The following is a 57,671-nucleotide window of genomic DNA, read 5'->3' as shown; positions in this document are numbered from 1 at the left end:
TCAGGGTGACAATTTGTAAATGTACCTCTGTTTCACAGGCAATTTTATTTAGGTAAGCGTATTTATTTTCTTCATTATCAGGCACAAACACTCCTTTTATTAAAGTATAGCTACAAAATTATCATCATTGATAATCTCATATCACAGCGAAATTAAAATATGTGAACAACATACATGATTAATTATTAACTCACAGGCAAATACTCTATTTTGTGCCAGACTATTAAAATACAAACATAAATCGGGTTGGAAAATATGTCTCAGTTTTTATTTCAAGAAGAAGATGAAATTAACGTCGTCGAACCCGAGACCAATGATGACCTAAAATCAGATAAATTATGGCATATATTAATTGTCGATGATGAACCCGCAATTCATGATGTCACACGACTTGTTTTAAAAAACAGCGTTATTTTAGACAGAAAACTGGCCTTACATTCAGCTTATTCTGCACAGGAAGCAAAAGTATTATTACAGTCTGGCATTGAGTTCAGCATGGGATTTATTGATGTAGTGATGGAAAGCGAACATGCTGGGTTAGATCTTATTAACTGGATACGCGAAGATTTAAAAAACACCACCATCAGACTTATTCTACGCACAGGTCAAGCAGGTAATGCCCCTGAAGAAAGCGTGATTAGCCAATACGATATTCATGACTACAAAACTAAAACCGAACTCACCCAGCGAAAACTAACCACTTGTGTGTACTCTTCTATACGTAGTTACCGCGATATCACCACTATATCGAATAGCCTAGATGCCTTTAAAAAACTCATTGCTTCCTCTACTAGCATCTTAAAAGTTGATAAAATTTCTGAATTTGCATCCGCGGCCCTCACCAACTTACTGTCATTAATGGCGCTCGATAGTTCTTCCGTTTATATAGTGCGCCATGAAATCGATCTGTTTAATAATATCGAAGAGACCTATTTAGCGTGTAGTGGCAAGTTTGGAGAGACACCGGATAATATTGAAAACATGAGTGATCTCATTAAAACAAAAATTAACACCGCTTTTTCTGATCAAACCAGTGAATTTACCGATCAATATTTTATTAGTTATTACCGTACATCGCATGATGCTTGTGCGGTTTTATATATTGAGTTTGACAGCCCACCAACAGGTTTCCAAAGTGATTTAGCAGAGATTTTTTCAACCAACGTCGCATTAGTATTAGAAAGTTTAGTGCGCCATCAGCAGTCTGAAACGAATCAACGAGAGCTCATGTATATTCTCGGAGACGCCATTGAAGCGCGCAGTAAAGAAACCGGTGCGCATGTAAAACGCACCGCATTATTATGTCACCTAATCGCAATAAAACTAAATATGCCAGCGGCTTTTATTGCGGCTATAAAAGCGGCCGCCCCACTACATGATATAGGAAAGATAACCGTACCAGAGCGCATCTTGCATAAACCTGGTAAGTTAGACCCCGAAGAGTGGGAGATAATGAAACAACACGCGGAAGCAGGCGGGGCAATGCTAGCCAGATCATCATTACCTATCGCACAACTAGGGAGAACACTCGCGCATTATCACCATGAAAATTGGGATGGCAGTGGTTACCCCGAGGGGTTGAAAGGTGAAGATATTCCGATTGAAGCACGTATTATGGCATTAGTTGATGTTATTGATGCTTTGGGGTCAAAGCGCAGTTACAAAGAACCTTGGAGCCCTGAAAAAATACTTGAATTAATAAAATCGGAAAGTGGTATTAAATTCCAACCTTCACTGGTTGATCTTGCAGAAGAACATTTCGATGAAATAATGAAGGTGCGAGAACAACACCCAGACTAGATGATAAGTCATTGATTTAACAATCAGAAAAATATAATTGTATTTGCTCTCATTTTCCTTATTAAAAGGCTGACTTTAATGATAGAATATCTATAATACTTTTTTTGCTTTATTTAAGAATGTTAAATGCCTTTTCGCTTGCCCTTATTTGCACTGCTTTTCAGCCTATTACCGATAAAAAGTTATGCTGAGCTAAATACTCTGATTTCAATGAACACCGGCTCTTTCTTGTTTCATCTTGTTCCCTTCGATACTGAGTCAAATCAATACTTTGATAACCAATATTTTTCCCTCGAACGAAAATTTAGTGAGAACTCTGAATACAGTTTACTCGCAGGAACCTTTTTAAATAGCCAAGCGAATCGATGTTTTCTATTAGGGGTACGTAAAGATTGGTACCAGGTTAATAACCGCTTAGTCTTTAAAGGTGTTTACTCTTATGCCGGTGAATTTTTCTTTGATACCTTTGATGACTGTGGAGAAGGTGGGATTTATAGAACCAGCAAAGAAAATACCGGTGTTGCTTTTGCCCCTTACATTTACCATGCTGCACAATATAATTTCAATGAACATATCGGCGTTGAAGCTGGTTTTATGTTACCGCTCATTTTAGTGATGAGTGTACAGTGGTCATTTTAATTTAATCTGTAGCTACTCAGGTCGTCGCTATTTAAGCCTATTTCATCGTTAAAAAATGCTCATTTAAACGACTAAACTCCGCTTTTTCGCCTTGAACTAAGCATAAATAGCTTAGTCCTGAGCAGTTACTGTCTATTTTCGTATAAAAAGCACACGTTTTAGCAGGGTGCTGAGTAATTACTTTAATGTTATAGCTAAGCGACTAAATACTTAACCCGTCCAACTTCCCTGCCCGCCACTTTCAGCCATCAACTGACACATTCTATTTTGCACCGGCCAGCGTTTTTCACACCATAAAGGCGCTAATAACTCAGTTAACTTTGCCGTTGCGGATGTACGATGATAAACAATGTTAAGGGGTGTTTGCTGAATCAATTTAACGGCTGATTGACTATATTGCTCAAGCGACATTGTTTGTAATCTGTCTGCTCGCCACGACTTTTCCATCAGAGATCCACGCACGACATGCAGCGGATGTAGTTTTAATCCATCAACACCGACTTCCAATACTTGCTTTAATGTTTGTTGATAATCAACATCAGACTCTTTTGGTAACCCTAAAATCAAATGCGTGCAAACTTTAATACCGCGTGCACGCGCTTTACGTGTCACATTCTCATATTCAGTAAAACCATGGCCACGGTTGATACGTTTTAACGTCTTATCATTTGCGCTCTGTAGCCCTAGTTCAAGCCAAACTTCATATCCACGCATTAAGTAGCTACTAAGCAGGTTTAACACGTCATCAGATACGCAATCAGGCCGTGTCCCGACACAAATACCCACAATGCTTGATTCACTCACCGCTTGCTCATAAAGCGATGATAGTTGCGCGATTTCAGCATAGGTGCTGGTATAAGCTTGAAAGTATGCCAGGTATTTACTGGCACGATGCGCAACTTCATTTGCGCGTAAATGCAATTGCTGGGCGATCGATAGTTGAGATTGTGATTCATCACTAAAGGCCGCGACATTACAAAAAGTGCAACCACCTTTGCCTAACGTACCATCACGATTGGGGCAGCTAAAGTCACCGTGTAAGGTGAGCTTGTGTACCCGTTCTCCGTAACGACTTTTAAGGTCTTTACCAATGGTATTAACAAAATCAGTCAATTGCATTAATCACACTCTCATTATTTATATCACTTAATATGGCTGCGTATTTTGCACCAAAATAAGCCTTCGATGACGGGGTTAGATCAAACATTATTAAGTGATATATACGGTAGGTTACAAAAAAACGATTTTGCGGGCTAGGGATGCTAAAATAGTCTTTTTTCTCTATCTAACTTTTAGGCATCTACTTTGGCACAACTCTATTTTTATTATTCATCGATGAATGCAGGCAAATCGACCTCGCTTTTACAAAGCTCTTATAATTATCGTGAGCGAGGTATGAACACCTTCGTATTAACTGCGGCCATTGATAGTCGCGCAGGAGTGGGCAAAGTAGCTTCACGTATTGGCATTGAAACCGACGCTTATGCTTTTAGTGCAGAGGATAATCTCAGTGAAATAATTAATAAAGTACATCAAGAAGCGCAACAGCATTGCATATTGATAGACGAAGCACAGTTTTTAAGTAAAGAGCAGGTTAAGCAACTTACCTATGTGGTTGATTGTTTATCTATTCCAGTCTTGTGTTACGGAATAAAAACAGATTTTCAAGGAGAGCTTTTTCCAGGTAGCCATTATTTACTGGCTTGGGCAGATAAACTCGTTGAACTTAAAACTATCTGCCACTGTGGGCGTAAGGCAAATATGATATTACGCTTAGACCCACAAGGTCGCCCAGTACGTGAGGGTGAGCAAGTTGAAATTGGTGGTAATGACAGTTATGAATCCGTCTGTCGAAAACATTTCCGCCCATTTTTTTGGGATTAATATTTAAAGTATTAATGCTTAACGAACTAATACCAATCCGCTTAACTATCTGATCTACCTTGCTGGTTAAAATCGATGATAACGTTGTTGTTTCAATGCCAATAGCCAGCTAGTGACAATATCACTTAATACTAAGTGATTATTAAGTCTCATTTAAAAAAATGTGCGTTAAATTGTGAATATTAATGCATCTCATCAGAGAGATGCATAATCGCAAGTAAACGACACAGCTCCCACCTACACTCCAGCAACAACTTGAAAAGGCTTTTTCGCACAGAAATCATTCTATACCCTTGGTTTTAGTATTGATTTAATCAACCAACAAAAGATATTAAAAATAAAATCAAAACATCATTGATGTTTTATTAACTGGTTTAAAAGCTGATTTTTAGCTAGAATTCCCTTTTTTTTAGCAATCAAATAAAGCTTACAAGCACAATTTCTGCATATATATGCAATATAAAACGGTTTGTTTAGTTCTATCTTTGAATAAAGGTGAAGTTTTAATGGAAGTAAAAACTGCAGATGTATTACTCGTTGGTGGTGGCGTAATGAGCGCGACACTTGGCATGATGCTTAACCAACTTGATCCATCACTAAAGATAATCATGGTAGAACGCTTAGATCATGTTGCCCATGAAAGTACACATGGATGGAATAATGCGGGAACAGGTCATGCAGGCTATTGCGAATTAAACTACACACCTGAAAGTAATGATGGCACTGTTAGCATCAATCGTGCACAAGCAATTAATGCTTCTTTTGAAGTGACACTACAATTCTGGTCATTCTTAGTTGAAAAGAATATCCTGCCAGATCCAGATAAATTTATTAACTCTATTCCACATCAAAGCCTTGTTTGGGGCGAGAAAGACGTTAAATTTTTACGTGAGCGTTATAAGTTATTAAGTGCCCATCACCTATTCAAAGATATGCAATACAGTGAAGATCCAAAGGTCATCAGTGAGTGGATGCCACTTGCAATGAGCCAGCGCGATCCTAATGAACCCGTAGCTGCGACCCGTGTAAATTATGGGTCAGATGTCGACTTTGGTGCACTGACGCGTAACATGATCAAAAACCTACAAAAATCACCTAACTTTGAATTGGTTTTAAATTACAACGTAAACCGTATCAGACAACAAAAAAGTGGTAACTGGTCAGTTAACATTAAAGAACGTACAGGTAAGCATTCCGCTATTATTGGCGCAAAATTTGTATTTCTTGGGGCTGGCGGTGGTGCTTTGCCACTATTACAAAAATCAAAGATTCCAGAACGCAAAGGTTACGGCGGTTTCCCTGTTAGTGGTCAATGGTTAGTCTGTACAAAACCAGAAGTAGTGGCACAACATTACTCTAAAACCTATGGTAAAGCCCCAATTGGCGCTCCACCAATGTCTGTTCCACATCTTGATACACGTATCATTGATGGCAAACCAGCCTTGTTATTTGGGCCATTTGCAGGTTTTACAATGAAGTTCCTTAAAAAAGGTTCGAAGCTAGATCTTGTAAATTCAGTGAGAAAATCTAATCTAAAACCCATGGTTTCTGTTGGCTCTAAAAATATAGATCTAACCCATTACCTCATTAAAGAATCACTACAATCACATAAAGAACGTGTTAACGCATTACGCAACTTCTACCCTGAAGCACAGGAAGATGATTGGAGCTTAGCAAAAGCCGGTCAACGTGTGATGATTATTAAGAAAGATGAAAACGGTAAAGGAAAGTTGGAGTTTGGTACTGAAATGGTAGCAGCAGAAGATGGTTCACTGGCCGTATTGTTAGGCGCTTCACCTGGCGCATCAACCTCAGTTCAAGCAATGATTGATGTTATTGAACAATGTTTCAAAGAGAGATTAAGTGATTCAAGCTGGAAGGATAAAATGGTACAGATGATTCCTTCTTATGGTCAGTCTTTAATAGAAAATGAAGCACTATTGAGTGATGTAAAAGCTAAAAACTTAGCGACGTTGAAGTTATCATAATCTTGATTCTTTAATGCTTAAATAAATAGAGAGTACAAGTTCATGCTTGTGCTCTCCGTTCTCAAATCACATCAATCCAATCTTATATAACCACGATTTTCTTTAACATCCGCAATACTTAATCTTTAATCTTTAATTTTTAATAACTGTAAAAGTAAGAACGTCCATTGCTACTTTGCATTGCAACAACATCAACTTCAAGTGTATCGCCTAGTTCATAACCTCTAAGATCTTTAAAACATTCAATATTAACTTCTGGGTATAAATCCGTATCACATGGACGTAAGCTTGTTTTGCGTTTATCAAGTTCAAAACACACTTGTGCTTTTATACGTAGGGATTCTAAAGAGATAATATTTTCAGTCATCATTATTGATTTCCTCCAGTAGAGTCCGTTGGAATAATAATATTGTTACGAAGTGTGTTTAACGAGTGTTGTTTTTTCATCAGCAATGGCCTTATTTTTAAGCTAAATAATAAGTCCATTTATTACGAAGTGTCTGCTTATGTGACCATTGTAGCAAAAAAAGGGAATATTTAAACAAATAACTGAGTTTTAAGCGAATTGAATTGACTAATGAAAAACACTACATAATTAGTCATTATTTTTAGTTTTTATTCACCGTAAAGCGTCATTTCCCCTCTACTTTACGGTGAATATAAATACGATTATTGCTCTACGCAGTAACGTTTTTCCCACTGTTTAAAGGCAAAAATAACGCTGAAGGTAAGGCACATATAAAGCCCAGCGGCTGCAAGGTATGCTTCAAATGGTGCATAATAACGTGCATTAACGACACGTGCGGCACCGGTGATATCAACAATAGTCACAATACCTGCAATTGCACTACCATGAATCATAAAGATCACTTCATTACTGTAAGCAGGTAAAGCGCGACGCAGAGAGTTAGGTAATGTAATACGACGCAATGTTTGCCATTGACTCATACCGTACGCCTTAGCAGCCTCAAGCTCACCTTTAGGCATAGTAGAGATAACACCACGTACTATTTCAGCGGTATAAGCTCCTGTATTCAAAGTAAAAGCTAATAAAGCACAAAACCACGCTTCTTGAAAATATTCCCACAACCAGCTTTCACGTAACCACTCAAACTGAGCAGCACCGTAATAGATAATAAAGAGCTGTACTAACAGGGGAGAACCACGGAAAAAGTACATGAATGCCCATATTGGGAAGCGAATAAACTTATTCTCGCTACAGCGTAATATGCCCGCCGGAATGGCAATGCAAAGCCCCAATAATAACGATAAGGTCACTAGCCAGGTTGTTGTCCATAATCCATCAAGATAAAATTGGTACTCATTGATGATGATTGAAAAATCCATCTTTACCTCGCTTGTATTGAATATTTTGCTTCAAGGCGTTTTAATAGTGCGCTTGAAATAGCAGTAAAGAAAAGAAAGATAAACGCGACAGCAAGGTAAAAAGTAAAAGGTTGCTGGGTTGACCCCGAGGCATCCCCTGCTATTTTCACCATATCTTGTAAACCAATAATGGACACTAATGCCGTGGTTTTTAATAACACTAACCAGTTATTACCAATACCTGGTAATGCATGACGCATCATTTGTGGAAAAGTCACACGAATGAATATTTTTGATCGACTCATACCATAGGCAGTTGCGGCTTCAATTTGCCCTTTATCAACCGACAGAATAGCGCCACGAAATGTTTCAGCCATGTAAGCACCAAAGATAAAACCAATCGTTACAATACCTGCAAAATAAGGGCTGATATCAATGTAATCAGGTAAATAAGAATACCACTCGTGATTGATATCATAGCTTGTGAAGTATTCGTTAATGCTTTCGTTAATGCTATAACTGAGGCTATTAATGAGCATTTGCCCACCAAAAAAGATAAGTAACATTAAGATAAGATCCGGGATGCCACGGATAATAGTGGTATATAACGTCGCGATAATTTGCAATATACGAGACTGCGATGTTTTAGCGAGTGCGCCGAGCAAACCTAATGTTATCGCGAGTAATAATGAAAGCAGTGCAACTTGCACCGTTAACCATGCGCCTTGTAAAAGGACGGGCTGATAATTTAACAGTTCTTGCATAATGATTCTTTTTTAAGCGAAAATAAAGGATGGTTTCCCATCCTTTATTTCGGGTAATTAACCGCCGTAAACATCAAAACTAAAGTATTTGTCTTGGATTGTTTTATAAGTACCGTCTGCACGAATTGCTTTAATCGCAGCATTCAATTGTTTTGCAAGGTCTTTATCTTGCTTACGAATTGCAATACCCGCGCCTTCACCAAACCATTTAGGATCGTTTAATTTAGGACCAACAAATTCAAATTTATCGCCACCGTCTTTAGCAAGCAGACCATCAGAGATTGCAGCAGAATCGGCCATTACGTAATCTAAACGTGATGCTTTAAGATCAAGATATGCTTCATCAGCAGAACCGTAACGTTTAATTTTAGCGCTAGGGAAGTTATCAGAGATGTAAAGATCCATTGTTGTTGCACGTTGTACACCAATTTTTTTGCCTTTCATGAATGCTTTAGTTGCTTGGTAGTCAGTACCTTTTAATGCAACAAAACGCGCTGGGATATGCTGATATTTATCAGAAAATGCGATTTTCTTTTTACGCTCTTCCGTAATGTCCATCGTCGCAATAATCGCATCAAATTTACGCGCCATTAGAGCAGGAATAATACCATCCCAATCTTGCTTAACTAATGTACATTTTACTTCCATTTGTGCACATAATGCATTGGCGATATCAATATCAAACCCTGTCACACTACCATCAGCTTCTGTTTTACTAAAGGGAGGATAAGCGCCTTCAACACCGATGCGGATATCTTTCCACTCTTTGGCTGCGACATTAAATGATAGAACAAACACTGCTATTAATAGGCTAAACTTTTTCATTGTACTTCCTTTTTATTGTTGAAATAGATTAAAATTTACGGTTAGGAATCGTTACAAAATAATTTTCTCTAAATTGTTTTTAAAAAACCCTAAGGAATCGTTACAAAATAACTTGCTCTAAATTGTTTTAAAAAGCCTGAAATGACGGGCTATTTTAAAAACAAAAGATCAAGTAATTTTGAAGCCAATCCTAAATAACGGGTTATTTTGAAAACAAAAGTTCAAGTAATTTTGAAGCCGAACCTTAATAAACCGATGATATAAACTGTTTGAAACGTTCCGATGATGGATTTTCAAAGATAACGTCTGGTTTTCCCTGTTCCTCTACTAAACCTTGGTGTAAAAATACTACTTTATTAGACACATCACGCGCGAAAGCCATCTCGTGGGTCACAACTAGCATCGTTCTGCCCTCTTCTGCAAGACCACGCATTACATTTAATACTTCGCCAACTAACTCAGGATCTAGCGCTGACGTGGGTTCATCAAATAACATCACTTCAGGTTCAACCGCTAAAGCACGTGCTATCGCAACACGTTGTTGCTGGCCACCAGAAAGCTGTCCTGGGTAATAGTTTTTACGTTCATATAATCCGACACGCTGTAAAATCGCTTCAGCCTTAACAATGGCTTCTTTTTTAGGTACACCGAGTACATGCACAGGCGCTTCAATCACGTTTTCCAATACCGTCATATGAGACCATAAATTGAAACCTTGAAAAACCATCGCTAAACGACTGCGAATACGTTCCACTTGTTTGAAAGAAGCAGGCACGGCACCGAGTTTTTTATCCTGCTTCATCTCGATTAGCTCACCATTAACACGTATTTCACCAGAGGTGGGTGTTTCTAATAAGTTAACACAACGCAATAAGGTACTTTTACCAGAGCCCGAAGAACCTAAAATTGAGATCACATCGCCTTTTTGTGCCTCTAAATCGATGCCTTTTAAGACTTCATTATCAGCAAAGGATTTATGTAAGTTTTTAATGGATAACGTCGCTTCGCTCATGGCTTAATTTCATTTCTAAATAGGAATATTATCTACATTGTACCTAAGTTTAAGACTCTAAATACTAAAATTAATACAAAGCTTTGCTCTGCCTTACATTAATATAAAATACAAAAAACACTTTTAAAAATTCAACTTTTTAAGTCTCATTTTTGATCAAAAACAAACAAAAAAGGTGACCGGGTGCAAATATAGGAAAATATCTTTACAAAATTACAGACCATGTTATTGTGCGCGCCATCTCATTTTATCTATTAATAAAGAAGGTATTACCCGTGTCACAAAATATTAACTTAGCAAATCCAGCACCTCTTGGCCTAATGGGCTTCGGCATGACAACTGTTTTACTTAACATTCACAATGCAGGATTTTTTCCATTAGATTCGATGATTCTTGCAATGGGTCTTTGTGTTGGTGGTATGGCACAAGTTGTTGCTGGTATTTTGGAGTTTAAAAAGGGCAATACTTTTGGTCTAACTGCTTTTACTTCATACGGTTTTTTCTGGATAAGCCTTGTTGCTTTATTATTCTTCCCAAAACTAGGTCTTGCTGAACCAACTGCTCCTGCATTCATGGCATGGTATTTTGTTATGTACGGTATTTTTACTGGTTTCATGTTCATTGCTACACTACGTTCAAATAAAGTATCACAATTTATTTTTGCAAGTTTAACGCTTTTATTCTTTTTACTAGCGGCAAAAGATTTTTCAGGTTCTGAAATGACGGGTGTTATTGCTGGTTATGTTGGTATCTGTTGTGGTTTAGCTGCTATTTATGATGCAATGGCTCAAGTTATTAATGAGCAGTACGGTGAAGTAATTTTACCTCTTGGCTAAATTAGACATTCAATCTTTTTGATTGCTTTGTAACATAAAAAAACCGAGTCTATCTCGGTTTTTTTATGTCTAAAATAGCCCTTTTTATTTTATCAAAGCAAGGCAGGAATCCCAGGTAACTGTCCCACTAAGGCTAATGAACCCACACAGATAATAAAGGTGATTAATGGAATCACTAATCTATCCATCAATGATAATGTTTTAGAACGCGCTTTATCACCAATGAAGCCTAAGTTATCCAATAACATAGTGGTTGCCCAGCCAAATACCGGATTCACTAACGCGCTAGAGAAAATACAGATACCCGCACTTTGTGAGCTTTTCTCATCATTGACCATCTGCATACCCGCTTCTAATAAAGGTAAGAAAACCCCCACCAATAAAGCCACACGCAATACAGGTTCCCACATTGCGAGATCCATTGGGAAACCTAAAATGGCACATACAATACACAAAAATCCCGTTAATATTGCGCCACCAGGAATAGGTCGTTTAGCGATGGCGGCGGGGATCATATAAGTCCCCCATGAAGAGGCTAAGTTTGCCCCGCCTAGTAGCGAGCCCACTACTTGGCGAATCGACACCACTGTCATCGTATCATCAACATCCATTAATACTTTTTTGGCTGTTTTAGGATAGTTAAGCTCTTGAAATACACGGTGCCCTAGAAAATCGGGTGACCACATAGCCACGGCTAAAATAGCAAAAGGCACAACAGCAATATATTCGCTCAGCCCTGGCCAGCCTAGTTTCCAGCCAGTAGTTTCTCCCCACCAATAAAACGGACTCATATTAGGTAAACCCGGCTCAGTAACAAACTCAAAAGGTGCGCCCATGGTAAAGGCAACAATACCGGCAATGGCAGAACACAGTGGAATCGCAACCCAGCGTTTTTTAATGCGCGCAAGGTAAGCATAAATACCAATGGTAATTAAAATCACAGTAAAAGGAATGGCTGCCATTCCAATGCTATCTCCCCACTTACCAAAATTACCAATCTGTCCTACCGTGCCCATCGCACCAAGAAATATCAGTAAACCGCCTCGAACGCCCTCGCCTGTTAAGGTAACCAGTTTAGATCCGCCTTTCGAGAGGCTCAATATCAGGCCAAATACGCCCACTAAAATACCCAATGCCAATGGATGTCCACCAGCAGCCGCAATTAAAGGAATAAGCGGGATCATCGGTCCATGCGTGCCCGCAAGGTTACTACGTGGATTTAAAATAGCAGAGAAGAGAACAACAAATAACACACCAGCGATAAGCATTTCAAAGCGAACATTCTCTGCAATGAAAGCAGCATCTAATCCAAACTGCGCCGCAAATGCACCTGCCATTGCGGCCACCATAACAATCTTACCGATAGTCGCAGCAAGTGCAGGAACCCAATCTTCAATCTCAATGCCAAAGTCGCGAAAAGGCAAGTTAATGCGCCAGCGTTTAGGCTCAATGATATTCAATTCGTGATTTAAATACTCTTCACGTGTGGCAAAGTCGCTCGCCGGTTTGTGTCGATCACGATAAGTTGTGTTACCAGTATCCTGCATAAAAAATCCTTAATCAGTTTTAATGGGGGAATTTTAACGTCGTCACCATAACAATAACCACCGGATATTTTTTCTCTAAAAGCCGTTTATGAGAGATGCCCTAACTCGACACTGCAGTGAATAAACAATAATAAAAGCCAGCACACAAAAAGATTAAAAAGAGTCTTTATTTACATTTTTGATATTGCATATTACCTACAAACAAGTAACAACTAACTAAAATAGCATTCAAATTTAATCATTTAGTAACATGTTGTTTTGATAATGCTTACTCATTTAAACGTTCAATTTATGGAAAAAGGAGATAGCGGAGGTGAGATACAGGGCTGAATATAATAGTGAAAATGGAATGGAGTAGCTGATAGCCGATAGCCGATAGCTGATAGCTGATAGCCGATAGCTGATAGCCGATAGCCGATAGCTGATAGCCGATAACTGATAGCCGATAACTGATAGCCGATAGCCGATAACTGACAACTATTTTTCTTCAGGCATAAAAAAAGGAAGCCGAAGCTTCCTTTATAGTTTACCGATTAAGTTAAACCTTATTCAGCAGCAGCTGGCGCTTTTTCCGCAGCTTCTTTAATACTTAGACGTACACGGCCTTGGCGGTCTACTTCTAGTACTTTAACTTTAACAACTTGACCTTCTTTAAGATGGTCAGCAACTTTCTGTACACGCTCTTCACAGATTTGTGAGATGTGAACTAGACCGTCTTTACCAGGTAAGATGTTAACGAATGCGCCGAAATCAGCTAGACGTACAACAGTACCTTCGTAGATAGTACCTACTTCAACTTCAGCAGTCAGTGATTTAATGCGGTTGATTGCATCTTCAGCTTGCTCACCAGAAGTGGCAGCAATTTTAACTGTACCGTCATCTTCGATTTCAATTGTAGTACCCGTTTCTTCACATAAAGAACGGATAACTGCGCCGCCTTTACCAATAACGTCACGGATTTTGTCCGTTGGGATTTTGATAGTGTGAATACGTGGTGCGAATTGAGAAATCTCTTTACGACCTTCAGAAATCGCTTCATCCATAACCGTTAGGATATGTAGACGTGCAGCTTTTGCTTGGTTTAAAGCAATTTGCATGATTTCGCGTGTGATACCTTCAATTTTGATATCCATTTGAAGTGCTGTAATACCAGCATCAGTACCCGCAACTTTAAAGTCCATATCACCAAGATGATCTTCATCACCTAAGATATCAGAAAGAACAACGAACTCTTCGCCTTCTTTAACTAGGCCCATTGCAATACCAGCAACAGAAGCTTTAAGTGGAACACCAGCATCCATCAATGCTAGTGATGCGCCACATACAGAAGCCATTGAAGATGAACCGTTAGATTCAGTAATTTCCGATACAACACGAACTGTGTACGGGAATTCTTCAACTGTAGGCATTACTGCTAATACACCACGTTTAGCTAGACGACCGTGACCAATTTCACGACGTTTAGGAGAACCAACAAAACCAGTTTCGCCTACACAGTAAGGAGGGAAGTTGTAATGTAATAAGAAGTGATCTTTCTTCTCACCCATTAGGCTGTCAATGATTTGTGCATCACGTTGTGTACCAAGCGTCGCTGTAACTAATGCTTGAGTTTCACCACGTGTAAATAGTGAAGAACCGTGAGTACGTGGTAAAACACCAGTACGAACGTCAAGAGCACGAACGCTCTCTGGATCACGACCGTCGATACGTGGCTCACCTTTGATGATGCGCGTACGTACAACCGTTTTTTCTAAATCATGGATGTATTCAGAAACTTGCTTAGCAACTAATGTTTCGTCAGCAGCTAATAATTTAGCTTTAACTTCAGAAGTGATCGCTTTGATTGCATCGTAACGAACGCCTTTATCACTGATTTGGTAAGCTTCATCGAAACGTACTTGTGCTTCAGTAGCAATGGCAGCATCTAATGCTTCATTACGTACAGGTGCTTTCCAATCCCATGCAGGACGTGCAACTTCAGCAGCGAATTCTTTGATTGCTTCAATAACAACTTGTTGCTCATCGTGACCGTATACTACAGCGCCTAACATTACGTCTTCGCTTAAGATAGCAGCTTCAGATTCAACCATTAATACAGCGTTGTCTGTACCAGATACAACAAGGTTAAGATCACTTGTTTCTAATTCAGTTTTAGTTGGGTTAAGTAGGTATTGACCTTCTTTGTAACCAACACGAGCACAACCGATAGGACCGTTAAAAGGCATACCAGAGATAGAAAGTGCCGCAGATGTTGCGATCATTGCAACGATATCTGGGTTAACTTCTGGGTTGATTGAAACAACAGTTGCAATCACTTGTACTTCGTTTTTAAAGCCAGCAGGGAAAAGAGGACGAATTGGACGGTCAATAAGACGACAAATTAACGTTTCTTCTTCAGATGGACGGCCTTCACGTTTGAAGAAGCCACCTGGGATTTTACCAGCTGCGTATGTTTTTTCTTGGTAGTTAACAGTAAGAGGGAAGAAATCACGCTCTTGATCATCTGCATTTTTACCAACAACAGAAACGAATACACAAGTATCGTCCATACTACACATTACAGCGGCAGTTGCTTGACGAGCCATTACGCCCGTTTCTAGTGTTACCGTATGTTCGCCATACTGGAAACTTTTAACAATAGGAGTCATTTTTTTTCCTTGGATTATATATTTAGTTTTATGCTTTTTATCGCGACCACAGTATACGTCAAAGATTGTGCTTTAAAACGTTTTTGCCGATTTTTTTTAGAGTTTTTAGCGCGGTTGTAAAATATGTGCGTCAATTAACATTGCAATTGGATATTTTTTGATTAGTAACCTATTTATTTACACTTTTTAACGACCAACCTAGCTTGTTTTAAGGGGTGAAGGGGGTATAGTGCTCGCGTACTATTTATCCTGTGGACATGAACCTTGCTACGAATATTTCTTCTGCTTATCACTTTATTTGTCTCTTTTTCAGCATTTTCTGGAACAGAACAACCTAACTTATCGTTGCCTTTGGCAAATGCGATAACGCTGAGTGATAGCGGCCAAGTCAATATTCTCGATAACAGCGCTGCCGATGAGCAACTGTCAGAAACAGATAACTCGCCTTCACAGCCAGCATCAGAAAACCACAGTAAGTCGATTGATTTTGTGCAACCGATGCATATCAATCAGCTTAATAACAAACAGCAGCCATCCCCTGAATATGTATTGATCTATGAATTATTAATAGAAAAAACCAATGAATTTGCAAACCTAGAAAGTACATTATCAACGCCCCCTGTGGCTTGGTTTATGAGCTATGCAAACAGTGACTCTCGTCTTTCAGGTTGGAAAGACAGCAATAGCCAATACGCATCAAAAGTTACCTACCACTTTAGTTAACCTCCAGTTGGTGCGTAGCGAGTCGTTTAACCACTCTCTTTCGCCACCAGCAAACACCCAAATCATCTATTTCAAAGCACTCGTCTTCAGTCGATTTGACGATCGCGTTGTATCCCCTTTTGTTGGCTCAATGCGTTGATGAGTGCTTAATAAACTTATTTGCACCATGCGTTATCCCTAACGTGTGTTGAGGATCCTATGAAAAAAGTACATAAAGCAATCAATCGTTATTCAAAATTGCAATACTTAGTGATCATTTTCACTATTGCTATTCTTGGCTTAAATGCCCTGCCTAACTGGTTTGGTGAGAAAGCAGCATTACACGTTCAAAGCAATTCAACAGAAATGCCTAACATCGATAGCGCCACTCTTTTTAACCTATTAACTAAGCAAGGCATACAGGTTGACAGCATTAACCAACAACAGGGACAAAACATCGTTCTATTAGATAACAAAACGCAACAACAAAAAGCACGTAATCTGCTTGCCACACAATTAGGTGAACAGTATAGCGTCGCCATGGCGATGGAATCAGACAGCCCCGATTGGTTAAAAAACATAGGTGCGAAACCGATTAAATTAGGTTTGGATTTACGCGGTGGTGTGCAATTTGTGATGGACGTTGATACACAAGCGGCTATGGTTGAACGCAAGGCCCAAATTGAGCAAGACTTAAGTCAATTAATACGTCAATTTAACGCACGTGGCACACGTATTACCTCAAAACATAATGGCGAGATTGTTTTACGTTACCCAGAAAATAGCGCGCAAAAAGCAGCCTTAAGTGTGCAGGCGTTAGTTGAGTTATATCCAGAATTACTGCTACGCGTAAACACAGCGCAACAAACAACATTACGCGAAAATGAACAGTTCGCAAAAACCTTTCATCAAGCGTTAATGCAACAAAACATTAAAACCATGCGTGACAGAATTGAAGCGTTAGGTATTACCGAGGCAGTCGTGCAACGCCAAGGTGATCACTTTATTCGCATTGAATTACCTGGGGTACAAGACCCTTCACAGGCAAGACGGATTATTGGTGCAACCGCTTCTTTGGACTTTCATCAATTACAGCAGCAAGGCGGTGCGTTATATAAAAGTAATTCAGGTGAAATGGTACGTTTAAATCCATCACCGATTATGTCGGGTACTCATATTACTGATGCACAATCTCGCTTTGGAGAAACAGGACAGCCCGAAGTTGCTATCACCCTAGATAGCGCGGGCGGTAAATTAATGTCTGACTTTACTAAAAATCACATTGGTAAACCGATGGCCACGCTTTTTTCAGAGTACCAACAAAATGAACAAGGCCTGCGTGAGAAAAACAGTAAAGTGATCAGTGTTGCCACCATTCAAGCACATCTTGGTTCTCGTTTTACCATCTCTGGCATGGGCAGTGTTAAAGCCACACAAGAGTTAGCTATGTTACTCAAAGCGGGCAGTTTAACAGCGCCAGTCACTATCGTTGAAGAGCGCACATTAGGCCCTTCATTAGGCCAACAAAATATTGATAATGGCATGGCGGCCATTGCACTTGGTTTATCGATGATGCTTATTTTTATGGCGCTTTGGTATCGCAAGCTGGGTTTAATCGCGAATGTTGCACTCATTTTTAACTTGGTCTGTTTGATGGGTTTGTTATCACTGGTACCTGGCGCGGTATTAACCCTGCCGGGCATTGCCGGTTTAGTACTAACCATCGGTATGGCAGTTGATACTAACGTGCTTATTTTTGAACGTATCAAAGATGAATTAAAACGTGGAAAAAGTACCGCACTCGCGATTCATCACGGTTACCAAAATGCATTAGGCACCATTTTGGATGCCAATATAACCTCTTTGATCACAGCATTAATTTTATTCTCGGTTGGTTATGGTCCGATTAAAGGTTTTGCTATCACCCTTGGATTAGGCATTTTAACCAGCATGTTTACGGGCATTTATGTTTCCCGCGCGTTAGTGAATATTTTCATTCACAAGTTACCAGGCCAAGTCGCTACTAAAAACCCTAAAACAACTCGCCAAAATAAACGAACAGCAATAACAAGCAAGCAAACAACTCAGCAGGCACAGCTATGATAATAAATAAAACGAAAAAAACAGGTTTCACATTAGTCCGTTACATGGGTTTTTATTGCTCAATCGCGCTTGTACTCTTTTCTCTGTTGGCCATGTTAAATAAAGGTTTTAACCTAGCAGTCGACTTTACCGGAGGCGTCATAACAGAAATACAAACCACGCAACCAGTAAGCCAAGAACATTTACAGGTTGCGCTTAAGCAAGTCATTAAAGTCCCCTTCTCATTAACCAATGTGGGCAACGAATACCAGTGGTCGATTCGCCAAGCCATTAGCAATGAGCAGATGCCTGAAACCTCGTTGTTAATGCAAAACATCGATGCTGATTTTTCTATTAAAGTATTAAGCGCCAGTGTGATTGGCCCACAGGTGGGTGACGAATTAGTCGAAATGGGTGGCTTAGCGTTGTTGGCCTCTTTGGTGGCGATGTTAATTTATCTTTCTTTTCGATTTGAGTGGCGCTTAGCAACGGGATCAGTCGTGGCTTTATTCCATGACATTATTGTTGTCTTAGGGGTATTTTCTTTATTTCAAATTGAATTTGATCTCACGGTTTTAGCGGCACTGCTTGCTGTTATTGGTTATTCGTTAAATGACTCGATTGTGATTTCCGACAGAATAAGAGAAGTATTACGAAGTAAAGCCACAGGCACTATTAATGAAATTATTGATAGTGCGATTGTCTCAACCTTAACCCGCACTTTAATTACCTCCGGCACCACTTTAGGCACGGTTGCTGCGATTTGGCTACTCGCGGGAGCTCCATTACAAGGATTCTCTATTGCGCTGTTTATCGGTATTTTAGTCGGGACGTTATCGTCGATATGCTTATCTGCCACCATACCTGAATTGTTAGGCCTTAAAAGAGAGCATTACCAAATTAAAGCGCTACCAAAGGAGGGTGAAGTTTATAACTAACATTAAGCACACATAAAAAAGCCAGACTAATCATCTGGCTTTTTTATTATCTAATTAATTGTTTATTGTTTATTGTTCATCTTTAACAAGGCCTAACTTTTTAGCTAGCGGCTCTATCGCCCCACCTTGTAAAAACACCGAAAACAGCACTACAAAGAACACCATATGAATCATTTCCACGGAACCTTCAACACCTGCTGTGGCAGGAATAAGCGCAAATACAATGGGTGTTGCGCCTTTGAGTCCAATCGATGAGATAAACAAACGTTTCTTCCAACTGGCTTTTGTAAAGGGTAAATAACAGAGTTGCACCGCTAACGGTCTAGCAACCAAAATAAGCAATAATGCGGGAATAACGGAGACCCAAAAAACAGCGATTAAGTTTTGTGGGAAAATCTGCAAGCCAATAATAATAAACATCAGCGATTGCGCTAACCAAGCCAGACCATTGTAAAAGTGTTTATTCACATCTGCGCCACGCTTTAACTGATTACCGATAATCACACCGGCAATATAAACAGCCACTAACACGTTGCCAGCAATCATTTCAGTGCCATAAACCGTGATAATAAAACAAGCCAAAATAAACACCGGAATAAGTCCATACTCTTCCAGCTTTATATGGTTAAGTGCAGTAACGCATAATTTTCCTAATATAAAACCCACCAATGCGCCAAATAGGATTTGTTGCGCTAATAACATGCCGATACTGGCAACAGAAGGCGCGATCCCCGTACTGCTTACAAGAATATCCGTTAATAGAATAACCATTAATAATGCCACCGGATCGTTAGTCGCAGATTCAAACTCTAATACCGTATCGGTATTCTCTTTAAGTTTAAGTTTTTTAGATTCTAAAATAGAGAAAACGGCAGCAGCATCGGTCGATGAAACAACAGCAGCAAAAAGCAAGCAGGTTAAAAAGTTGAAATCCAATAAATAATACAAGATCACAGCAAAAAATAACGTAGTCAATAACACCCCAACACTTGACAGTGCTCCGCCCTCTTTCCAGGCCAACTTAATACTCTTGGTTGAGGTATTTAAGCCACCGACAAAAACAATAATGTTAAGCGCCATGCCACCAATAAAAGAAGTAAGCTGTAAATTGTCATAAACAAAATCAAACTCACCGTTACCAAATATCAGCCCCACCGCCATAAAAATAAGCAACGAAGGAATACCCAAGGTTTTAGAAGGATGGTGCAACAAAATAGCAATAACGATTAAGCTTGCCATGCCTAACATGATCATTTCAAAAGACATACTTTCTCCAAATTAAAACAAGATATTGGTGGTGAACAAAGGAAATATTATACCCATCCGCTTAACTATCTGATCTACCTTGCTGGTTAAAACCGATGATAACGTCGTTATTTTCATCAATTTTTCCTACGCAATTTTAGACCATTTAATTAAGCGGAATGGTATTAGATAATTGATTACAAGTGAATATAGTAATATACAGAAACAGGGCAGGAAAAATCAGACTAAAAAGAGGTAAACCTTCATCTAAATGAATGGCCACTGGCAGGAAAGGTATTTATTGATAAAAAAGTGCAGGGCTTAGAAACAAAAAAAGAGCCATAAGGCTCTTTTTATAAACAAAGTTTAAGTCGAAATTAACGACGTAGACCAAGTTCAGCAATTACGTTAGTGTAAGATGTAACATCTTTACGCTTAAGGTAATCAAGTAATTTACGACGCTGAGCAACCATGCGTAATAGACCACGACGGCTGTGGTGATCATGGATGTGCTCTTTGAAATGGCCTTGAAGGTGGTTGATTTGAGCTGTGTACAAAGCAACTTGTACTTCAGATGAACCAGTATCGCCTTCTGCGCGACCAAATTTTGCTACGATTTCAGCTTTCTGTTGTGCACTTAGTGACATAGAATGTCTCCAATATTTTTGGTTAGTGAATAACCTATTTAAATTATTATCGCCGATCACTAATTCAGCGATAAAGTGAACCGCGGATTTTACGGTGTATTGCGCTATGAAGCAAACTCTTTTAACGTTATTTTTGTACTATTAATTAAAATCTAATCAGGAAAGAAAATGGTTAATAAACAACAATTAGATCAATCTATAAAAACACTCAATCTAAATAATAAGGTTATCCTTTTACACTCTGCATACGGCAGCTTTGGTGGCGTAGAAGGAGGTCCTAACTGTGTTATCGACTGTTTTCTTAACGCAGGTTGTACACTTGTCGTGCCTACTTTTACCTATGATAACGGTGCTTACCCGCCACAAAAAGGCTTGGAGTATGCTCAAAATGGTATGGATTTAACGATTTACCAAGATGCGTTGCAAGGACTAACCCAGTGTTTTGATAAAGATAGCCAACAAATTAGTGATTCAATGGGCGTATTATCTAAGGTCATTCTCGCAAGGCCAGAAAGCATCCGAGGCCTTCACCCAGTCAACTCTTTTACTGCCATCGGGCCTCAGGCCAAAAACATTATTGAACAACAAAGCTTATTAGATGTTTATGGTCCTTATCAATACTGCTATGAATTGGAAAATGCGTCTTTATTATTAATGGGTATCGACTTTACAGGCGTAACCCCTATCCATTATGCAGAGCAAAAATCAGGAAGAACACTATTCCGTGCTTGGGCTAATGTTAAGGTTAAGGCTAAGGCTAAAAATAGTAATGATGAAAAAATGCCCGTCGAGGTCAGCATCGGTTCATGTTCAGCGGGGTTTAATGCACTGCAACCTATGGTTGAACATCTCGTTCAAAAAAAATTGGTTGGTAATAGCCAGTGGCATTGTTTTGAATTTACACCTTTTATCAATCGCATCAGCAAACAAATTATTGCAACACCCGAGATTACTCACTGTGACAATGCGCAGTGCATTCGTTGCCACGATGCGATTTTAGGCGGACCCAACTTAGAATAACGACAAAAGACAAATAAACAAACAAGAAAAGTGCATTAACGGTTTTGCCATACTGAAATGGCAAAACATCTGGGGTTAATCGTTTCCAGTGGAACATTGGTCTTACCGCCTAAAGGGGGCTAACACCTTTAAGCTCAATCACTGAGCATGGCGTGGTCGTATGATTATTCGCCTGCCGCGATTTTAGCCAGGTTAAAAGACACTAAAAGCATGCGTCAGATCACAGCAAAAAGCCCCATTGTAACAAAATGTAACAGCCCAAAAAAAGTTATATACACAGTGTACTTAATGCGTTTAAATCTGCGCGTCAATAGGACAAATGGTTTTACTCTTTAGTACGAACGGAATTGAATTAGAGGTGAATGCACACGCAATGTAACCTCTGAAAAGTAATGAATACTTTTGAACAGAGGTATGTTTAAAGGTATTTAAGATGAACAAAGAAATCGCTACCAATCCAGATTTTACAGAAGCAACAACTCCTCCCCAACACGCTGAAACACTTGACGCGAATCACTGGAACAAACAAGACACAACTTGGCTATTAAGCCTATTTGGTACCGCAGTGGGTGCCGGCATTCTATTTTTACCCATTAATGCAGGCCTAGGTGGCTTTTGGCCATTAGTTATTATGGCGCTATTAGTTGGACCAATGATCTACTGGGCGCATCGTAACCTCTCGCGTTTTGTTTTATCGTCAAACAAGGCTAATGCGGGTATCACGGATGTGGTCGAGGAACATTTTGGTGCGGGCTCAGGTAAATTAATTACCCTACTCTATTTTTTAGCTATCTACCCTATCCTGCTTATTTATGGCGTGAGCATCACTAATACCGTTGACAGCTTTATGGTGCACCAACTCGGCATGGTCTCTCCTGCTCGTTGGTTATTATCTATTACGCTAATTATCGGCATGATGTCGGTGATGCTTGCAGGTGAAAAGATAATGCTGAAGATAACCCAGTTTTTAGTTTACCCGCTGGTTATTATTCTTTTTGGTATGTCGCTATTTTTAATACCCGATTGGAATCTATCCGCAGTCAGCCAAGTACCTGACGCCATTGATTTTACAAGCACACTTTGGTTAACCATTCCGGTACTGGTCTTTGCATTTAATCACTCTCCTGCCATCAGTAGTTTTGCCGTTAAACAACGCGAGCAATATGGTGATCGCGCGGTTGAAAAGTCTGATGCCATTTTAAAACGTACCTCAGCTATGTTATTAGGTTTTGTTATGTTCTTTGTTTTTTCGGTCGTTTTAAGCCTAACACCTGAAATGCTGGCAGAAGCTAAAGAACAAAACCTCACCGTTCTTTCCTATCTAGCGAATGTGCACAGTAGCCCGCTTATTGCCTACTTTGGTCCTATTGTTGCTTTTGTTGCGATTATCTCTTCATTTTTTGGCCATTACTTAGGTGCACGTGAAGGCATGAACGGCATCATCATGAAACAAGCGCAATCGATGGGAAAAAATGTCAGCCTTAAAAAAGTGAATCAATTTACGCTTGGATTTATGGTCATAACACTGTGGTTAGTCTCGGTATTAAACCCTGGCATATTAGGCATGATTGAAAACCTTGGCGGCCCCATTATTGCCACCATTCTCTTTTTAATGCCTATGTACGCCATCAAACGTGTACCGGCAATGGCGAAGTATCAAGGCACGATTGCCAATGTATTTATCACTTGCATGGGCCTTATCGCAATCTCTGCAATTGTTTTCAAATTACTCGCATAACCAAGCAATTAGCAACAGAGCACTGCTCTGTTGCTACACTAATAAAGGTAAAAAATTATGTATAGCGTCTTCGATATTTTTAAGATTGGCATTGGCCCTTCTAGCTCACATACACTGGGCCCGATGAAAGCCGCCAAGCAATTCATTGATGCACTAAAGCAGGAAACCGATATCACCACCATTACCGATATCAGCGTGGATATCCATGGCTCACTGTCATTAACCGGAAAAGGCCACAATACCGATATCGCGATTGTTTTAGGTCTGGGTGGTTTTGAACCCGAGCATGTTGATTTAGACATGATTCCAGGTTTTATTAAGAAGGTTGAACTAACAGAAACCTTAGCGGTTGATTTAGGCGCTCATAGCGTAGGGTTTGCCCGTGGTGCCATCAATTTTATTAATGAAGCCTTACCGCTACATGAAAATGGCCTAGTACTACATGCTTTTATCGGTAGCAAACAGGTATTTTCACAAACGTATTATTCAACCGGTGGTGGTTTTATTGTTGAAGAAAGTCGCTTCTACGATAAACAAAGTGACCAAGAAAACCTTCCTTACTCGTTTAATTATGCCAGTGAATTACTCAAACATTGTGCTGATAACAACATTACTATCAGCTCGTTAATGATGAAAAATGAATTATCTCGACACAGTAAAGCGCACATTGATGAACGCTTCGCTAAAATTTGGAAAACCATGCAGGAAGGCATCGAACGAGGATGCGCAACAGATGGTCTGTTAGCTGGTCCATTACGTGTACCGCGCCGTGCACCTGCTTTAAATCGCCAGCTAGCCATCAATAATAATATGCTCGCGGACCCGATGATTTTAATTGATTGGGTTAATATGTTTGCACTGGCGATTAGTGAAGAAAATGCTGCCGGTGGGCGTGTTGTTACCGCGCCAACAAACGGCGCAGCAGGCATCATTCCCGCAGTACTTTCCTATTATGATAAGTTTGTAGCGAAAGTAGAATCTGACCAATACAGTCGATTTTTCTTAACCGCGTCAGCGGTGGGAGGATTATTTAAAGCAAACGCCTCTATCTCTGGTGCTGAAGTCGGTTGTCAGGGTGAGATTGGTGTTTCTTGCTCAATGGCAGCGGCTGGTTTAACTGAAATTATGGGCGGTACACCAGTTCAAGTGGCAGAAGCAGCTGAAATTGCGATGGAGCATCACCTCGGTTTAACCTGCGATCCGGTTGCAGGCCAAGTACAAGTGCCTTGCATAGAACGTAATGCTATCTCTGCAATGAAAGCGATTAACGCCTCACGTATGGCAATGCGTCGCCAATCAATGTCCTGTGTATCACTCGATAAAGTTATCGAAACCATGTATGAAACCGGTAAAGATATGAACGCTAAATACCGCGAAACATCACAGGGCGGCTTAGCAATAAAGATTGCTTATACCTGCACCTAACAAACAAAAAGAAGCTGTCAGTGGTTAGCTGTCAGCTTTCTGTTTATAAAAAGCGATCAGTTTAAGACAATTCGGCTGTTTTCTGACAAATTAATGGGACAGCTCCAAGTACTATGTAACCAATAAAGATAGGAGTGTAAAAATAAACTGAGAGGTTTGGGTTCTTACTGACAGCTGATAGCTAATGACTGACAGCTATTTCTGAGCTTCCACTTCCAAACCGATCTTCGTACAACCTTTAGCGCATTGCACACCATTCTCACCTTCACTCGAAACACACAACTGTAACGGTTGTTTGCAAGTTGCACAGAAAACAGTTTGCCCTTTGCCTATCTTTTTAATTATATTTTTCTGTTCATTAAAAGATTTAGCAGAAGATTTATTGATAGCAGAGAAATCGAGTTTAGTCATAATAATGTCTTTAATCAGAAATATAATTTATATATTTAATGATTCAGGGCTAAGCCATTTGGGTTAAAGATCAAGGCGAAAGCGCGGAGCTTGGTTTACCCAATACTACGCACGTCCTGTGCTCCGCCCTACGGGCCATCCTACGGATGTTCAAATTTATTCCAGATAAATTTGTGAGCACTTTCAACGAAGATATTTACCCAAAGGGCAACGACCTGAATTATTAAAGGTTGACGAGGCGCTTCGGTGCGATTAAACCATCATCATTCATCTCACCCATACCAATAAAGGTATGTTCTTCACCTACCGTAATACGCACTAACGTATCATCGGGAGCACCAAATACCTGTACAGGCTGGCCATGTAAGATGTAATCACCCATTTCATCACTGATATTGACTTCCGGGTAATCTTTTACCGCTGTGTCCATTTTAAGTAACAAGGCATCAAGTAATTCATAAGGGCTAATATCTTGCTCTTTTGCTTGTTCAATTAATTCATCTAATTGATCAATCGTTACCATTTTATCATATGGGTAATCAGCAACTTGTGTACGACGTAACATAGAAACGTGTGCGCCACAGCCAAGTAACTCACCTAAGTCATCCGTAATTGTACGAATGTAGGTACCTTTACTCACGTGAATATCAAGATCGATTTCATCACCTTCAAAGCGTAATTGGTTGATCTCATAAACAGTAATTGGGCGAGCAGGACGGTCAATGGTAATGCCTTCACGGGCATATTTATACAAAGGTTTACCTTCAAATTTCAATGCAGAATACATTGAAGGGACCTGCATAATATCACCACGGAACGTATCCAATGCGACATCAAGTTGTTCTTGTGTTACTGATACAGGCTTCTCACAAACAACTGCGCCTTGTGAATCGCTGGTATCTGTTCGTACACCTAACTTTGCAGTTACGATGTAACGTTTATCTGAATCGAGTAAAAACTGAGAGAATTTAGTCGCTTCACCTAAACAGATAGGTAACATGCCAGTTGCAAGTGGATCAAGCGCGCCTGTATGGCCCGCTTTATTTGCGAAAAAGATGCGTTTCACACGTTGCAATGCATGGTTAGAGCTAATATCGGTCGGTTTATCTAGTAACACTACACCGTTTATACTGCGGCCTTTACCACGTCTTGCCATTATGCTTTTTCCTCTTCACTCGCTTCTACATTTACTTCTGCATCATCTTCTTCGTTTTGATCATCTTCATCAATACGACCAGACTCTACAATTTTAACTTTATCATTTTTTACTGCGCCACTAACAAGTTCAGAGATACGTAAACCTTCAGTCAGTGTTTCGTCAAAGCAAAAACGTACTTCAGGTACGATACGTAAACGCATTGCTTTACCTAATAAACGTCGAACATAACCGGCTGCAGAGTTTAATCCTGCAAGTGATTCATCGTTGCTTTGATCGCCAATAGTTAAAAAAGTTACAAATACTTTTGCGTAAGCTAAATCACGTGTGATATCAACACCAGAGATAGTGACCATAGCAATACGAGGATCTTTAACCTCTTGCTGTAAAATACGCGCAAGCTCTTTTTGAACCTGTTGCGAAACACGTGAAGTACGGCTGTAATCATTCGCCATAATAAATTTTCCTATTTATAAGTAGGTTGAACTTTCGTTCATCATTGTTTAACGGCATAAATACCGACCTACGAAACAAGAAAGGAGGCGTTAGCCTCCAATCTTAATTTTATTTTTGTTTCAAATTAAAGAGTACGTTTAACTTCAATAATTTCAAACACTTCAATTTGGTCACCAACGCGAACGTCGTTGTAGTTCTTAACGCCGATACCACATTCAACACCGTTACGTACTTCTTCTGCGTCATCTTTAAAGCGACGTAGAGACTCAAGTACACCTTCGTAAACTACGATGTTTTCACGTAATACACGAATAGGGTTGTTACGCTTGATTCTACCTTCAGTTACCATACAACCGGCGATTAAACCAATTTTAGGTGATTTGAAGACTTCACGAACGTCAGCAATACCAGTGATTTCTTGTCTGAATTCAGGTGCTAATAAACCACCCATTGCAGCGCGAACTTCATCGATTAGATCGTAGATGATGCTGTAGTAATGTAAATCAACCGCTTCGTTGTCAATTAGTTTACGCGCAGATGCATCAGCACGTACGTTGAAACCAATCACGATAGCGCCAGAAGCCGATGCTAATGAAGCGTCAGTTTCTGTAATACCACCAACACCACGACCGATAATGTTAACTTTAACTTCATCAGTAGATAGTTTGTTTAATGATTCAGTAATCGCTTCTAATGAACCTTGTACATCAGACTTAAGTACGATGTTAAGCTCAGAAACTTCGCCTGCTTCCATGTTAGAGAACATGTTATCAAGTTTTGCTTTCTGTTGACGAGCCAGTTTAATATCGCGGAATTTACCTTGACGGTAAAGCGCAACTTCACGTGCTTTTTTCTCATCTTTAACAACAGTTGCTTCATCACCCGCAGCAGGAACACCAGAAAGACCTAGTACTTCAACAGGGATAGATGGACCAGCAGATTCGATTGGGTTACCGTTTTCGTCACGCATTGCACGAACACGACCATACTCAAGACCACAAAGAACGATATCGCCTTGCTTCAATTCACCTTGTTGAACAAGGATAGAAGCAACTGGGCCACGTCCTTTATCAAGACGAGATTCGATAACAACACCAGAAGCAGGACCTGTCGCAACAGCTTCTAAATCAAGCATTTCTGCTTGTAGAAGAATGCTATCAAGCAATGCATCAACACCCGTACCTACTTTAGCTGAAACGTGTGCGAAGATATTTTCACCGCCCCACTCTTCAGAGATAACGTCATGCTGAGAAAGCTCAGTTTTAACGCGATCAAGGTCGATGCCTTCTTTATCAATTTTGTTTACAGCAACAATTAATGGTACGCCAGCAGCTTTCGCATGCTGAATCGCTTCAATTGTTTGTGGCATTACGCCATCGTCTGCTGCAACTACTAGTACAACGATATCTGTCGCTTTAGCACCACGAGAACGCATTGACGTAAACGCCGCATGTCCAGGTGTATCAAGGAATGAAATCATGCCTTTATCTGTGTCTACATGGTAAGCACCGATATGCTGTGTAATACCACCGGCTTCACCGTCAGCAACTTTTGCACGACGAATGTAATCTAGTAGTGAAGTTTTACCGTGGTCAACGTGACCCATGATAGTAACAACAGGTGCGCGAGATGTTTTATCTCCGCCTTGTTGTGCTTCGGCCATTACCGCTTCTTCTAACTCATTTTCTTTAGTTAGAATAACTTTGTGGCCCATTTCTTCAGCAACTAATGTTGCAGTTTCTTGGTCGATAACTTGGTTGATAGTCGCCATAGCGCCCATCTTCATCATCTCTTTGATAACTTCAACAGCTTTAACGGCCATTTTATTAGCAAGTTCAGCAACCGTAATTGTTTCACCAATTTTAATATCTCGTTCAACAGGAGCAGCTGGTTTTTCAAATGCTTGTTGTAGAGCAGAAGGTGTTGCTACGCGTGATTTTTTACCACGGCGACCGCGACGACCTTGAGGTGCAGGTGCTGGAGCTGGTGCTTTTTTCTTTTTCTTACGGTGGCTTGGGCCTTCCGCTTTAGAATCAGAAGCATCTTCAGCTGCTTGTGCAGCGGCCGATGAAGTCACATGGAAATCTTGAGCTGCTTCTAAACGTTTACGCTCAGCGGCTTCTTTGGCCCAACGTTCAGCATTTTCTTCAGCTAATTTCTTAGCAACTTCAGTTTGCTCAACAGCTTCTTTTTCTGCTTTTACAAGTGCGTCTTTATCCGCTTTTTCTAGCAATTGTGTAGCTTCTTTTTCAGCTTCCACTTGCTCAGGTGTTTTTTCTACTTTCACAGACGATTGTTTCTCTTTGTTAGCTGCAGCTGCTTTTTTTGCTTTTTCATCAGCAACTTTTTTAGCTGCTAATTTTTCCGCTTGTAACTTTTCAGCTACGGCTTTCTTAGCATCAACATCAGCTTGCAATTTAGCTTGGATAGCTGCTTCTTCTGCCGCTTTCGCTTCATTTTCTGCTGCTACTTCAGTATCTGTACGTTTAACGTAAGTACGTTTTTTACGTACTTCAACATTTACAGACTGACCTTTAACATTCAATGTAGATTTAGTTTTACGTTGAAGTGTCATTTTTTTCTGTTGCTCACCACCGTGCTGCTTTTGCAGGTAAGTCGTAAGCGTTTCTTTTTCAGCTAGACTTACTTTGTCTGATTCAGCTTTTGTAATACCTGCATCAGCAAACTGTTTTACCAGTGTTTCAGTCGTTTTGTTTAGCTCTTTTGCAAGCTCATTTAATAAAATATCTGACATTATGTTTCTCCTATCTGTGCTTATTCAGCATCTTCGCTAAACCAACAGATGTTACGTGCAGCCATAATAAGCTCGCCCGCTTTTGCTTCGTTTAGTTCTTCAAACTCAAGAAGGTCATCTACAGCTTGTTCAGCAAGATCTTCTAGCGTGATAATGCCTTTACTTGCGAATACAAATGCAAGATGAGCTTCTAAACCTTCAAGCGCTAGTAGATCGTCCGCAGGTTTAGCACCTTCTAGATTCTCTTCTGCCGCTAATGCTTTAGTTGCTAAAACGTTTTTAGCACGAGCACGCAATTCTTCAACCATCTCTTCATCAAGACCATCAACATCAAGCAACTCATTTACTGGTACGTAAGCAATCTCTTCTAAAGAAGTGAAACCTTCGTCAACTAATACACCCGCGAAATCTTCATCGATTTCAAGTGCTTCAGTAAATACAGTAATAACTGAATCAGCTTCAGCTTGGTGCTTCGCTTTAAGCTCAGCTACTGTCATTACGTTCAATGTCCAGCCAGTTAGCTCAGAAGCTAAACGGATGTTTTGACCGTTACGACCAATCGCTTGTGCAAGGTTATCTTCTTCAACTGCGATATCCATGCTGTGCGTATCTTCGTCAACAACAATAGAAGCTACTTCAGCAGGTGACATTGCATTGATTGCAAATTGTGCTGCGTTTTCATCCCATAGGATAATATCAACACGCTCACCAGCAAGTTCACTTGAGATAGCTTGTACACGTGCGCCACGCATACCAACACAAGCACCAACAGGGTCAATACGTTGATCATTTGATTTCACAGCAACTTTTGCACGTGAACCAGGATCACGAGCAGCGCCCATTAGATCAATCATTTCTTCTGCGATTTCTGGCACTTCCAAACGGAATAGCTCAATCAGCATTTCAGGTTGAGTACGTGTCATAAATAACTGTGCGCCACGTGCTTCTGGACGTACGTCAAATAACAAACCACGTAAACGGTCGCCTGGACGGAAATTTTCGCGTGGTAACATTTCGTCACGGAAAATAACGGCTTCAGCGTTGCCACCAAGATCAAGCAAGATGTTTTCACGGTTCATGCGTTTTACCACACCCGTAATTAACTCACCTTTTTGTTCAGCATATTGCTCAACAACTTGAGCACGTTCAGCTTCACGTACTTTCTGTACGATAACTTGTTTTGCAGTTTGTGTTGCAATACGGTCAAACTTAACTGATTCAATTTCATCTTCGATGAATTCGCCGATTTGAATTTCTGCGTTGTCATATTCAGCAGCTTCAAAAGTCATTTCTGAACATGGGTTTTCCATTTCAGCATCAGGCGCAAGTACTAACCAACGACGGAACGTTTCAAAATCACCCGTTTCACGGTCAATCGATACACGTACTTCAATTTCTTGCTCATATTTCTTTTTTGTTGCAATTGCTAATGCACTTTCTAGTGCTTCAAAAATTGCTTCACGTGGAAGGCCTTTCTCATTAGAGACCGCTTCTACGACTAATAAAATCTCTTTATTATTCATTTTCCAATCGCCTTAATTAATCAAATTGTGGAACAATGTTCGCTTTCTGGATATTACTGAGCGCAAATCGCTCTAGCGTACCATCAACATTTATACAAATTATTTCACCTTCAACACTGTCGATAATGCCTTTCCATTTACGACGATTTTGAATTGGCATGCGTAACTGTACTTTTACTACTTCGCCTGCAAATGATGCATAATGCGCAGCATTAAAAAGAGGACGCTCTAAGCCTGGTGATGAAACTTCTAATGTGTACTCATTAGTGATTGGATCTTCAACATCCATTAACGCACTGATTTGACGACTAACAGCAGCACAATCATCCACTAAGATACCTGCTTCTTGGTCGATATATACGCGTAATGTTGAATGACTACCTGCACGAACATATTCTATGCCGACTAATTCATAACCTAAATCTTCTACGCTTGGCGCAAACATTTCAGTTAATCGTTGCTCTAAACTTGCCAAATCTATCTCCTTTTAACACCTAATCATTTAGGTTCAGAAACAAAAAAAGGGCATATAGCCCTAATTCTTTTCACCCGTTTGCTATTTTCAAACCGGTAAATAACAAAAAAGCCCCAATAAATTGGAGCTTCATTCAGTTGCTTGCTTACAACAAGCTAGACCAACGTTTTACAAAACTGGTCTGAATGGCCAAACTGTTAACAAATATCAATTGCAGCAAGTAGCCTATCAATTGGTATATAGCGTTATTATACAGTTCGCTTAATGGCGCGAATTATAAACAAGTTTTGGCCTGTAAGCAATGACTATTCAGATTTTTAAAAAGATAGTAATGCCTTTCAAGGCGCTTTATTCGGCGCGATAAGGTATGTGGGGGGAAATTTTTTTGAATGAATAGAAGTAGTTTTTTATATCTGTGGCGGTTAGTTAATTTAATCAGCCACATACCGCATTACTTTTTATTTTAGATATAAAAAAACCCAAAGTAACAATCGTTACTTTGGGTTTATAATTGGTGCGGATGGAGAGACTTGAACTCTCACGGCCTAAGCCACAGCCCCCTCAAGGCTGCGTGTCTACCAATTCCACCACATCCGCATTTTTTAAAACTTTATTACTCAGGAATCTGAGTTGAGGTATCTACTTCTACAGGTGTTACAACAGTTTCTTCAACTGTTAAATCAGAGAACACTTCGTCTTCTGAAACTTTATTAGTAGATAAGTTACCAAGTACTAGGCTTAATACAAAGAAAGCAATTGCAAGAAGTGCAGTTGTCTTTGTCATAAAGTTACTCGCACCGCCTGCACCAAATACTGTATTTGACGCACCTGAGCCAAATGAAGCACCCATACCTGCACCCTTACCCTGTTGAATTAAAACAAAACCAACGAGAATAATTGAAACAATTAAATAAACAACTAACAGTATTTCATACATAAAATATACCTAATATTCCTTAGAAACTTACCCACTCTATTAGTAGAGCGGGCGAATAATACTGAAAACAGGGCTAAACCACAAGACAATAAGACGACAATTTTAATGTTTTACGACTTTAACGGTTCGATTGTCTAATTTTTATGCGATATATACCCGTTATCAATCAATCTGCCTTATTCAGTCGTTAGCTCGGACACCAAGGCAAGGCGCAACATGATGACAATGGCTAGCCCTTATCAAAGGTTGCAACGCTGAATTGGTTTTCGAGCTAACGACCCGCAGGGCAAGTTGTGAGGCAAACATCTTCGTTGTTAGAAAGCCTCGATTGAACCAGTTAGACCTTCAACTTTCTGCCTAGAATCTGGTTACCCCACAGCTTGCTGAATTAGGCATCTTGAATGATGACGGGTATAAGTTATGCTTTCACTTTATCGGCAATACGCTGTGCATATTCACGCACAAGCTCTTCTTTTTCATCTGCTTCAACCATCACACGGAAAACAGGCTCAGTACCCGATTTACGTAATAATACACGCCCTTTGTCTTCCAGTAATGCTTCTATTACTTTCAACTCAGCTAAAACATCTTCATCTTGTAGTGGATCTATTTCATTGTTGAAACGTACATTCAGTAGTATTTGAGGGTATTTCTTCATGCCTTGGCGCAGTTCAAACAGTGACATGCGGCTACCTTGCATTGCACTAATGACTTGTAAGCCAGAAACAATACCATCACCGGTTGGTAGATAATCTGAGCATATTACATGCCCTGAGTTTTCAGCACCAAGACACCAATTGTTTTTGACCATCAATTCCATTACATGCTTATCGCCGACATTACTGCGATCAAAAGGAATACCGAGTGTTTTTAATGCTTGCTCAAGACCTAGATTAGACATGACAGTGCCCACTACGCCACCTCTAAGGTTACCTGTACGTAACTTATCACGTGCGATAATGTACAACAGTTCATCACCATCAAGTACATGGCCAGTATGATCCACCATCATGACGCGATCGCCATCACCATCAAAGGCAATACCAAAGTCTGCTTGCTCAGCAACAACACGCTCTGATAATGCTTGCATGCTCGTTGCACCACAGTTTAAATTGATGTTAATACCGTTTGGCTCTACGCCCATCGGAATAACATGTGCGCCTAGCTCGCTGATAACTAATGGGGCAATATGGTAAGTCGCACCATTAGCACAATCAACCACGATTTTAAGACCACTTAAGTTATATTTATTTGGGAAGGTACTTTTACAAAATTCTATATAACGCCCTGCCGCATCATTGATACGGTACGCTTTACCCAGTTCGCTAGAATCAACACACTTTAGTGGTTTATCAATCTCAGCTTCGATTTCTAATTCAATTTTTTCTGATAATTTAATGCCTTCATCAGAGAAAAATTTAATGCCGTTATCATAATAAGGATTATGAGACGCACTAATCACAATACCAGCAGTAGCACGAAATGTGCGCGTTAAATAAGCAACAGCAGGTGTTGGCATTGGGCCCATTAAAACAGGACGTAAACCGGCAGCGGTTAAACCCGCCTGAAGTGCAGCCTCTAACATATAACCTGATATACGTGGGTCTTTACCAATTAAGACTTTTTTAGAGCCTGTCTTAGCTAGCACTCGCCCAGCAGCCCAACCTAACTTAAGCGCAAACTCAGGGGTAATTAAAGATTCGCCAACTTTGCCGCGAATACCATCAGTACCAAAATATCTTTTAATCATGTTTATCTTCTTATTGTTGTTAGTGTAACTACTCAGCTCGTCATCATTTGAGTCTGTTTTGCAACTCTCTTTCATTTAAAATGAGTCTGAATAGTGACTTGTTAGTTAAAAGAATTAACTTCTTGTAGCACTTTAATGATGTCGATTGTTTCTGCAACATCATGCACTCGAATTATTTGCGATCCCTGCTGTATTGCGATTAACGCCCCCGCTAAGCTCCCTGCGAGTCGACCATTTATATCACGATTTAGTAACTGACCAAACATTGATTTTCGTGAAACGCCTGTTAATACCGGATAACCTAATGTAACAAATTGTTTCGTTGCCGAAAGTAGTTCAAAATTATGCTTAAGCTGTTTGCCAAAGCCAAAGCCAAGATCCAATATTATATTGTCTTTTTTAATGCCCGCTTTAATACAAACCTGTGCACGCTGTAATAAAAAAGACTGCACTTCCTTTAATAAATCGGTGTATTCGGGTGCAGTTTGCATTGAACGAGGCGCACCTTGCATATGCATCAAACAAACCGGGACGCCGGCAGCAACGGCAGCCTGTAACGCCCCTTCTTCCTGTAGAGCGCGCACATCGTTAATAATATGTGCACCGGCGTTAACCGCTTCAGTCATTACAATCGCTTTACTGGTATCAATAGAGATCCAACAGTCTAAATGTTGTGACATTTTCTCAATCACCGGAATAACTCTGTCTAACTCTTCTTGCGTAGCAACATCAGCAGCGCCTGGGCGAGTAGACTCTCCTCCGATATCAATAATAGTCGCGCCTTGCTCAACCATCTTTGAGGCTTGTTTGAATGCCTTATCAACATTAGCAAAGTGCCCACCATCGGAAAAAGAATCAGGCGTTACGTTTAAGATACCCATCACTTGGGGTGTGGTTAAATCTAATGTTTTATCACGGCTTCGTAAGTACATATTTATCTCACATATAAAAAAACCTAAGCAAGCTTAGGTTTTTGGATAATCATTGTTATAAAAAAGAGAGGGTTACTCTTTGTCTTCTTTATCTTCTTCTTTCTTTTCTTCTTTCTTTTCTTCTGTCTCAACGTTTTTATCGGTATCTTTTTCTACGTTGACAGATGATTTCTTGTCCATATTAAAAGGCGTTTTATTAACCGTTGTCGCCTCTTCTGCTGTCTCTTTTTTCTCAGGTTCAGCTTTATCATCCCAGTTAGAAGGTGCACGTACTTCAACACGCGCCATTAAATCATCAACCATTAATGCATCAATTGTTTCAAACTTCATTAACGCGTCTTTCATTGCATGTAATATATCAATGTTATCGGTTAATAACTGAAAAGCACGTTGGTAATTTTTTTCAATAAAGTTACGTACTTCATCATCAATCAATTTACCTGTTTCGTGTGAAACCGTATTAGATCGTAATGAGTTTGCTTCCGCAGTTAAAAGAATCGGACCCAATTTTTCAGAGAAACCCCATTCAGTTACCATTGCACGTGCAATCGCTGATGCTTGTTTAATATCTTGCGACGCACCGGTTGATACTTTGTCTTTTCCGTAAATAAGTTCTTCTGCAATACGACCACCGTATGCAACAGAAATACTACTTTCAAGCTCTTGACGGTTTTGACTAATTTGATCACCTTCTGGTAAAAATTGTGTCACACCAAGTGCACGTCCACGTGGAATAATCGTTACTTTATGGATAGGATGATGCTGAGGCACTAATTTAGCCACAATTGCATGACCCGCTTCATGGTAAGCCGTTGACTCTTTATCTTCTTCGCGCATCACTAAGCTGCGACGTTCAGAACCCATTAGGATTTTATCGCGTGCTTGTTCGAAATCTTCTTTAGTGATCGTACGTTTATTTGAACGAGCAGCAAATAAAGCGGCTTCATTAACCAGATTGGCTAAATCAGCACCTGAGAAACCAGGTGTACCACGTGCGATTATTTTCGCTTCTACATCATCAGCCAGCGGCACTTTACGCATATGAACATTTAAAATCTGTTCACGACCACGTACATCCGGCAAACCAACAACAACTTGACGGTCAAAACGGCCAGGTCGTAATAAAGCAGCATCTAATACATCAGGTCTGTTTGTTGCAGCAACAACGATAATACCTTCATTACCTTCAAAACCATCCATCTCAACGAGTAATTGGTTTAATGTTTGCTCACGCTCATCATTACCACCACCTACACCGCTACCACGTTGGCGACCAACCGCATCGATTTCATCGATAAAGATAATACATGGCGCTGATTTTTTAGCTTGTTCAAACATATCACGTACACGTGATGCACCAACACCAACAAACATTTCAACGAAATCAGACCCTGAAATAGCAAAGAACGGTACTTTTGCTTCACCAGCAATCGCTTTAGCAAGCAATGTTTTACCCGTACCAGGAGGTCCAACTAATAAAACACCCGTTGGAATTCGGCCACCTAGTTTTTGGAATTTAGTTGAGTCTTTTAAGTAATCAACTAACTCTTTAACATCTTCTTTTGCTTCATCACAACCAGCAACATCAGCAAACATCGTTTTGATTTGGTCTTCGCCCATCAATTTGGCTTTACTCTTACCAAATGACATTGCACCACCTTTACCGCCACCTTGCATATTCTTCATGAAGAATATCCATACACCAATGAGCAATAACATCGGGAACCAAGATACAAAAATAGAGGCTAAGAAGCTTGTTTCTTCAGGTGCAGTACCTTCTACTTTCACATTGTGCTTGATTAGGTAGTTCATTAAATCAAGATCAGGTGCTGGAATATAAGTAACAAAAGGACTCTGATTTGTTTTAAGACCGCTGATCACTTGACCATCGATCTGAACCTGTTGAATTTGTCCTTGGCTTACTTCTTTGTTAAAAGTGGTGTAATCCATTGCAGCTTGTTTGCCACTATCTGTACCAAACCCTTGAAATAGGGACATTAGTACCACTGCGATAACCAACCACAATATTAGGTTTTTTGCCATGTCGTTCAAGATGTAAACCTCATGTTAATAAATAAAAATTCAATTGTTAGACTACTACAGTTTAAAAATAGTCGCCACTAGATAGTTGCCATAAAATGACAGCCTTAGCCAATTATTAAAAGTTTCTAATAAATACGAAGGGGCCAAGCCACTAAATTGTTAACCTTTAAAACCTGTCGCTACTATATACACTTCTCGAGAGCGTGCTCGTGACGATTCTGGTTTACGTGTTTTGACTACTTTAAACACTTTTTTCACTTCAAGCATAAAGTTATCAAAATCGCCTCCCATGAACACTTTAACAATAAAAGCGCCCTCTTTAATCAGTACATCGGTACACATAGCTAATGCCAGTTCAACCAAATAAATTGACTTAGGTTGGTCCATGGCAGCATTACCACTCATGTTTGGTGCCATATCCGATAACACCACATCAACTTTATTATCGCCAATACGTTTTAACAGAGTATTTAACACCGCTTCATCACGGAAGTCACCTTGTAAGAAATCAACGCCGGCAATCGAGTCCATTGCTAAAATATCACAAGCAATCACCTTACCTCTTGAACCAACGTTATCTACACACCACTGTGACCAACTACCTGGCGCCGCACCTAAATCGACAACTGTCATGCCTGATTTAATGATTTTATCTTTTTTATTGATCTCTTCGAGTTTAAATACGGCACGAGAGCGCAAGCCTAAACGGTTTGCCTCTTTTACGTAAAAATCATTAACGTGCTCTTGCATCCAACGTTTCGAGCTGCCCGAGGAACTTTTCTTTAATACACCCGGTTTTGATACGCCATCGTTGACTTTTTTGCCCATGAAATCTTCTCGTATAGTTGTATACCCATGTTAATTCAAAATGTTTTGTCAGGCACGAACTCGGACGCGAGTTCAAGGCGCAACATGAGGTAATGGTTATTCCCTTTGCGATTATTGCAACGCTGAAATAGTGTTCGAGCTCGTGCCCCTTTGGGCAAGATACGTTTCACCAATCTGCGTTGTTATAAAACCTCGCTGTAGAATAATTATACTTCCATTTTATGCCTAGCATCTTGGAAAAACGTCCCTTGCTGACTTTGCATTTTGAAATATCATGGGTATGAATAGTAAAAGGTATTATTTAAGGGTAGAATGACACGTTTTCAACCCTAAAATGAAAGAATTTGTATGAATTTATCAAATAAACAAAAGAAACACCTAAAAGGCTTGGCTCACTCGCTAAAACCTGTAGTGCTACTTGGCCAAAATGGTCTAACTGAAGGTGTACTTGCAGAAATTGAGAACGCTCTTAGTTTCCATGAGTTAATCAAAGTTAAAATTGCAACTGATGATCGTGAAATGAAACAATTAATTATTGATGCAATTGTGCGCGAAACTGAAGCTATTAACGTAGCTAAAATTGGCCACACTGTCGTTTTATATCGTCAAAGCGAAGAGAAAAAAGTCGACTTACCTCGTAAGTAATTTTTTATCTTCCTTTATTAAAAAGCCCAGATTATCTGGGCTTTTTTGTATCTGCTAAGAAGTTATTTTATTAAACTATTTTTTATTAAACAACGTACTGCACTTTGATTATTTCATAATCAATTGAGCCACCTGGTGTTTTGATAGTGATCTCATCATCTAACATTTTACCAATTAAGCCACGTGCAATAGGTGAGCTTACTGAAATTAAGTTTAATTTAATGTCTGCTTCATCATCGCCTACAATTTTGTAAGTCACTTCTGCATCAGTATCAACATTAACAATCGTTACCGTTGTTCCAAAAATAACTTTACCGTTATTAGCTAATTTACTTACGTCAATAACTTGAACATTTGAAAGCTTTGCTTCGATATCTTGAATACGCCCTTCACAAAAACCCTGTTGCTCACGTGCAGCATGGTATTCTGCATTTTCTTTAAGATCACCATGTTCACGCGCTTCTGCGATTGAAGCAACAATCTCTGGACGGAGTACATTCTTTAATTGATCAAGTTCACTACGTAAAGAAGCGACGCCTGTTGCGGTCATTGGGTATTGAACCATGGAGTTTCACCTTAAATTTAAACGATTTGAAAAAAGCAGTTATTTTACGCTGAAATCCAACATTAGTCATTGGATAAAGAAAAAATATTATGCATATTGTTATAAAGTTGTGTGGCAAGTTGTGCTTTTGGCTCACTACGTAATGACGCTAAACATTCAAAAATAGGGATAATATTGAGCGGTGAGTTGTTTTTTGTTTGTTGCTGATAAAGTGGCATATCCGGGGCATCTGTTTCTAACAACAGTGCGTCCAGTGGTAAGGTAGCAAAAGTTTGGCGCGTTTTAGTTGAATTAGGATAAGTAATCACCGCGCCTACACCGAGTTTAAAACCCAGCTTAATAAATTCATGCGCCACTTCTAAACTGCCAGAGAAAGCATGGTAAACGCCCCCTTGTTGGAAATTCAACGCTTTCAAAATAGCTAACACACGACCTTGTTTTTTAACACAATGTAAAATAATAGGTAGTTCAAGTTGCAACGCAATTTCAACTTGTTTAACAAACACCCATTCTTGCTGTGTTTGAGAGGCTTGTGCAAACTTGTCTAACCCGATCTCTCCCAGTGCAATACATTTATCATCACGACTTAACAGCATGTCATGCAAATGCGCTAAATGGACCTCTTCAAATGAGTCTAAAAAATGCGGGTGTATTCCCAGTGAATAATAAAGTGGGGAGTGGGCACTAGCCATTTCTTTTATCATAGGCCAAGCACTTGCTTGCGTTGCAGGGATAACTAACTTAGTGATGCCCTTTTGCTTTAACGCCGCTAATAAAGGGTCTAATTCATCCTTAAAGCAAGGAAAATCAAGATGGCAGTGGCTATCGGTAAACATTTATTACCTCAACTATTTTAATGGGATTAAGGTAATTTAAGACTCAAAAACATAGCACCTAATATAATACACGCACCGATTATTGCCCATAAACCAAAGGCTTCTTGATACAGGAAAAAACCAACCACAGCAATTAAAGGTAAGCGCATAAAATCAAGTGTCACCACGGTTGTCACTGTGCTTGTTAACATGGCTTTAGTCATGCAGAAATGAGCGGTTAATGCAGTCAGTGCAATAATGAGAATCCAACCCCACTGAAGCAGCGTTGGATTTGTCCAATGAGGAATCATCATCACCCCACCTATCGGCAATTGAATCAAACACATATAAAATAAAATAGTTAAAGGATGATTATTTTTAGCGAGTACTTTAGTGCCAGTATGCGCGCAGGCATAACAAATGGCAGCCCCGAGTACGATCAAGGAGGCATTATCAAAGTGCTCTAATGAGGGTTGCACAATCAATAACACACCAACAAATGCAATAACAATCGCGCTCACTTTAGTCAGTGTTAATCGATCTTTTAAAAATACTGATGCGATAATTGCAGTCCAAAATGGCACCGTAAATTCAATCGCAAAGACTTGAGCAAGTGGCAAGATGCCTAATCCAATAAACCAGCCGTATTGGCCGAGAAAATGGAAACTGTTACGTATAAGATGACCTTTGATTTGTGCACTTTGGAAGTATTGTATTTTTCGAGTGCAAGCGATAACCGTACTTATCACGATTAGCCCAAGTAGGCTTCTGAAAAAGAGCATTTCAAAAGTATTGATTTGACCGCTTAATTCACGTCCAGCCAACGCCATCAGAGAGAATGAACATATTGCACCTGTCATCCATAATACAGTCTGTTTCATGGCAACCTTGGTCAAAAATGATAAAACCTAACCACAAAAAGGCTAGGTTTTATCGCATGCGATTAATGTTCGCGTGTTTTACGGAAGTTAACGGCAGGGTAACGTTCAATCGCAAGATTTAAGTTAACCATAGTTGGTGCAACATACGTTAAGTTGTTACTACCGTCTAATGCGAGGTTATCGTAAGCTTTCTTTTCGAACTCAGCCATTTTTTGCTCGTCTTCACTATCAACCCATAGGGCAGTCGCAACACTAATGCCTTCGTAGATAGCCTCTACTTTGTATTCTGATTTAAGACGTTGTACAACCACTTCAAACTGCAGTACACCGACCGCGCCTACGATTAAATCATTACTACGTAGCGGACGGAATACTTGTACAGCCCCCTCTTCAGAAAGTTGCATCAGCCCTTTTAACAGCTGTTTCTGTTTAAGCGGATCTTGTAAACGAATACGACGGAACATTTCTGGCGCAAAGTTAGGAATACCGGTAAATTTAAGCTGCTCATTCAAAGTAAATGCATCACCGATCTGGATTGTACCGTGGTTATGTAAACCAATAATATCACCCGGATAAGCTTCTTCAGCTGCCGTTCGGTCGCCAGCCATAAAGGTAACAGCATCAGAGATACTTACCTTTTTACCGGTGCGTACGTGTAACATTTTCATGCCTTTTTCATATTTACCAGAGCAAACACGCATGAAGGCGATACGGTCACGATGTTTTGGATCCATATTCGCTTGAATTTTAAAGATAAAGCCAGAAAAGTCTTCTTCCGTTGGTTCAACGATTCGCTCTTTAGCAATACGCGCTAATGGTTTTGGTGCCCATTCTGTTAAACCGTCTAATACATGATCAACACCAAAGTTACCCAGTGCAGTACCAAAATAAACAGGCGTTAGCTCACCACTTAAAAACAGCTCTAAATCAAACTCGTTAGATGCGCCAACTACCAATTCCATTTCTTCGCGTAAATCAGCAGCGTGGAGTGGTAGTACCTCATCAAGCTCAGGATTATCTAAGCCTTTAATCGTACGCACTTCTTGAATGGTATGGCCTTGACCTGTTGAGTATAAAATCACTTCATCACGTAAAATATGATAAATGCCTTTAAACTCTTTACCCATGCCGATTGGCCAAGTAATTGGGGCACAAGCGATGTTTAAAACATCTTCAACTTCATCCATTAAATCGATAGGATCACGTGTATCACGGTCACATTTATTCATAAACGTGATGATAGGTGTATCACGAAGACGTGTGACTTCCATTAATTTAATCGTACGTTGCTCTACACCTTTAGCGGCATCGATAACCATTAAACATGAATCAACAGCCGTTAATGTACGGTAAGTATCTTCAGAGAAATCTTCATGTCCTGGTGTATCAAGTAGATTAACAATGGAATTATTGTAAGGGAATTGCATTACCGAGGTCGTGATTGAGATACCACGTTCCTTCTCCATCTCCATCCAATCTGACTTGGCATGTTGACCCGATTTTTTACCTTTAACTGTACCTGCTTTTTGCAACGCGTTCCCGAAAAGTAATACTTTTTCAGTGATCGTTGTTTTACCCGCATCGGGGTGAGAGATAATTGCGAAGGTGCGTCGACTGTTGACGGCTTCTAGAAACTTAGCATCTGCCATTTTATAATTCTCTTTGTTTGTATGCTTAAACTGAACAGGTCATCGCCTGATCATTTATATGAATAATGTAAATATTATTCTTTAATAGGTTCTCTATAAAATAAGCTACATCAACTCAGACCTCGTTAGTTAACTTTTACGCCCGCTCTGCTGCAAATAATCGCAGTAAAATGCAGGCATATTTTTATATCATTTTAAGTGCGCGCAACTATAACAAATTAAGATCAGCAATTCATTTAATATCAATACACCAACACAGAGATAATAAGGATATTTAACAAAATTTATTATTATCTGCAAAAATACTTCATGCGCAATTAAGAACAAGCACAATATATGCAAATAAAGTGGTTAATTGGCTTTTTGATGACGATGCGGCAAAGGAATGTAAACAAGAGTAGCGAGAGGAGGGAAAACACTGAAATAATTTAACAAAACAGTTATCAATATCTTTAACCAGCGAACAGGCACATTTTATTAAAAAATGTGCCTTGTTCGCTAGTTTAATTAACTTTACAACCCTTGCTCGTCAGCCATCTTGCGCGCGATTTGTGGTGCATTCCACAATGAGGGCAACAAGACCAGTGAAACTGGCACGGCTGTGACCACAATAAAAGACTGCAGTGCAGATATTCCTCCAGAGCCAATAGAGATAAGCAAAGCAGCCATCACGCCCATAATTACGCCCCAAAAAACACGTAATGAACTCTGTGGAGAATCTGTTCCAGTCATTACCATTGACACAGAAAAGGTCATTGAATCACCCGTTGTAGCAACAAAAATGGTGGTTAATATCAAGAACAATACCGATATTAGCCAGCCCATTGGTAGTTGCTCTGTAATCGCAAGCAATGCAGCCGGTAAATTTAAACCGGTGAAAGGTTCAGAAATAACACCAGGTGTGGCTAACTCATAAGCTAAACCACTACCACCTACGATAGTGAACCAAAAACAAGTGATAATAGGTGCAACCACTGAAATGAGTAATATCATTTCACGAATAGTACGGCCACGTGAAATACGAGCAACAAACATCGCCATTAAAGGACCATAACCTAAAAACCATCCCCAAAAGAATACTGTCCACCAATCAAGCCAAGCAGGATCAGCGCGAAAAGTCGCCATTGGAATAAAGTTATCTATATAAAGGCCAAAGGAGTGGATGTAACTATCAAAGATAAAAGCGGTAGGACCAAAAATCAAAATAAAAGCCATTAAAAAAACCGCTAAAATGATATTAAGACGGCTTAATATTTGAATACCTTTAGTGACTCCACTCACGGCAGATAAAGTATAAAGACAAATAAGTGCCAATAATATAATGACTTGAGTGAGGTAAGTATCCGGAATACCAAACAACTTTTCTAAACCAAAGCTAACTTGTAACCCTAAAAAACCAATTGGCCCAACGGTTCCAGCAACGACCGCAATCACACAACAAGAGTCAACAATCGTACCAAAGGCCCCTTTCATCACTTTGTCACCAAAAACAGGATAGAGCAAAGTACGTGGTTTTAGTGGTAAGCCTTTTTCATAATGTAAATGCATAAACACGATGCCGGTCAAACTGCCCAGAATAGCCCAAGCTAAAAAACCCCAATGCATAAAGCTTTGTGCTAATGCGTTAAAAGCAGCTTCTTTTGTTCCTGTTTCACCACCAAAATAAGGAGGCGGAGAAGTAAAATGTGCCATCGGCTCAGCAGCGGCCCAAAACACGCCACCACCGGCAAGCAAGGTACACATGATGATAGAAATCCATTTAAAGGTCGATATTTCCGGCGATGTTAATCCGCCTAATACCACTTTTCCCGTTCGACTTAACGCTAAGAAAATACCAATTAAAAAAGTAAGTAGTAGTAGCACTTGCCAATAAGCGCCAAATATTTTGGTTGATGCAGCAAAACTTGTATTCACCCAACTAGACATCATTTGAATGTCATAGAGTGCCAACAGGGCAAATAGCACAAGCGCGCCACCACTGATCAAAAATACGGGAATATCGACTCCATCCAACAATTTTATTTTTTGCATCGGTGCCTCTCTGTCTTTTGTAAACGCTTGCGAAGTGTTCATTTAAATCCTTTCATATATTTATTGTAGATTAATTAAATTCTATTTTTGCTTTGAGTATCGATTCTTAGCATTTCGATCCTCTGCCTATGCAACACTCACATAACGTCAAACTCACACAACCCTCACTCTTATTGCTCTGATCTTTCTTTTAATCATACCCACGCAACAACACGCTTTATATTATATAAAGATGTAGTAATGACAGAAGGGGGGGGATTTTAAGGAGTAATATGTTCAACAATGCTAAAGAGTGAATGTTCGTTTAAATTCAATGCGCGATGAAATCATTTAGCCATTCCATCCATTTACGTAATTTAAAAATCGAGTTACATCTCAATTTTGCTACAAACTCATTGAATATATTATATTCAATATAAGGCAACATTAATAATTAATAAATAATGAATAAAATGTGATGCCTCTTTATGTTACCTATTGATAGGTAGGAATTAATAATAAAAATTAACAGGATAGCCTGAATTTAATATAACTCAGTCGTCTATGTTAAATTCATAATGGAGGTCTTTCAAAAATAAACTAAAGGCTATTTACTGGTTAAGTTGTCACTGTTGGATTGTTCATTTAATGGCGTTTCTTTGCTTTTATAACGTATGATAAACCACGTTTTAAAAAGTAAAATAATAGCTAAAAACCATTGAATATAGGCATTTTCAATAAAGAAGAAAAGTGCAAAGCAAATTGAAAACCAGGTTAATAACAAAATATTAGTTTTATCTTTACGCGTTAACCCCTGACCACAACGAAACTTTTCAATGAGCGGCCCCATGACTTTGTTATTCAATAATCTATCATGGAATTTTTTTGAGCTACGACTAAAGAAAAACAACGCTAATAAAGCAAATGAAGTGGTGGGCAAACCCGGCACGACTATGCCAACAAAACCGGTTGCTAATGAGATAAATCCAAGTGTTATATATAAGTATTTTTTAACCATCATCGACCTTTTCATTATTTCAATGTAAATACACTATGTGCACTTACAAATACAAACAAAGCAATTATCCTATGATTCATAAAAGCTATTTAGCAAACAAATAGAAATGACTTATTAAGCTTAGCTGCTTTTCTATTTAAGCGAATATCATTAATGGTAATAGTCATGTTTTTCATCATACTGCGGAGATTTCGCTTACTAGCAGAGTCATTATTTGCTAACCCTCAATAAACATTTAACAAATCTCAGCTTCAAGCGAAGCTTTGCGAAACTTACAGTTACCTGTAAGCTAATAAATTATTAAGCGAAACAATTACCGGACACATGATGGACACTAATTTATTATTACTTTTTATTCCTACTTTTTTTGCCGTTTCAATAACGCCTGGGCTATGTATGACGCTAGCCTTAACGTTAGGCATGACCATTGGTGTACGCCGTAGCTTATGGATGATGCTAGGAGAATTGGCCGGTGTTGCGTTAGTAGCAACCTCTTCTCTAGTGGGTATTTCAGCACTGTTATTAGCCTACCCAAGCTTATTTTTAGCTCTGAAATATCTCGGTGGTGCTTACCTTATCTACTTAGCTATTCAACTTTGGTTATCTCGTGGCAAAATGGCGATGAATAATGATTTAAAGAAAATGGATATTGCGCCATCGGCTTTAATTTCACAGGGTTTTGTAACCGCAATAGTGAACCCTAAAGGTTGGGCCTTTTTTATTGCGTTATTACCGCCTTTTATTAACGAGTCACAAGCTTTCATTCCACAAGCTACTATTTTGATTAGTATTATTCTTTGTTTTGAATTTATCTGTATGTTGCTTTATGCAAGTGGCGGCAAAGTATTACGTAACTTATTGCAAGAACAAGGCAATGTAAAAATAATGAACCGCATCGCTGCAACAATGATGTTTACTGTTGCTCTGTGGTTAATACTTAGTTAATGGCGCTGATAGCTGTTAATATACAGAATAATATTTATTGAATACTGGAATGACCATGAAACTATTAGTACGCAACTTAGCATTATCAACAACCGAAGAAAAATTAGTTAGTTTATTTAGCGAGCATGGCAAAGTTCAATCTTGCAGCTTGGTATTAGACAGCAAAACAGGTAAATCTAAAGGATTTGGATTTGTAGAGATGCCAAAAATCGGTGATGCAAAAGCAGCAATGAAAACGTTGAATGGATTCAAACTGGCTGGTAATTTTATCCGCGTTAAAAAAGCAGAGCAAAAGACATCTGAAGTAGAAGTGGTAGTTGCAGAAAAAGAAGCTGAACCAGTACAATTTAAGCAAGCAGCTAAAAAATATGTTGCCAAATCTCCTGTTGTTAAAAAGACATTTTCAGAAAAAACGACTGCTGAAAAAACAACAGAAAAAAACAACAATGACGCTGAAGTAATTAATAACAATGATAACGCAGCTAACCTATACGGAAAGATAAAAGAATCTGACGATTATTAATCGCCCTTCTTAAATCATTCTTTAACGTAGCCACGAGTAGCCATGCTATTTAGTGGCTACTTTATTAAACATCTTACGCGACAATTCATCAAAACGACTCAAGCAAATCTTCTGTAAACTTTGTTCCCCTATATTAACCAATACCGCTTCACTTTTAGTCCAAGTTACATAAACCTGCTTAGACTTTTCACTGGTTAGCGCTAGTAAAGCGAAACGCGTATCGTTAAGCATATTCTGATAATAGTTAAACATCTGATCATCATTCATCATTACAGATACTTCACTGCAAGCTTGATAATTAGCCAGTGATCGGCCTAGCTCATGTGTATCTATATTATTTGCCCATGTTAATGAATGACTAAAAAGCAGCAATAAAACAGTGGTTACTTTCATAGGTTCCTTAAACAAAAAAAGAGACATAATGTCTCTTTTTTTATAAGCTTAGAATTTTTTAAGCAAGTGCTTGTTCGAAGTCTGCGATTAAGTCAGCGGTGTTTTCGATACCAATTGAACAGCGAATCATATTTTCACTAATGCCCATTTCTTGGCGTAATTGCAAACCCATCTCAAAATAGATAGTTGGCGCAACGGGTAAAGCTAATGTTCGGTTATCACCAAGATGAGTCGCACTGATCACTAGGTTCATTTTATTCAACAACTCACAACAATCTAGTCCATCAACTAAATCAAAACTTAATAGACCACCAAAACCACTGAATAGCGCTTTAGCACGATCGTGTTGTGGATGATCAACAAGCCCCGGGTAATATACATTTTCTACTTTCGGGTGAGCCTGTAAAAACTCAGCGATCGCCATTGCATTTTGACCTTGACGATCCATGCGTAGCTCCATCGTTTCACTGCCCACAGAAATAAGGTGTGCGCCTTGAGAACTTAAACAAGCGCCCATGTCACGTAAGCCTTTTTTCTTGATTTGGCTAATTCCCCACATTTTACTATCACCTTTACGGTAACCTTCATAAATGTTTGGATACTTTTCCCAGTTAAACAAACCAGTATCTGTAACAGAACCACCCATTGCATTACCGTGGCCAGCAACATATTTAGACAGAGATGTCGCTATCAAGCTTGCCTTCACAGAGCTTGCATCAAAAAGGTAGCTTGATGTAATGGTATTATCGATAACATAAACAAGCTCTTCAATCTCACAAAAGTCACCAATCTCAGCTAATGCGCTCACCTGTGTAACAGGGTTAGCAATGGTCTCAACAAAAACCATTTTTGTATTTTCTTGTTTAGCTTTAATAACGTCATTAATGTCAGTTGCATCAACCAGTGTTATTTCGATGCCATAACCTTTTAACGTGCTTAACAAGCTCGTTGTATTACCAAATAGGAAGCGACTACAAATAACGTGGTCGCCTTCTTTTAATAGGGTTAAAAAGGTAGCAACAATAGCAGACATGCCCGATGAGAAAACAGCGGTAGCAACACCCCGATCCATCATCTGAATTTTTTTGCACAGCGCATCAAGTGTTGGCGTTGAAGAACGAGCATAAGCATGACCAGGTTGGCCTTGAAATACGTCAATTAAACCTTGTACATCGCTAAAGCCATAAGGAACAGAGTTATGAATTGGTGCGTGAACGGCGCCCGCTTCTAAGTTTAGTGAATGGTCTGCGTGTACTATTTTTGTAGTAAAACCTTGCTCTGACATCTAAATTCCTTTGCTGTTTTTTTAAAAGCGTTAGCTCGAATTGAATCTTTTTATTCTTTTAAGCTATGATGACCTCAATTATTAGACATATTATACAGAGATAAGGAACTAAGTTGAAATTGAATCTATATAGTATTCTCCTTTTTATTATTGGCTTATTCGCAACATATATAGTAACCAAAAATTTTCAGCAAGTTGAATTAAACGATCAAAAGCAAGAACTAATAACCCAGAGCCAGTCAATTACTCATACCGTACAGCAACAAATACTGTTACACGCAAAGCAATTATCTATTACAGCGCAACGCTTGAAATCAATTCAGGCGATAAACGAAAATTGGCAACAATACAGCACGTCATTAGTTACGCTACTTCCTAACATGAGCAATATCAGCATTTATCTGTTGGCACCTCAACCCACGCTAACCATTGAAAATAAATCACAGCATTATTTTGCTAGCGATACCGAGCTATTACAGCAGGCTAAGTATTTGTTCCCCCTTAATAAACAACTTAGTGAGACAGAAAAAGCAACAACATTTCAGAGCAAACATGTAATACAGGAAGACAATCAGGTGATTGTTTACCAACACGCACCTCTATTTATCAATAAAAAGTTAATTGGCTATTTACAGTCAACGCTGAACATTACTCAGTTACTTGATCAGCAAGTCGCTATGTTTCAAATAACCTATCCGTTTTCATTATCGGAGACCGGGCGTACTATTTATACTGTGTTGCCTGAAGGTGTCTTAATTCATGATGTGAAACAGCAGTTCACTATTCCTCTACTCGGTCATCATTGGAAATTAATAGTATGGCCAATCCATCAACACCATTTTTACCAATACTCTGCGGTTATTGGTTTGATTCTCTCTATTTTATTAGCACAACTTTTTTACTTAATACGCATGAATAAAAATATGCGCCTTCAACTTAGTGTGCAAAAAACAAATCTAAAAACAATTAACAAAGACTTTAAGGCAAGTAAGTCAAAATTAATACAATCGAATAAGCTTTCCTCCCTAGGTGAAATTGCCACCGGCATCGCCCACGAAATTAACCAACCCTTACAGGTTATTTGTATTCATGCAGATATGTGCCAAGAGAGCTTACAAAAACAAGATTATCGTTTAGTAGACAAAAGTTTTCGTGCCATTTTATCGCAGGTAGAGCGCATTGAGAAAATAGTAAAACAGGTAGGCAGCTTTGGCCGTGATAGTGAACTTGATAATTATAACCAAGAGACACCAGCCAATATTTTTGAAAATGTTATCAACATTGTGATTAACCAATATAACCAAGAAGACGTTGAGCTGAGGCAAGTACTACCGCCTTCATTGCCCTCTATTTTATGTAATAAAACTCAAATAGAACAAGTATTAGTAAACCTGTTGATCAACGCTAAGGATGCTGTTGAAGAGTGTGATGAGAAAGTCGTATTTATTAAAGCGCACGATAAACAGGGCAAACTCTATATTGAAGTATCTGACAGTGGTAGCGGCATTGAACCCAGTAAACTGGACGATATTTTCACCCCTTTTTATACCACCAAAGCACTAGGCCGAGGTACGGGTCTTGGGTTATCAATTAGTTACTCAATTATCCATCAACATAAAGGTGAGTTCCAAGTTTCCAGTGAAATAGGAAAAGGCAGTACCTTTACGGTTATTTTACCGCTGAATTAATGTTAGCTGTTAGCTGTTAGCTGTTAGCTGTTAGCTGTTAGCTGTTAGCTGTTAGCTGTTAGCTGTTAGCTGTTAGCTGTTAGCTCAATAATTTTCTTACAGACATAAAAAAAGGCAACCCCTTAGGATTACCTTCTATTCAATCAGAATGGACTAATTAAAGTCCATCGAAGCAATATTAAAGAGCTACGATGTTTTCTGCTTGAGGGCCTTTTTGACCTTGAGTAACAGTAAACTGTACTTTTTGGCCTTCAGCAAGAGTTTTAAAACCAGTGCTTGCGATTGCAGAGAAATGTGCGAAAACGTCAGGACCGTTTTCTTGCTCGATGAAACCAAAACCTTTAGATTCGTTGAACCATTTTACTGTACCAGTAGTAGTTGTAGACATAATAGTCATCCTATTTAATTTGAGTAATTTAACCTTGTAAATCAAGGCATTTGGCTAGAAGTGTTGCTATTACTTATGATGTATAGGATTCGGTACATAATACGGAACAAATTGAACATAAATATAAAACGAACTTTCAAGCTAACAAGATTATAGCTTGCTTCTGAAAGCTGTCAACATCTATTTGATTGATACATAAACTTTTTGAGAGGTAAAAAAGCTAATTATTTATTCTCATATCTAACATTTTCTATTTAAAATACTTTCTTAAAAAACGTCTGCCATGGGCACTATTAAAGCGAGTAATAATAAGGCACAGAAGCAGTTCACAGCGCCACTCGATAACTTTAAGCCGTTAATAAGAATGACTTTCTATATCTCTCATTAAAGTAATTGTGCATCCAATAAATCGTAACCATAATCACTATTGTGCTTATCTAATTTAACGGCAAACAATTGCTCAGATAGCGCTGAATTTAATGTTGTTTTTGTTACTCCCTGTGCAATGCATTTACCTTGCTTAAGAGCGATTAATTGTGGGAAAAATCGACTCACTAAATTTAAGTCATGAATCGCAATAATACAGATCATTTTATTAACGCGCACATACTTACTGAGCAAGCTTAGAATACGTAATTGATGCTCCAAATCTAATGCACTGGTTGGTTCATCTAATAATAAGACCTTCGGATCGCGTATCAAACCTTGGCCTAATGCAACAAGTTGCTTTTGCCCTCCACTCAAATGGCATAATAATTGGTTCGCTAATGAGCTGATATTGAGTAAACATAAAACCTCTTCGACTTTATGTTCTTTTATCTGTTGCGATAACCCCGACTTATTTAAACTCAGTGCAAGCATTAAAGCTTCAAATACCGATAAGCGAATTTGGCTTTCGCTTAGCTGAGGTACGTAACAGACTGATGCTACGCGTTGTCCTAATGTTAATAGGCTAAGGTCCTGACCATTTAAATGAATATAACCTTTTTTCACTTTGCTAATACCAGCAATCACCCGAAACAAACTCGATTTACCCGTGCCATTTGCACCAATCAATGCAGTTAACAGACCGCCCTTAATAGCTTCGCAATCAAAACCATCAAGGACCTTATTATCACCGTAATAAAAGTGAAGTTCACTTAACCTTAAGCTCATTTTATTTTTGCCTAATACTGAAAATTAAAATAAAGAAGCAAGGTATGCCAGTTAGTGACGTAGTAATACCCACAGGCAGTAATACGCCAGTGATCACTAACTTACTAAAAACACTCGCCAGTGATAATAAAATGGCGCCTGTTAACATGCTACCGATCAAAAAGAAGCGCTGATCTTCTCCTAATAATAATCGCGCTATATGCGGGGCAACTAAACCAATAAAACCAATGGTGCCAACAAACGCTACGGCAACCGATGCTAATAATGCACACAGTAATAAGGTCATTAAACGTAATCGATTAACATTAACGCCCATGCTGATGGCTTGTTGGTCACCAAAGCGTAACGCGGTTAATTGATCACGATAACGCCACAATATTGCGACGGTCACACTTAATACCACAGCACAAATTAAGACCTTCTCATAACTTGCACGACCTAATGAACCCAGCGTCCAAAATATCAATTGTTGCAGTGCATCTTCACTGGCGATGTATTGCAAAAATGCCAGTAATGCATTGAAAGTAAACATGAGCGCAATACCAGCAAGCACTAATGTCTGATAACCCATTCCGCGCATTCGACTGATCGCAAATAAAATCAAAGCGCTAAGCATGGCAAAGAAAAAAGCATTCACAGAGACTAAATACAGGCCTGCAACAGGTAACAACCCCCAATCTAAAACAAAGGCTAATGCTGCACCAAAGGCAGCCGCCGCTGAGATTCCAAGCGTGAAGGGATCGGCTAGTGGGTTATTTAAAATAGTTTGCATTTGCGAACCCGCACAAGCGAGCATAGCGCCAATTAAGACCGCCATTAATGCCACTGGCATGCGAATCTGCCAAAGAATTAGGTCTAACTTTTTATCCTGACAATCCACGATACAAGATACAACCTCTGTTAATCCGTAACGGCTTGGACCCGAGGCAAGATCCCACAAGAAACTAACCAACAAAAGCAACGCTAAGGTGATTAAGATAAGGACCTTAACCAATCGCTGGCGACGGTAAACTTGATTAACGAGCATCATAATTTGCTCCAAAAAATGCCTTGTAGCGGAAAAGGCATAAATTGTTGATGATAGTCAGCCCAAGTTTGTGCCGGGTTTAAATCAGAAAATAAATCCGGGTGTAGCCACTTCGCCATTTGTTGCACCGCGACAAAATACCCAGGGTGATTATAAAACTGGTGCCATATAACATAAAAATCCTTCTCTTGAATCGCTTTCATGCTTTGCCAGCCCTTACGATTTACTAATGCATTGACTCCCATTTTTACTTGAGTTGGCTGTGCTAAATAACCAAGAGCAGGTGCAATGCTTTGCTTTTTATGTGTCCAGTTACCACTGGTTGCAATCACTACATCAAACTCTTCAACTAATAGCGCTTCAGGATTCAAGTCGACCGATACACCAGAGGTTTTTAAACTTCCCCAATTATTTGCACCTGCCGATTGTGCAAACTCACCAAAACTAGCTTGTCCAAATACACGACAACACGTCTCTCCGTTAATTCCAGCGGCGCGCTCTATTAATAACAAAGGCTTTTTAATAGATATTTTGTTTAATACTTGCGCCACTGTTGCTTGCTGTTTCTCAACAAACAATTGGAATTTTATCGCTTGCTCAGTTTGTTCAAAAACTTGCCCTAATATCAACATGCTCGGGATTAAATACTCAGCAATATTGAGTCGATAATCAATGAATAAATAATCAATACCCAGTGCATCCAGCTGTTTTAGGCTTTGTGATTGTTTAAGGTTATTGAGTTGCGATAGGCTAAATAAAACCAGATCTGTATTTAATATAAAAGCTTGTTCGACATTAAATTGCCCAGTAGCGGGACTCGCAATAACAGGTTTATTTAATAATTGAGGGAAAAGTTGGGTGACTTTAGACCAAGTATCAATATCTGCTTTTTGCAGGTCATCGGCCATCGCAACGATATTGTGATCAACTTTATTGGGTTGTAACGCCATCACCAAATACAACATGCGCCCTTCCGAGAGCATGATGTTTTTAGGTGCTTGTTTAAAGGTAACTTGCCTGCCAGACAAGTCAGTTACAACAAAAGCTTTACCCACTACAGGTAAAGCTAAACAGAACAGCAGTAAAAAGAATTTCATCAATAATTACATGAATGCATAACTATAAGTTAAATTCGCGTTAGCAGGAGCTCCTTGGTTAATTTGTGTTGATCCACTGCCACCACCGGTTGCACCGATGTAATAGTCTTGATTGGTTGCATTATTCACGTTCAATTGAATTAGATGCGACTTCCACTGATAACTCGCCATTAGGTCAATGGTATTATAAGCCTGCAATTTAACCGCTTCTTTCCCGCCAACATAACGATCGCCAATATAAGTAATTCCTCCCCCTATTTTAAAATCGGCTGTTAATTGGTAAGTATTCCAAAGTGATGCTGTGTGCATAGGCACATCATTAGGCTGATAACCTGTATCTTGGTTTTCGGCATCTAAATATGTGTAACCAGAACTGATTTGCCAATCTTTTAAAAGCTCGCCCTTTAGTTCAAATTCAATACCTTGATGACGATCGTTATTCACCTCAACAACCACGCCTTGCTCATCTGTTTGTGCATTCTCGCGTTCAATATTAAAAATAGCAGTATTGAAGGTTAGACTTTCATCAAATAAGTCCACTTTAAAACCTAATTCACTCAGGTCTGTTTTAAGTAATGCAGCTTTTGTTGGCGCAGCATAAATCCCACCCCAAGGTAATGCGTATGAACGCCCAATCGTTGTATAGATCGCCATATTTTCTAAAGGTAGAAAAACAAGCCCCGCTCGCGGGCTTAAGTTATCATCTTTAATCTCAAACTGTTCGCCTGAATGTTTATCTTGTGTGCTCGTGATCCAGTCATAACGGGCGCTTAATGACAATTTCCAAGCATCATTAAAGCTGATCATGTCTTGTAAATACAGAGCCGTTGAGTCAACTTGATTAGTACGATTAGGTGATAATTCTGGTCGCGAGTAAGTAAAATCACTGGGATTATAAAGAGGGGAATCAGGTGCAGTCGTACCGCCTGAAGTACTAACACGTTTCATACGGTTTGCATCACCTCCAATTAATAGCTGATGCATACCAAAGTGTAAGTTTAATTCGCTTTGCATGCCCATATCTTGCTGTGGGTCAAAAGCAAAAGCAACGACTTTACGCTGCAGTGTCTCGTCGGTGACTTTTACATTACGCGTACCCGCTTGCTCCATTTCAACACGAGAATAATAAGCTTTAGTGGTCAAATGCGTTTGTTCATTAAAATGATGCTGTAGATTGATAGCGGCATTGATTGAACTGTTTTCTTGAAAATCACTGCTGCTTGCATAGGAAGTACTACTATCAACATCAATAGGTTCGCCATCCACAGAAGGTATGCCACGAATAGGGGTTACCTGTTGATCCATATATTCGATATCGATATCAACGAGCGTATCTTGGCCTAGTGTTAGGCGAAAAGTTGGCGCAATAAATAAAGTACTGTGATCAGCCCTATCAACATGACTATCGCCTTGATTATACTCGATATTCAATCGACTACTGAGTGTTTCCGTTAACGCCCCACCTAAGTCGGCACTCACCCCTAAGCGATTAAAACTACCTGCTTGTAACTTAATTTCAGCCACATCACGGTCTGCTTTTTTTGTCACTAAGTTAATCAAACCACCCGCACTGCCTCGCCCATAAAGCGCACCCGCAGATCCTTTGATCACTTCAATGCGTTCGATATTACTCATGCTACGGTAAGCTTGATTATTACTACCATCGCGTAACCCATTACGATAAACATCGTATAAAGCATCGTAACCACGGATGGTGAAATGATCACGTGCTCCTTCGCCGGAAGGTGCATTAATTCCAGGAACACCTTTTAATGCATCACCTAATACCAACGCCCCTTTATCTGCAATCTCTTGCTCACCAACAACTGAAACCGCTTGTGGAATTTGTAGTAACGCGACATCGGTTTTTAACGCACTATTGTTATTCTCCGCGCGGTAGCTTTGATTTTTCTCACCCACCACTTGCATCGTTTCAGTCACTTTTTTTTGTTCTGCGACTGCATTATAACTACTTAATGCTAGGGTAATTGCGACGCTTAATTTCGATATACTTATATGCTTTTTAATCATCCAGATTATTCCTTTAAAAGATCAAGGCGTGCAATTTAATAGATTAATACCAACAAGTAAATAGAAACGATAATTATTATCAATGTAATTGCAATTATTTATAGGTATTTAAGTTATCTATAAATGATTTAAAATCAGAGGGATATTCAGATAAAAGTACTGGTCAAAAGACTGACGCTGGATTTATCCGTTGTAGTCAAATTTAATATAAATTAAGGAAGGGCCTGCACAATGATGCGCAGTAAAAAATAACCTTTGAGAAGAGATCATAGGCTCGACTCAATTGATATAACTGAATTTGCAGCTCACGCGATCATCGGTGTAAAATACACTTTTTTAAACAGGTAGATAAAAATGACAATTTGGATAGATGCTGATGCTTGCCCCGTTCCCGTCCGAGAAATGGTAATTCGTGCCAGTGAGCGTACAGGTGTCGCGCTTGTTTTTGTCGCAAACAGTCCACTCCCAGTGCCACGTAGAGAGCTCATTAAAACGGTTCAAGTTGCCCAAGGGTTTGATGTGGCGGACAATTACATTTCAATGCATGTTCAAGCTGAAGATTTAGTGATAACCCAAGATATTCCATTGGCGGCAGAGATTGTTGAAAAGGGTGTGACGGCGCTAAATCCTCGTGGAGAGCTTTATACCCCTGAAAATGTTCGCCAGAGATTAGCGATGCGAAATTTGGCAGAGGAATTACGTAACACAGGACAAATAAGCGGTGGACCGAATAAGTTTGGTGATAAAGAAAAACAAAGCTTTGCTAATGCATTAGATAAGTGGCTACAAAAAAGCAAACGCCTTAACAAATAGCGCGACCATTAAGCTAACGCGATTTATTGAGTCTATTTAGCAACCTCGTAACAGCCACGGCCATCCACCTTGGCTTTATAAAGCGCGACATCAGCTTGCTTTAATAGATCCTGAACAGAACGATTATCACCAGTCTCAGCGATCACGACACCCATACTGAAACTTAGCACGAGTTCTTCAGGCAGTGTTGTTGGTCTATTCTCCTGATAAGCCTTTAGTAACTGTTTAAATTTGTTATCAAGCTCAGCAGGTTTTGCATTAGGTAAAACAACTAACCACTCCTCACCACCAAAGCGTCCAATTCTTTGGTCACTGCGTAAGCCCTTACTGGCAATCATTGCAAAATATTTTAATACTTGGTCGCCCACGTCATGGCCATAGCTATCATTCACTTTTTTAAAGTGGTCTATA

Annotated in this window: 52 protein-coding genes and 1 tRNA gene (1 of these 53 running past the window's edge); 16 read left to right on the top strand and 37 right to left on the bottom strand. The window is 39.4% G+C overall.

The annotated features are described in order from the left end of the window. Positions 1-85 carry the 5' portion of a flagellar brake domain-containing protein gene (locus tag CXF74_RS08840; RefSeq protein WP_157822367.1) on the bottom strand. 590 nt of this gene lie to the left of the window's left edge, so the window shows 85 of its 675 coding nt (coding positions 1-85); it begins with the start codon at positions 83-85; its stop codon lies beyond the left edge, outside the window. Positions 86-255: 170 nt separating this feature from the next. Between CXF74_RS08840 and CXF74_RS08835 the strand changes: the two genes are divergently transcribed. Both CXF74_RS08835 and CXF74_RS08830 read left to right on the top strand, forming a co-directional pair. Then, positions 256-1,800, top strand: coding sequence for an HD domain-containing phosphohydrolase (locus CXF74_RS08835; RefSeq protein WP_101082044.1), 1,545 nt, complete (start codon positions 256-258; stop codon positions 1,798-1,800). Between the two features lie 126 nt (positions 1,801-1,926). Continuing rightward, entirely contained in the window at positions 1,927-2,439 is a 513-nt protein-coding gene (locus CXF74_RS08830; protein WP_101082043.1) for a hypothetical protein, read from the top strand. A 210-nt stretch (positions 2,440-2,649) separates the two neighbouring features. Here the strand turns inward: CXF74_RS08830 and CXF74_RS08825 are convergent, their stop codons facing one another. After that, positions 2,650-3,558: a TIGR01212 family radical SAM protein gene (locus tag CXF74_RS08825; protein ID WP_101082042.1), complete on the bottom strand. Its 909-nt coding sequence runs from the start codon at positions 3,556-3,558 to the stop codon at positions 2,650-2,652. Between the two features lie 186 nt (positions 3,559-3,744). Here CXF74_RS08825 and CXF74_RS08820 point away from each other — a divergent pair, with 186 nt between their 5' ends. After that, positions 3,745-4,323, top strand: coding sequence for a thymidine kinase (locus CXF74_RS08820; RefSeq protein ID WP_101082041.1), 579 nt, complete (start codon positions 3,745-3,747; stop codon positions 4,321-4,323). A 452-nt stretch (positions 4,324-4,775) separates the two neighbouring features. Continuing rightward, the gene (mqo, locus tag CXF74_RS08815) at positions 4,776-6,311 is read left to right on the top strand and encodes a malate dehydrogenase (quinone) (protein WP_101082040.1); all 1,536 of its coding nucleotides are present in this window, start codon (positions 4,776-4,778) and stop codon (positions 6,309-6,311) included. A 139-nt stretch (positions 6,312-6,450) separates the two neighbouring features. Here the strand turns inward: mqo and CXF74_RS08810 are convergent, their stop codons facing one another. The 5 genes from CXF74_RS08810 to CXF74_RS08790 form a co-directional block, all read right to left on the bottom strand. Then, positions 6,451-6,681, bottom strand: a complete 231-nt coding sequence (locus CXF74_RS08810; RefSeq protein ID WP_101082039.1) for a hypothetical protein — start codon at positions 6,679-6,681, stop codon at positions 6,451-6,453. 299 nt (positions 6,682-6,980) lie between these two features. Next, positions 6,981-7,658, bottom strand: coding sequence for an ABC transporter permease (locus tag CXF74_RS08805; RefSeq protein ID WP_101082038.1), 678 nt, complete (start codon positions 7,656-7,658; stop codon positions 6,981-6,983). Between the two features lie 2 nt (positions 7,659-7,660). Continuing rightward, positions 7,661-8,401, bottom strand: a complete 741-nt coding sequence (locus tag CXF74_RS08800) for an ABC transporter permease (protein ID WP_101082037.1) — start codon at positions 8,399-8,401, stop codon at positions 7,661-7,663. 57 nt (positions 8,402-8,458) lie between these two features. Next, positions 8,459-9,226, bottom strand: coding sequence for an ABC transporter substrate-binding protein (locus CXF74_RS08795; protein ID WP_101082036.1), 768 nt, complete (start codon positions 9,224-9,226; stop codon positions 8,459-8,461). A 244-nt stretch (positions 9,227-9,470) separates the two neighbouring features. Continuing rightward, entirely contained in the window at positions 9,471-10,238 is a 768-nt protein-coding gene (locus CXF74_RS08790) for an ABC transporter ATP-binding protein (protein WP_101082035.1), read from the bottom strand. Between the two features lie 275 nt (positions 10,239-10,513). Here CXF74_RS08790 and CXF74_RS08785 point away from each other — a divergent pair, with 275 nt between their 5' ends. Beyond that, the gene (locus CXF74_RS08785; RefSeq protein WP_101082034.1) at positions 10,514-11,074 is read left to right on the top strand and encodes an acetate uptake transporter; all 561 of its coding nucleotides are present in this window, start codon (positions 10,514-10,516) and stop codon (positions 11,072-11,074) included. A 92-nt stretch (positions 11,075-11,166) separates the two neighbouring features. Here the strand turns inward: CXF74_RS08785 and CXF74_RS08780 are convergent, their stop codons facing one another. Both CXF74_RS08780 and pnp read right to left on the bottom strand, forming a co-directional pair. Then, positions 11,167-12,621 (bottom strand): DUF3360 family protein, encoded by a 1,455-nt coding sequence (locus CXF74_RS08780; protein WP_101082033.1) that lies wholly within the window; start codon positions 12,619-12,621, stop codon positions 11,167-11,169. Between the two features lie 545 nt (positions 12,622-13,166). Further along, on the bottom strand, positions 13,167-15,269 hold the full coding sequence (gene pnp / locus CXF74_RS08775) for a polyribonucleotide nucleotidyltransferase (RefSeq protein WP_101082032.1): 2,103 nt from the start codon (positions 15,267-15,269) through the stop codon (positions 13,167-13,169). A 264-nt stretch (positions 15,270-15,533) separates the two neighbouring features. Between pnp and CXF74_RS08770 the strand changes: the two genes are divergently transcribed. The 3 genes from CXF74_RS08770 (at position 15,534) to secF (ending at position 18,991) form a co-directional block, all read left to right on the top strand. Next, the gene (locus tag CXF74_RS08770) at positions 15,534-15,992 is read left to right on the top strand and encodes a hypothetical protein (protein WP_101082031.1); all 459 of its coding nucleotides are present in this window, start codon (positions 15,534-15,536) and stop codon (positions 15,990-15,992) included. 198 nt (positions 15,993-16,190) lie between these two features. Continuing rightward, entirely contained in the window at positions 16,191-18,074 is a 1,884-nt protein-coding gene (gene secD, locus CXF74_RS08765; RefSeq protein ID WP_101082030.1) for a protein translocase subunit SecD, read from the top strand. Further along, on the top strand, positions 18,071-18,991 hold the full coding sequence (gene secF, locus CXF74_RS08760; protein ID WP_101082029.1) for a protein translocase subunit SecF: 921 nt from the start codon (positions 18,071-18,073) through the stop codon (positions 18,989-18,991). Before secD ends, secF begins: the two co-directional genes overlap by 4 nt. A 69-nt stretch (positions 18,992-19,060) precedes the next feature. Here secF and CXF74_RS08755 read toward each other — a convergent pair whose 3' ends face one another. Together CXF74_RS08755 and rpsO are read right to left on the bottom strand one after the other, a co-directional pair. After that, positions 19,061-20,257 carry a potassium/proton antiporter gene (locus CXF74_RS08755; protein WP_101082028.1) on the bottom strand — a complete coding sequence of 399 codons (1,197 nt, stop codon included), beginning with the start codon at positions 20,255-20,257 and terminating at the stop codon, positions 19,061-19,063. Between the two features lie 356 nt (positions 20,258-20,613). Continuing rightward, the gene (rpsO, locus tag CXF74_RS08750) at positions 20,614-20,883 is read right to left on the bottom strand and encodes a 30S ribosomal protein S15 (protein WP_101082027.1); all 270 of its coding nucleotides are present in this window, start codon (positions 20,881-20,883) and stop codon (positions 20,614-20,616) included. 168 nt (positions 20,884-21,051) lie between these two features. Between rpsO and CXF74_RS08745 the strand changes: the two genes are divergently transcribed. The 3 genes from CXF74_RS08745 (at position 21,052) to CXF74_RS08735 (ending at position 25,066) form a co-directional block, all read left to right on the top strand. Next, positions 21,052-21,903, top strand: a complete 852-nt coding sequence (locus tag CXF74_RS08745) for an AAC(3) family N-acetyltransferase (protein WP_101082026.1) — start codon at positions 21,052-21,054, stop codon at positions 21,901-21,903. A gap of 433 nt (positions 21,904-22,336) precedes the next feature. Continuing rightward, positions 22,337-23,641: an aromatic amino acid transport family protein gene (locus tag CXF74_RS08740; protein ID WP_101082025.1), complete on the top strand. Its 1,305-nt coding sequence runs from the start codon at positions 22,337-22,339 to the stop codon at positions 23,639-23,641. A 57-nt stretch (positions 23,642-23,698) separates the two neighbouring features. Further along, complete coding sequence (locus CXF74_RS08735; protein WP_101082024.1) at positions 23,699-25,066, top strand: L-serine ammonia-lyase; 1,368 nt, start codon at positions 23,699-23,701, stop codon at positions 25,064-25,066. Between the two features lie 195 nt (positions 25,067-25,261). Here the strand turns inward: CXF74_RS08735 and CXF74_RS08730 are convergent, their stop codons facing one another. From CXF74_RS08730 to rlmE, 12 genes are all read right to left on the bottom strand, one after another. Beyond that, positions 25,262-25,477, bottom strand: coding sequence for a hypothetical protein (locus tag CXF74_RS08730; protein WP_101082023.1), 216 nt, complete (start codon positions 25,475-25,477; stop codon positions 25,262-25,264). A 223-nt stretch (positions 25,478-25,700) separates the two neighbouring features. Beyond that, positions 25,701-26,633: a tRNA pseudouridine(55) synthase TruB gene (truB, locus tag CXF74_RS08725; RefSeq protein WP_101082022.1), complete on the bottom strand. Its 933-nt coding sequence runs from the start codon at positions 26,631-26,633 to the stop codon at positions 25,701-25,703. Next, entirely contained in the window at positions 26,633-27,088 is a 456-nt protein-coding gene (rbfA, locus tag CXF74_RS08720) for a 30S ribosome-binding factor RbfA (protein ID WP_101082021.1), read from the bottom strand. The genes truB and rbfA overlap by 1 nt, the downstream gene beginning before the upstream one ends. Positions 27,089-27,213: 125 nt before the next feature. Then, entirely contained in the window at positions 27,214-29,844 is a 2,631-nt protein-coding gene (gene infB, locus CXF74_RS08715) for a translation initiation factor IF-2 (RefSeq protein ID WP_101082020.1), read from the bottom strand. 20 nt (positions 29,845-29,864) lie between these two features. Then, on the bottom strand, positions 29,865-31,367 hold the full coding sequence (gene nusA, locus CXF74_RS08710; protein WP_101082019.1) for a transcription termination factor NusA: 1,503 nt from the start codon (positions 31,365-31,367) through the stop codon (positions 29,865-29,867). A 16-nt stretch (positions 31,368-31,383) separates the two neighbouring features. Next, positions 31,384-31,842, bottom strand: coding sequence for a ribosome maturation factor RimP (rimP, locus tag CXF74_RS08705; protein ID WP_101082018.1), 459 nt, complete (start codon positions 31,840-31,842; stop codon positions 31,384-31,386). A gap of 512 nt (positions 31,843-32,354) precedes the next feature. Further along, positions 32,355-32,439 (bottom strand) — tRNA-Leu (locus CXF74_RS08700). A 16-nt stretch (positions 32,440-32,455) separates the two neighbouring features. Beyond that, positions 32,456-32,779, bottom strand: a complete 324-nt coding sequence (secG, locus tag CXF74_RS08695; RefSeq protein ID WP_101082017.1) for a preprotein translocase subunit SecG — start codon at positions 32,777-32,779, stop codon at positions 32,456-32,458. 418 nt (positions 32,780-33,197) lie between these two features. Further along, positions 33,198-34,529 (bottom strand): phosphoglucosamine mutase, encoded by a 1,332-nt coding sequence (gene glmM / locus CXF74_RS08690; RefSeq protein WP_101082016.1) that lies wholly within the window; start codon positions 34,527-34,529, stop codon positions 33,198-33,200. Positions 34,530-34,630: 101 nt separating this feature from the next. Next, positions 34,631-35,461: a dihydropteroate synthase gene (gene folP, locus CXF74_RS08685; RefSeq protein WP_101082015.1), complete on the bottom strand. Its 831-nt coding sequence runs from the start codon at positions 35,459-35,461 to the stop codon at positions 34,631-34,633. Positions 35,462-35,533: 72 nt separating this feature from the next. Then, the gene (gene ftsH, locus CXF74_RS08680) at positions 35,534-37,504 is read right to left on the bottom strand and encodes an ATP-dependent zinc metalloprotease FtsH (RefSeq protein WP_198552819.1); all 1,971 of its coding nucleotides are present in this window, start codon (positions 37,502-37,504) and stop codon (positions 35,534-35,536) included. Between the two features lie 159 nt (positions 37,505-37,663). Further along, the gene (gene rlmE / locus CXF74_RS08675; protein ID WP_101082013.1) at positions 37,664-38,332 is read right to left on the bottom strand and encodes a 23S rRNA (uridine(2552)-2'-O)-methyltransferase RlmE; all 669 of its coding nucleotides are present in this window, start codon (positions 38,330-38,332) and stop codon (positions 37,664-37,666) included. A gap of 348 nt (positions 38,333-38,680) precedes the next feature. On the opposite strand from rlmE, the gene yhbY reads away from it, so the two are divergent. After that, positions 38,681-38,977 carry a ribosome assembly RNA-binding protein YhbY gene (gene yhbY / locus CXF74_RS08670; protein WP_101082012.1) on the top strand — a complete coding sequence of 99 codons (297 nt, stop codon included), beginning with the start codon at positions 38,681-38,683 and terminating at the stop codon, positions 38,975-38,977. Positions 38,978-39,062: 85 nt separating this feature from the next. Here yhbY and greA read toward each other — a convergent pair whose 3' ends face one another. The 6 genes from greA to CXF74_RS08640 all read right to left on the bottom strand — a co-directional run bounded on the left by greA (position 39,063) and on the right by CXF74_RS08640 (position 45,918). After that, complete coding sequence (greA, locus tag CXF74_RS08665) at positions 39,063-39,542, bottom strand: transcription elongation factor GreA (protein WP_101082011.1); 480 nt, start codon at positions 39,540-39,542, stop codon at positions 39,063-39,065. 62 nt (positions 39,543-39,604) lie between these two features. Then, a complete protein-coding gene (locus CXF74_RS08660) occupies positions 39,605-40,378 on the bottom strand; it encodes a TatD family hydrolase (protein ID WP_101082010.1) in 774 nt (257 codons plus the stop codon). 26 nt (positions 40,379-40,404) lie between these two features. Further along, positions 40,405-41,238 (bottom strand): DMT family transporter, encoded by an 834-nt coding sequence (locus tag CXF74_RS08655; protein WP_198552818.1) that lies wholly within the window; start codon positions 41,236-41,238, stop codon positions 40,405-40,407. A gap of 62 nt (positions 41,239-41,300) precedes the next feature. Then, a complete protein-coding gene (gene prfC, locus CXF74_RS08650) occupies positions 41,301-42,887 on the bottom strand; it encodes a peptide chain release factor 3 (RefSeq protein ID WP_101082009.1) in 1,587 nt (528 codons plus the stop codon). A 513-nt stretch (positions 42,888-43,400) separates the two neighbouring features. Further along, positions 43,401-44,960, bottom strand: coding sequence for a BCCT family transporter (locus CXF74_RS08645; RefSeq protein WP_101082008.1), 1,560 nt, complete (start codon positions 44,958-44,960; stop codon positions 43,401-43,403). Positions 44,961-45,504: 544 nt separating this feature from the next. Next, positions 45,505-45,918: a YbaN family protein gene (locus CXF74_RS08640; protein WP_157822366.1), complete on the bottom strand. Its 414-nt coding sequence runs from the start codon at positions 45,916-45,918 to the stop codon at positions 45,505-45,507. Between the two features lie 321 nt (positions 45,919-46,239). Between CXF74_RS08640 and CXF74_RS08635 the strand changes: the two genes are divergently transcribed. Further along, a complete protein-coding gene (locus CXF74_RS08635) occupies positions 46,240-46,860 on the top strand; it encodes a LysE family translocator (RefSeq protein WP_198552817.1) in 621 nt (206 codons plus the stop codon). A 55-nt stretch (positions 46,861-46,915) separates the two neighbouring features. Continuing rightward, positions 46,916-47,383: an RNA recognition motif domain-containing protein gene (locus CXF74_RS08630; protein WP_101082005.1), complete on the top strand. Its 468-nt coding sequence runs from the start codon at positions 46,916-46,918 to the stop codon at positions 47,381-47,383. Between the two features lie 45 nt (positions 47,384-47,428). On the opposite strand, the gene CXF74_RS08625 is transcribed toward CXF74_RS08630, so the two are convergent. Both CXF74_RS08625 and CXF74_RS08620 read right to left on the bottom strand, forming a co-directional pair. After that, complete coding sequence (locus CXF74_RS08625) at positions 47,429-47,776, bottom strand: hypothetical protein (RefSeq protein ID WP_101082004.1); 348 nt, start codon at positions 47,774-47,776, stop codon at positions 47,429-47,431. 58 nt (positions 47,777-47,834) lie between these two features. Continuing rightward, positions 47,835-49,061: a cystathionine gamma-synthase family protein gene (locus tag CXF74_RS08620; protein ID WP_101082003.1), complete on the bottom strand. Its 1,227-nt coding sequence runs from the start codon at positions 49,059-49,061 to the stop codon at positions 47,835-47,837. A 113-nt stretch (positions 49,062-49,174) separates the two neighbouring features. Here CXF74_RS08620 and CXF74_RS08615 point away from each other — a divergent pair, with 113 nt between their 5' ends. After that, a complete protein-coding gene (locus tag CXF74_RS08615; RefSeq protein WP_101082002.1) occupies positions 49,175-50,749 on the top strand; it encodes a sensor histidine kinase in 1,575 nt (524 codons plus the stop codon). Between the two features lie 178 nt (positions 50,750-50,927). On the opposite strand, the gene CXF74_RS08610 is transcribed toward CXF74_RS08615, so the two are convergent. The 5 genes from CXF74_RS08610 to CXF74_RS08590 all read right to left on the bottom strand — a co-directional run bounded on the left by CXF74_RS08610 (position 50,928) and on the right by CXF74_RS08590 (position 56,447). Further along, a complete protein-coding gene (locus CXF74_RS08610; protein ID WP_028866731.1) occupies positions 50,928-51,137 on the bottom strand; it encodes a cold-shock protein in 210 nt (69 codons plus the stop codon). Between the two features lie 384 nt (positions 51,138-51,521). Next, positions 51,522-52,292 carry an ABC transporter ATP-binding protein gene (locus tag CXF74_RS08605; protein ID WP_101082001.1) on the bottom strand — a complete coding sequence of 257 codons (771 nt, stop codon included), beginning with the start codon at positions 52,290-52,292 and terminating at the stop codon, positions 51,522-51,524. A 1-nt stretch (position 52,293) separates the two neighbouring features. Beyond that, entirely contained in the window at positions 52,294-53,322 is a 1,029-nt protein-coding gene (locus CXF74_RS08600; RefSeq protein WP_101082000.1) for a FecCD family ABC transporter permease, read from the bottom strand. Then, entirely contained in the window at positions 53,319-54,416 is a 1,098-nt protein-coding gene (locus tag CXF74_RS08595; protein WP_101081999.1) for an ABC transporter substrate-binding protein, read from the bottom strand. The genes CXF74_RS08600 and CXF74_RS08595 overlap by 4 nt, the downstream gene beginning before the upstream one ends. Positions 54,417-54,422: 6 nt before the next feature. Continuing rightward, positions 54,423-56,447: a TonB-dependent receptor gene (locus tag CXF74_RS08590; RefSeq protein WP_101081998.1), complete on the bottom strand. Its 2,025-nt coding sequence runs from the start codon at positions 56,445-56,447 to the stop codon at positions 54,423-54,425. A 354-nt stretch (positions 56,448-56,801) separates the two neighbouring features. Between CXF74_RS08590 and CXF74_RS08585 the strand changes: the two genes are divergently transcribed. Continuing rightward, positions 56,802-57,260 (top strand): YaiI/YqxD family protein, encoded by a 459-nt coding sequence (locus CXF74_RS08585; protein ID WP_101081997.1) that lies wholly within the window; start codon positions 56,802-56,804, stop codon positions 57,258-57,260. A 32-nt stretch (positions 57,261-57,292) separates the two neighbouring features. Here CXF74_RS08585 and CXF74_RS08580 read toward each other — a convergent pair. Continuing rightward, the coding region (locus CXF74_RS08580) for a GGDEF domain-containing protein (RefSeq protein ID WP_157822365.1) at positions 57,293-57,671 on the bottom strand (379 nt) is incomplete at its 5' end.

It is taken from the genome of Psychromonas sp. Urea-02u-13 (assembly GCF_002835995.1).
GTDB lineage: Bacteria > Pseudomonadota > Gammaproteobacteria > Enterobacterales > Psychromonadaceae > Psychromonas.
This window is presented reverse-complemented; position numbering and strand designations above follow the sequence as displayed.

What these genes read in the sequence shown, in the direction of transcription:
- CXF74_RS08655 (WP_198552818.1), bottom strand. Translation starts at nt 41,238, where the DNA reads ATGAAACAGACTGTATTATGGATGACAGGTGCAATATGTTCATTCTCT.
- CXF74_RS08780 (WP_101082033.1), bottom strand. Translation starts at nt 12,621, where the DNA reads ATGCAGGATACTGGTAACACAACTTATCGTGATCGACACAAACCGGCG.
- CXF74_RS08825 (WP_101082042.1), bottom strand. Translation starts at nt 3,558, where the DNA reads ATGCAATTGACTGATTTTGTTAATACCATTGGTAAAGACCTTAAAAGT.
- CXF74_RS08835 (WP_101082044.1), top strand. Translation starts at nt 256, where the DNA reads ATGTCTCAGTTTTTATTTCAAGAAGAAGATGAAATTAACGTCGTCGAA.
- secD (WP_101082030.1), top strand. Translation starts at nt 16,191, where the DNA reads ATGAAAAAAGTACATAAAGCAATCAATCGTTATTCAAAATTGCAATAC.
- pnp (WP_101082032.1), bottom strand. Translation starts at nt 15,269, where the DNA reads ATGACTCCTATTGTTAAAAGTTTCCAGTATGGCGAACATACGGTAACA.
- greA (WP_101082011.1), bottom strand. Translation starts at nt 39,542, where the DNA reads ATGGTTCAATACCCAATGACCGCAACAGGCGTCGCTTCTTTACGTAGT.
- CXF74_RS08730 (WP_101082023.1), bottom strand. Translation starts at nt 25,477, where the DNA reads ATGACTAAACTCGATTTCTCTGCTATCAATAAATCTTCTGCTAAATCT.
- CXF74_RS08640 (WP_157822366.1), bottom strand. Translation starts at nt 45,918, where the DNA reads ATGATGGTTAAAAAATACTTATATATAACACTTGGATTTATCTCATTA.
- CXF74_RS08740 (WP_101082025.1), top strand. Translation starts at nt 22,337, where the DNA reads ATGAACAAAGAAATCGCTACCAATCCAGATTTTACAGAAGCAACAACT.
- rbfA (WP_101082021.1), bottom strand. Translation starts at nt 27,088, where the DNA reads ATGGCGAATGATTACAGCCGTACTTCACGTGTTTCGCAACAGGTTCAA.
- ftsH (WP_198552819.1), bottom strand. Translation starts at nt 37,504, where the DNA reads ATGGCAAAAAACCTAATATTGTGGTTGGTTATCGCAGTGGTACTAATG.
- secF (WP_101082029.1), top strand. Translation starts at nt 18,071, where the DNA reads ATGATAATAAATAAAACGAAAAAAACAGGTTTCACATTAGTCCGTTAC.
- CXF74_RS08790 (WP_101082035.1), bottom strand. Translation starts at nt 10,238, where the DNA reads ATGAGCGAAGCGACGTTATCCATTAAAAACTTACATAAATCCTTTGCT.
- CXF74_RS08645 (WP_101082008.1), bottom strand. Translation starts at nt 44,960, where the DNA reads ATGAACACTTCGCAAGCGTTTACAAAAGACAGAGAGGCACCGATGCAA.
- folP (WP_101082015.1), bottom strand. Translation starts at nt 35,461, where the DNA reads ATGTACTTACGAAGCCGTGATAAAACATTAGATTTAACCACACCCCAA.
- infB (WP_101082020.1), bottom strand. Translation starts at nt 29,844, where the DNA reads ATGTCAGATATTTTATTAAATGAGCTTGCAAAAGAGCTAAACAAAACG.
- nusA (WP_101082019.1), bottom strand. Translation starts at nt 31,367, where the DNA reads ATGAATAATAAAGAGATTTTATTAGTCGTAGAAGCGGTCTCTAATGAG.
- CXF74_RS08605 (WP_101082001.1), bottom strand. Translation starts at nt 52,292, where the DNA reads ATGAGCTTAAGGTTAAGTGAACTTCACTTTTATTACGGTGATAATAAG.
- CXF74_RS08745 (WP_101082026.1), top strand. Translation starts at nt 21,052, where the DNA reads ATGGTTAATAAACAACAATTAGATCAATCTATAAAAACACTCAATCTA.
- CXF74_RS08755 (WP_101082028.1), bottom strand. Translation starts at nt 20,257, where the DNA reads ATGTCTTTTGAAATGATCATGTTAGGCATGGCAAGCTTAATCGTTATT.
- CXF74_RS08620 (WP_101082003.1), bottom strand. Translation starts at nt 49,061, where the DNA reads ATGTCAGAGCAAGGTTTTACTACAAAAATAGTACACGCAGACCATTCA.
- CXF74_RS08830 (WP_101082043.1), top strand. Translation starts at nt 1,927, where the DNA reads ATGCCTTTTCGCTTGCCCTTATTTGCACTGCTTTTCAGCCTATTACCG.
- rpsO (WP_101082027.1), bottom strand. Translation starts at nt 20,883, where the DNA reads ATGTCACTAAGTGCACAACAGAAAGCTGAAATCGTAGCAAAATTTGGT.
- CXF74_RS08810 (WP_101082039.1), bottom strand. Translation starts at nt 6,681, where the DNA reads ATGATGACTGAAAATATTATCTCTTTAGAATCCCTACGTATAAAAGCA.
- CXF74_RS08585 (WP_101081997.1), top strand. Translation starts at nt 56,802, where the DNA reads ATGACAATTTGGATAGATGCTGATGCTTGCCCCGTTCCCGTCCGAGAA.
- CXF74_RS08600 (WP_101082000.1), bottom strand. Translation starts at nt 53,322, where the DNA reads ATGATGCTCGTTAATCAAGTTTACCGTCGCCAGCGATTGGTTAAGGTC.
- CXF74_RS08635 (WP_198552817.1), top strand. Translation starts at nt 46,240, where the DNA reads ATGATGGACACTAATTTATTATTACTTTTTATTCCTACTTTTTTTGCC.
- CXF74_RS08795 (WP_101082036.1), bottom strand. Translation starts at nt 9,226, where the DNA reads ATGAAAAAGTTTAGCCTATTAATAGCAGTGTTTGTTCTATCATTTAAT.
- secG (WP_101082017.1), bottom strand. Translation starts at nt 32,779, where the DNA reads ATGTATGAAATACTGTTAGTTGTTTATTTAATTGTTTCAATTATTCTC.
- rlmE (WP_101082013.1), bottom strand. Translation starts at nt 38,332, where the DNA reads ATGGGCAAAAAAGTCAACGATGGCGTATCAAAACCGGGTGTATTAAAG.
- CXF74_RS08590 (WP_101081998.1), bottom strand. Translation starts at nt 56,447, where the DNA reads ATGATTAAAAAGCATATAAGTATATCGAAATTAAGCGTCGCAATTACC.
- truB (WP_101082022.1), bottom strand. Translation starts at nt 26,633, where the DNA reads ATGGCAAGACGTGGTAAAGGCCGCAGTATAAACGGTGTAGTGTTACTA.
- CXF74_RS08595 (WP_101081999.1), bottom strand. Translation starts at nt 54,416, where the DNA reads ATGAAATTCTTTTTACTGCTGTTCTGTTTAGCTTTACCTGTAGTGGGT.
- prfC (WP_101082009.1), bottom strand. Translation starts at nt 42,887, where the DNA reads ATGGCAGATGCTAAGTTTCTAGAAGCCGTCAACAGTCGACGCACCTTC.
- CXF74_RS08800 (WP_101082037.1), bottom strand. Translation starts at nt 8,401, where the DNA reads ATGCAAGAACTGTTAAATTATCAGCCCGTCCTTTTACAAGGCGCATGG.
- mqo (WP_101082040.1), top strand. Translation starts at nt 4,776, where the DNA reads ATGCAATATAAAACGGTTTGTTTAGTTCTATCTTTGAATAAAGGTGAA.
- CXF74_RS08630 (WP_101082005.1), top strand. Translation starts at nt 46,916, where the DNA reads ATGAAACTATTAGTACGCAACTTAGCATTATCAACAACCGAAGAAAAA.
- CXF74_RS08625 (WP_101082004.1), bottom strand. Translation starts at nt 47,776, where the DNA reads ATGAAAGTAACCACTGTTTTATTGCTGCTTTTTAGTCATTCATTAACA.
- CXF74_RS08610 (WP_028866731.1), bottom strand. Translation starts at nt 51,137, where the DNA reads ATGTCTACAACTACTACTGGTACAGTAAAATGGTTCAACGAATCTAAA.
- glmM (WP_101082016.1), bottom strand. Translation starts at nt 34,529, where the DNA reads ATGATTAAAAGATATTTTGGTACTGATGGTATTCGCGGCAAAGTTGGC.
- CXF74_RS08660 (WP_101082010.1), bottom strand. Translation starts at nt 40,378, where the DNA reads ATGTTTACCGATAGCCACTGCCATCTTGATTTTCCTTGCTTTAAGGAT.
- CXF74_RS08805 (WP_101082038.1), bottom strand. Translation starts at nt 7,658, where the DNA reads ATGGATTTTTCAATCATCATCAATGAGTACCAATTTTATCTTGATGGA.
- CXF74_RS08735 (WP_101082024.1), top strand. Translation starts at nt 23,699, where the DNA reads ATGTATAGCGTCTTCGATATTTTTAAGATTGGCATTGGCCCTTCTAGC.
- yhbY (WP_101082012.1), top strand. Translation starts at nt 38,681, where the DNA reads ATGAATTTATCAAATAAACAAAAGAAACACCTAAAAGGCTTGGCTCAC.